59 protein-coding genes (2 of these 59 only partly in view) are annotated in these 54,719 nt (G+C 74.0%); 32 read left to right on the top strand and 27 right to left on the bottom strand.

Annotation, left to right across the window (positions count from 1 at the left end; translation table 11 throughout):
* On the bottom strand, positions 1-365 hold the 5' end (the start) of the coding sequence (locus RND61_RS02045; RefSeq protein WP_315875863.1) for a thioredoxin domain-containing protein. The gene continues 1,666 nt to the left of window position 1, outside the view; the window shows 365 of its 2,031 coding nt (coding positions 1-365); the start codon lies at positions 363-365; the stop codon falls past the left edge of the window.
* Positions 366-594: 229 nt separating this feature from the next.
* Between RND61_RS02045 and RND61_RS02040 the strand changes: the two genes are divergently transcribed.
* Positions 595-1,161, top strand: a complete 567-nt coding sequence (locus tag RND61_RS02040; RefSeq protein WP_315875862.1) for a Uma2 family endonuclease — start codon at positions 595-597, stop codon at positions 1,159-1,161.
* A gap of 428 nt (positions 1,162-1,589) precedes the next feature.
* Here the strand turns inward: RND61_RS02040 and RND61_RS02035 are convergent, their stop codons facing one another.
* Positions 1,590-1,826, bottom strand: coding sequence for a hypothetical protein (locus tag RND61_RS02035; RefSeq protein ID WP_315875861.1), 237 nt, complete (start codon positions 1,824-1,826; stop codon positions 1,590-1,592).
* Positions 1,819-2,700, bottom strand: coding sequence for a mycothiol conjugate amidase Mca (mca, locus tag RND61_RS02030; protein WP_315875860.1), 882 nt, complete (start codon positions 2,698-2,700; stop codon positions 1,819-1,821). Before mca ends, RND61_RS02035 begins: the two co-directional genes overlap by 8 nt.
* A gap of 97 nt (positions 2,701-2,797) precedes the next feature.
* Between mca and RND61_RS02025 the strand changes: the two genes are divergently transcribed.
* Complete coding sequence (locus RND61_RS02025) at positions 2,798-3,199, top strand: DUF4307 domain-containing protein (RefSeq protein WP_315875859.1); 402 nt, start codon at positions 2,798-2,800, stop codon at positions 3,197-3,199.
* 180 nt (positions 3,200-3,379) lie between these two features.
* The gene (gene greA / locus RND61_RS02020; protein WP_315875858.1) at positions 3,380-3,877 is read left to right on the top strand and encodes a transcription elongation factor GreA; all 498 of its coding nucleotides are present in this window, start codon (positions 3,380-3,382) and stop codon (positions 3,875-3,877) included.
* Positions 3,878-3,973: 96 nt separating this feature from the next.
* Here greA and RND61_RS02015 read toward each other — a convergent pair whose 3' ends face one another.
* The 3 genes from RND61_RS02015 to ilvA form a co-directional block, all read right to left on the bottom strand.
* Positions 3,974-4,822, bottom strand: a complete 849-nt coding sequence (locus RND61_RS02015; RefSeq protein WP_315875857.1) for an ABC transporter permease — start codon at positions 4,820-4,822, stop codon at positions 3,974-3,976.
* Complete coding sequence (locus tag RND61_RS02010) at positions 4,819-5,823, bottom strand: ATP-binding cassette domain-containing protein (RefSeq protein ID WP_315875856.1); 1,005 nt, start codon at positions 5,821-5,823, stop codon at positions 4,819-4,821. The genes RND61_RS02015 and RND61_RS02010 overlap by 4 nt, the downstream gene beginning before the upstream one ends.
* A 189-nt stretch (positions 5,824-6,012) precedes the next feature.
* Entirely contained in the window at positions 6,013-7,242 is a 1,230-nt protein-coding gene (ilvA, locus tag RND61_RS02005; protein WP_315875855.1) for a threonine ammonia-lyase, read from the bottom strand.
* Between the two features lie 122 nt (positions 7,243-7,364).
* On the opposite strand from ilvA, the gene RND61_RS02000 reads away from it, so the two are divergent.
* The 3 genes from RND61_RS02000 to RND61_RS01990 all read left to right on the top strand — a co-directional run bounded on the left by RND61_RS02000 (position 7,365) and on the right by RND61_RS01990 (position 8,665).
* A complete protein-coding gene (locus RND61_RS02000) occupies positions 7,365-7,877 on the top strand; it encodes a MarR family winged helix-turn-helix transcriptional regulator (protein WP_315875854.1) in 513 nt (170 codons plus the stop codon).
* Between the two features lie 69 nt (positions 7,878-7,946).
* Positions 7,947-8,411: a sigma factor-like helix-turn-helix DNA-binding protein gene (locus RND61_RS01995; RefSeq protein WP_315875853.1), complete on the top strand. Its 465-nt coding sequence runs from the start codon at positions 7,947-7,949 to the stop codon at positions 8,409-8,411.
* Positions 8,408-8,665, top strand: coding sequence for a hypothetical protein (locus RND61_RS01990; protein WP_315875852.1), 258 nt, complete (start codon positions 8,408-8,410; stop codon positions 8,663-8,665). The genes RND61_RS01995 and RND61_RS01990 overlap by 4 nt, the downstream gene beginning before the upstream one ends.
* A gap of 7 nt (positions 8,666-8,672) precedes the next feature.
* Here RND61_RS01990 and RND61_RS01985 read toward each other — a convergent pair whose 3' ends face one another.
* A complete protein-coding gene (locus RND61_RS01985; RefSeq protein WP_315875851.1) occupies positions 8,673-9,827 on the bottom strand; it encodes a cystathionine gamma-synthase in 1,155 nt (384 codons plus the stop codon).
* A 67-nt stretch (positions 9,828-9,894) separates the two neighbouring features.
* Between RND61_RS01985 and RND61_RS01980 the strand changes: the two genes are divergently transcribed.
* The 4 genes from RND61_RS01980 to msrA all read left to right on the top strand — a co-directional run bounded on the left by RND61_RS01980 (position 9,895) and on the right by msrA (position 15,472).
* Complete coding sequence (locus RND61_RS01980; RefSeq protein WP_315875885.1) at positions 9,895-11,001, top strand: hypothetical protein; 1,107 nt, start codon at positions 9,895-9,897, stop codon at positions 10,999-11,001.
* Positions 11,002-11,172: 171 nt separating this feature from the next.
* A complete protein-coding gene (locus RND61_RS01975; RefSeq protein ID WP_315875850.1) occupies positions 11,173-12,765 on the top strand; it encodes a M48 family metallopeptidase in 1,593 nt (530 codons plus the stop codon).
* Between the two features lie 306 nt (positions 12,766-13,071).
* A complete protein-coding gene (locus RND61_RS01970) occupies positions 13,072-14,199 on the top strand; it encodes a hypothetical protein (RefSeq protein ID WP_315875849.1) in 1,128 nt (375 codons plus the stop codon).
* A gap of 607 nt (positions 14,200-14,806) precedes the next feature.
* Positions 14,807-15,472, top strand: a complete 666-nt coding sequence (gene msrA / locus RND61_RS01965; protein WP_315875848.1) for a peptide-methionine (S)-S-oxide reductase MsrA — start codon at positions 14,807-14,809, stop codon at positions 15,470-15,472.
* A gap of 69 nt (positions 15,473-15,541) precedes the next feature.
* On the opposite strand, the gene RND61_RS01960 is transcribed toward msrA, so the two are convergent.
* Positions 15,542-16,012: an NUDIX domain-containing protein gene (locus tag RND61_RS01960; protein ID WP_315875847.1), complete on the bottom strand. Its 471-nt coding sequence runs from the start codon at positions 16,010-16,012 to the stop codon at positions 15,542-15,544.
* Positions 16,013-16,015: 3 nt separating this feature from the next.
* Complete coding sequence (locus RND61_RS01955) at positions 16,016-16,759, bottom strand: helix-turn-helix transcriptional regulator (protein ID WP_315875846.1); 744 nt, start codon at positions 16,757-16,759, stop codon at positions 16,016-16,018.
* A 117-nt stretch (positions 16,760-16,876) separates the two neighbouring features.
* On the opposite strand from RND61_RS01955, the gene RND61_RS01950 reads away from it, so the two are divergent.
* From RND61_RS01950 to RND61_RS01945, 3 genes are all read left to right on the top strand, one after another.
* Complete coding sequence (locus tag RND61_RS01950; RefSeq protein WP_315875845.1) at positions 16,877-17,116, top strand: hypothetical protein; 240 nt, start codon at positions 16,877-16,879, stop codon at positions 17,114-17,116.
* A gap of 189 nt (positions 17,117-17,305) precedes the next feature.
* Complete coding sequence (locus RND61_RS32590) at positions 17,306-17,626, top strand: UTRA domain-containing protein (protein ID WP_391652681.1); 321 nt, start codon at positions 17,306-17,308, stop codon at positions 17,624-17,626.
* Positions 17,520-17,861, top strand: coding sequence for a hypothetical protein (locus RND61_RS01945; protein WP_315875844.1), 342 nt, complete (start codon positions 17,520-17,522; stop codon positions 17,859-17,861). Before RND61_RS32590 ends, RND61_RS01945 begins: the two co-directional genes overlap by 107 nt.
* Before the next feature lie 353 nt (positions 17,862-18,214).
* Here the strand turns inward: RND61_RS01945 and RND61_RS01940 are convergent, their stop codons facing one another.
* The gene (locus RND61_RS01940; RefSeq protein ID WP_315875843.1) at positions 18,215-19,258 is read right to left on the bottom strand and encodes an NAD(P)-dependent alcohol dehydrogenase; all 1,044 of its coding nucleotides are present in this window, start codon (positions 19,256-19,258) and stop codon (positions 18,215-18,217) included.
* A 127-nt stretch (positions 19,259-19,385) separates the two neighbouring features.
* On the opposite strand from RND61_RS01940, the gene RND61_RS01935 reads away from it, so the two are divergent.
* Positions 19,386-20,279 carry a helix-turn-helix domain-containing protein gene (locus RND61_RS01935; RefSeq protein WP_315875842.1) on the top strand — a complete coding sequence of 298 codons (894 nt, stop codon included), beginning with the start codon at positions 19,386-19,388 and terminating at the stop codon, positions 20,277-20,279.
* Between the two features lie 296 nt (positions 20,280-20,575).
* Here the strand turns inward: RND61_RS01935 and RND61_RS01930 are convergent, their stop codons facing one another.
* Together RND61_RS01930 and RND61_RS01925 are read right to left on the bottom strand one after the other, a co-directional pair.
* Complete coding sequence (locus RND61_RS01930) at positions 20,576-21,850, bottom strand: L,D-transpeptidase (RefSeq protein WP_315875841.1); 1,275 nt, start codon at positions 21,848-21,850, stop codon at positions 20,576-20,578.
* Between the two features lie 194 nt (positions 21,851-22,044).
* Positions 22,045-22,425, bottom strand: coding sequence for a hypothetical protein (locus RND61_RS01925; protein ID WP_315875840.1), 381 nt, complete (start codon positions 22,423-22,425; stop codon positions 22,045-22,047).
* 106 nt (positions 22,426-22,531) lie between these two features.
* On the opposite strand from RND61_RS01925, the gene RND61_RS01920 reads away from it, so the two are divergent.
* Entirely contained in the window at positions 22,532-22,855 is a 324-nt protein-coding gene (locus RND61_RS01920; protein WP_315875839.1) for a hypothetical protein, read from the top strand.
* 23 nt (positions 22,856-22,878) lie between these two features.
* Here RND61_RS01920 and hutH read toward each other — a convergent pair whose 3' ends face one another.
* The 5 genes from hutH to RND61_RS01895 all read right to left on the bottom strand — a co-directional run bounded on the left by hutH (position 22,879) and on the right by RND61_RS01895 (position 29,101).
* Positions 22,879-24,459: a histidine ammonia-lyase gene (gene hutH, locus RND61_RS01915; RefSeq protein ID WP_315875884.1), complete on the bottom strand. Its 1,581-nt coding sequence runs from the start codon at positions 24,457-24,459 to the stop codon at positions 22,879-22,881.
* A 356-nt stretch (positions 24,460-24,815) separates the two neighbouring features.
* Positions 24,816-25,997: a GGDEF domain-containing protein gene (locus RND61_RS01910; protein ID WP_315875838.1), complete on the bottom strand. Its 1,182-nt coding sequence runs from the start codon at positions 25,995-25,997 to the stop codon at positions 24,816-24,818.
* Positions 25,998-26,095: 98 nt separating this feature from the next.
* A complete protein-coding gene (locus RND61_RS01905) occupies positions 26,096-26,899 on the bottom strand; it encodes an enoyl-CoA hydratase/isomerase family protein (protein WP_315875837.1) in 804 nt (267 codons plus the stop codon).
* A gap of 36 nt (positions 26,900-26,935) precedes the next feature.
* On the bottom strand, positions 26,936-28,075 hold the full coding sequence (locus tag RND61_RS01900; protein WP_315875836.1) for an adenylate/guanylate cyclase domain-containing protein: 1,140 nt from the start codon (positions 28,073-28,075) through the stop codon (positions 26,936-26,938).
* A 162-nt stretch (positions 28,076-28,237) separates the two neighbouring features.
* The gene (locus tag RND61_RS01895; RefSeq protein WP_315875835.1) at positions 28,238-29,101 is read right to left on the bottom strand and encodes a biotin--[acetyl-CoA-carboxylase] ligase; all 864 of its coding nucleotides are present in this window, start codon (positions 29,099-29,101) and stop codon (positions 28,238-28,240) included.
* A 119-nt stretch (positions 29,102-29,220) separates the two neighbouring features.
* On the opposite strand from RND61_RS01895, the gene RND61_RS01890 reads away from it, so the two are divergent.
* The 4 genes from RND61_RS01890 to RND61_RS01875 all read left to right on the top strand — a co-directional run bounded on the left by RND61_RS01890 (position 29,221) and on the right by RND61_RS01875 (position 31,918).
* Positions 29,221-30,810, top strand: a complete 1,590-nt coding sequence (locus RND61_RS01890) for an acyl-CoA carboxylase subunit beta (RefSeq protein ID WP_315875834.1) — start codon at positions 29,221-29,223, stop codon at positions 30,808-30,810.
* A gap of 9 nt (positions 30,811-30,819) precedes the next feature.
* The gene (locus RND61_RS01885; RefSeq protein WP_315875833.1) at positions 30,820-31,032 is read left to right on the top strand and encodes an acyl-CoA carboxylase epsilon subunit; all 213 of its coding nucleotides are present in this window, start codon (positions 30,820-30,822) and stop codon (positions 31,030-31,032) included.
* Positions 31,033-31,116: 84 nt separating this feature from the next.
* Positions 31,117-31,245, top strand: a complete 129-nt coding sequence (gene mmpB / locus RND61_RS01880; RefSeq protein WP_315875832.1) for a morphogenic membrane protein MmpB — start codon at positions 31,117-31,119, stop codon at positions 31,243-31,245.
* A 70-nt stretch (positions 31,246-31,315) separates the two neighbouring features.
* Entirely contained in the window at positions 31,316-31,918 is a 603-nt protein-coding gene (locus RND61_RS01875) for a nucleoside triphosphate pyrophosphatase (RefSeq protein ID WP_315875831.1), read from the top strand.
* Between the two features lie 31 nt (positions 31,919-31,949).
* Here the strand turns inward: RND61_RS01875 and RND61_RS01870 are convergent, their stop codons facing one another.
* The gene (locus RND61_RS01870; protein WP_315875830.1) at positions 31,950-32,489 is read right to left on the bottom strand and encodes a hypothetical protein; all 540 of its coding nucleotides are present in this window, start codon (positions 32,487-32,489) and stop codon (positions 31,950-31,952) included.
* A 353-nt stretch (positions 32,490-32,842) separates the two neighbouring features.
* On the opposite strand from RND61_RS01870, the gene RND61_RS01865 reads away from it, so the two are divergent.
* Positions 32,843-34,606 (top strand): acetyl/propionyl/methylcrotonyl-CoA carboxylase subunit alpha, encoded by a 1,764-nt coding sequence (locus RND61_RS01865; protein WP_315875829.1) that lies wholly within the window; start codon positions 32,843-32,845, stop codon positions 34,604-34,606.
* 414 nt (positions 34,607-35,020) lie between these two features.
* Here the strand turns inward: RND61_RS01865 and RND61_RS01860 are convergent, their stop codons facing one another.
* Together RND61_RS01860 and RND61_RS01855 are read right to left on the bottom strand one after the other, a co-directional pair.
* Positions 35,021-35,536, bottom strand: coding sequence for a hypothetical protein (locus RND61_RS01860; RefSeq protein WP_315875828.1), 516 nt, complete (start codon positions 35,534-35,536; stop codon positions 35,021-35,023).
* A gap of 30 nt (positions 35,537-35,566) precedes the next feature.
* A complete protein-coding gene (locus RND61_RS01855) occupies positions 35,567-36,694 on the bottom strand; it encodes a magnesium and cobalt transport protein CorA (RefSeq protein ID WP_315875827.1) in 1,128 nt (375 codons plus the stop codon).
* A gap of 516 nt (positions 36,695-37,210) precedes the next feature.
* On the opposite strand from RND61_RS01855, the gene RND61_RS01850 reads away from it, so the two are divergent.
* The 4 genes from RND61_RS01850 (at position 37,211) to RND61_RS01835 (ending at position 40,431) form a co-directional block, all read left to right on the top strand.
* Positions 37,211-37,813 carry a suppressor of fused domain protein gene (locus tag RND61_RS01850; RefSeq protein WP_315875826.1) on the top strand — a complete coding sequence of 201 codons (603 nt, stop codon included), beginning with the start codon at positions 37,211-37,213 and terminating at the stop codon, positions 37,811-37,813.
* Positions 37,814-38,099: 286 nt separating this feature from the next.
* The gene (locus tag RND61_RS01845) at positions 38,100-38,738 is read left to right on the top strand and encodes a DUF6758 family protein (protein WP_315875825.1); all 639 of its coding nucleotides are present in this window, start codon (positions 38,100-38,102) and stop codon (positions 38,736-38,738) included.
* Between the two features lie 102 nt (positions 38,739-38,840).
* Positions 38,841-39,701, top strand: coding sequence for a PHP domain-containing protein (locus RND61_RS01840; RefSeq protein ID WP_315875824.1), 861 nt, complete (start codon positions 38,841-38,843; stop codon positions 39,699-39,701).
* 124 nt (positions 39,702-39,825) lie between these two features.
* Positions 39,826-40,431 carry a MarC family protein gene (locus RND61_RS01835; protein ID WP_315875823.1) on the top strand — a complete coding sequence of 202 codons (606 nt, stop codon included), beginning with the start codon at positions 39,826-39,828 and terminating at the stop codon, positions 40,429-40,431.
* 90 nt (positions 40,432-40,521) lie between these two features.
* Here the strand turns inward: RND61_RS01835 and RND61_RS01830 are convergent, their stop codons facing one another.
* Positions 40,522-40,674 carry a hypothetical protein gene (locus tag RND61_RS01830; protein WP_315875822.1) on the bottom strand — a complete coding sequence of 51 codons (153 nt, stop codon included), beginning with the start codon at positions 40,672-40,674 and terminating at the stop codon, positions 40,522-40,524.
* Between the two features lie 144 nt (positions 40,675-40,818).
* Between RND61_RS01830 and RND61_RS01825 the strand changes: the two genes are divergently transcribed.
* Positions 40,819-41,709, top strand: coding sequence for an NYN domain-containing protein (locus RND61_RS01825; protein ID WP_315875821.1), 891 nt, complete (start codon positions 40,819-40,821; stop codon positions 41,707-41,709).
* Here RND61_RS01825 and RND61_RS01820 read toward each other — a convergent pair.
* Both RND61_RS01820 and RND61_RS01815 read right to left on the bottom strand, forming a co-directional pair.
* Entirely contained in the window at positions 41,694-42,572 is an 879-nt protein-coding gene (locus RND61_RS01820) for an alpha/beta fold hydrolase (protein ID WP_315875820.1), read from the bottom strand. The two genes, RND61_RS01825 and RND61_RS01820, sit on opposite strands and share 16 nt — an antisense overlap.
* Positions 42,573-42,737: 165 nt before the next feature.
* Complete coding sequence (locus RND61_RS01815; protein WP_315875819.1) at positions 42,738-44,465, bottom strand: DEAD/DEAH box helicase; 1,728 nt, start codon at positions 44,463-44,465, stop codon at positions 42,738-42,740.
* A gap of 488 nt (positions 44,466-44,953) precedes the next feature.
* Here RND61_RS01815 and RND61_RS01810 point away from each other — a divergent pair, with 488 nt between their 5' ends.
* On the top strand, positions 44,954-45,688 hold the full coding sequence (locus RND61_RS01810; protein ID WP_315875818.1) for a ferritin-like fold-containing protein: 735 nt from the start codon (positions 44,954-44,956) through the stop codon (positions 45,686-45,688).
* Between the two features lie 33 nt (positions 45,689-45,721).
* Here the strand turns inward: RND61_RS01810 and RND61_RS01805 are convergent, their stop codons facing one another.
* The 4 genes from RND61_RS01805 to RND61_RS01790 all read right to left on the bottom strand — a co-directional run bounded on the left by RND61_RS01805 (position 45,722) and on the right by RND61_RS01790 (position 47,658).
* On the bottom strand, positions 45,722-45,991 hold the full coding sequence (locus RND61_RS01805; protein ID WP_315875817.1) for a hypothetical protein: 270 nt from the start codon (positions 45,989-45,991) through the stop codon (positions 45,722-45,724).
* A gap of 213 nt (positions 45,992-46,204) precedes the next feature.
* Entirely contained in the window at positions 46,205-46,432 is a 228-nt protein-coding gene (locus tag RND61_RS01800) for a DUF3107 domain-containing protein (protein WP_315875816.1), read from the bottom strand.
* A gap of 144 nt (positions 46,433-46,576) precedes the next feature.
* Complete coding sequence (locus RND61_RS01795) at positions 46,577-47,218, bottom strand: TetR/AcrR family transcriptional regulator (protein ID WP_315875815.1); 642 nt, start codon at positions 47,216-47,218, stop codon at positions 46,577-46,579.
* 194 nt (positions 47,219-47,412) lie between these two features.
* Positions 47,413-47,658, bottom strand: a complete 246-nt coding sequence (locus tag RND61_RS01790) for a hypothetical protein (protein WP_315875814.1) — start codon at positions 47,656-47,658, stop codon at positions 47,413-47,415.
* A 124-nt stretch (positions 47,659-47,782) separates the two neighbouring features.
* Between RND61_RS01790 and RND61_RS01785 the strand changes: the two genes are divergently transcribed.
* From RND61_RS01785 to RND61_RS01760, 6 genes are all read left to right on the top strand, one after another.
* Positions 47,783-48,769 carry an alpha/beta fold hydrolase gene (locus RND61_RS01785; RefSeq protein WP_315875813.1) on the top strand — a complete coding sequence of 329 codons (987 nt, stop codon included), beginning with the start codon at positions 47,783-47,785 and terminating at the stop codon, positions 48,767-48,769.
* Between the two features lie 8 nt (positions 48,770-48,777).
* Positions 48,778-50,322, top strand: a complete 1,545-nt coding sequence (locus RND61_RS01780) for a DUF3152 domain-containing protein (RefSeq protein ID WP_315875812.1) — start codon at positions 48,778-48,780, stop codon at positions 50,320-50,322.
* A 216-nt stretch (positions 50,323-50,538) separates the two neighbouring features.
* The gene (locus RND61_RS01775; protein ID WP_391652664.1) at positions 50,539-51,666 is read left to right on the top strand and encodes a DUF3492 domain-containing protein; all 1,128 of its coding nucleotides are present in this window, start codon (positions 50,539-50,541) and stop codon (positions 51,664-51,666) included.
* The gene (locus tag RND61_RS01770; RefSeq protein ID WP_315875811.1) at positions 51,659-52,780 is read left to right on the top strand and encodes a hypothetical protein; all 1,122 of its coding nucleotides are present in this window, start codon (positions 51,659-51,661) and stop codon (positions 52,778-52,780) included. The genes RND61_RS01775 and RND61_RS01770 overlap by 8 nt, the downstream gene beginning before the upstream one ends.
* 248 nt (positions 52,781-53,028) lie before the next feature.
* Positions 53,029-53,991 (top strand): NAD-dependent epimerase/dehydratase family protein, encoded by a 963-nt coding sequence (locus tag RND61_RS01765; RefSeq protein ID WP_315875810.1) that lies wholly within the window; start codon positions 53,029-53,031, stop codon positions 53,989-53,991.
* Positions 53,979-54,719: the 5' portion of a spherulation-specific family 4 protein gene (locus RND61_RS01760; RefSeq protein ID WP_315875809.1), read on the top strand. The gene runs 12 nt beyond the window's last position; 741 of the gene's 753 nt are visible here — the first part of the coding sequence; the start codon lies at positions 53,979-53,981; its stop codon lies beyond the right edge, outside the window. The genes RND61_RS01765 and RND61_RS01760 overlap by 13 nt, the downstream gene beginning before the upstream one ends.

Genomic DNA, 54,719 nt, shown 5'->3' with positions numbered 1-54,719 from the left:
AAGTACGTACCGAAGTAGAACGGCTCCGCGTCGGGCGTGAGGAACACGGTCATGGGCCACCCGCCGTGCCCGGTGGCGGCCTGCACGGCCTCCATGTACACGGCGTCGACGTCGGGCCGCTCCTCGCGGTCGACCTTGACGGAGACGAAGTGCTCGTTGAGGTACGCGGCGGTCGCCTCGTCCTCGAACGACTCGTGCGCCATGACGTGGCACCAGTGGCACGCAGAGTAGCCGACCGACAGCAGAACGGGGACATCGCGCCGTCGCGCTTCCTCGAACGCCTCCGGTTCCCAAGGCCACCAATCGACCGGGTTCTCAGCGTGCTGCAGCAGATAAGGCGAGGTCACACCAGCCAACCGGTTCATACGACCCAGCCTCTCACAGCACCTGGCGCGACCGGCGAAACCCTCACGCGCCCGCCTCGCTTGGCCGAATTGCACTTGTGAGCCATCACGTGGCGGGGGGCTCCTCGCCCTCGGGGCCGGTGTCGAACTTTTCCCGGCGTTCGTCCGAGTCGGGCGGTCCGGCACCCCGGAACAGTAGGCTGGGCGCAGCAGCGCTGGACCTGCCGAGGCCCCTCGAAGGAGGTACACGATGGCCGCCGAGATGGTGGCGCCCGCGTGGATGCATTCGCAGATCAGCGCGGAGCAGTACGACTCCTGGTCCGAGGAGCAGTGCGCCGGCATCGAGATCGTGGACGGGATGGTCGTCGTGAGCCCGAGCGCCTCCAAGCGGCACAACCGGCTGGCCCGGCTCCTGGCCAATGCCCTGGACGCCGCCGCGGGTCCGGACTGGAACGCCGACACGGACTTCGACGTCCGCCTGCAGGACGTTCCGCTCACCAACCGCCGTCCGGACGTCATCGTCTACCGGGCGGAAACCATCGACCTCACACCCACCCGACCCGAGCACGTGCTCCTGGTCGTCGAGGTCGTCTCGCCCGGCTCGGAAACCACCGACCGTATTGTGAAGGTGGACCAGTACGCCAAGGCCGGCATTCCCTTCTACTGGCGGGTCGAACAGGCCGCCACCGGGGTCCCGCTCGTCTACACCTACATCCTCGACCCCGCCACCAGGGCCTACCGGGACGGCGAGGTATTCACTGGTGTGGTCAAGGCCGCCGCACCCTTCGGCGTGACCGTAGACCTGGGATCCGTCTGACGGCGCCGGAAGACCGTCTCGCCGGGCCTGCCCTCGTACTCACCCGGGCTCGGTCCCGACGAGCCGGCGGGCGCCGGCTCCACACGCGGCCCGCCCCGCGCCCACCGGGCCGGACATTCCCCCGAACCCCGCGAGGTCCCTCCATCGTGGCCGGCCTGTCGCGAGGTCGTGGTGCTCCGGGGCGGTCAACTCCGAGATCGCCACGGCGCTCCCCCGCTCCCCCCGGACCGGTCGGGCAAGACCGCAGGACCCTCCCGCACCGACCGGACCACCGCACCCCTCAGCGCCCCGGGTGGCCGCGCACGGCGGTGACACGCGACGGTCGACGGTCCCCACCGGGCCAGTCGGCCTCACCGGCGGCGTCGGGCCGGTACGGCGCACGGCGCGGCGGGGTTCCCGTACCGGGTACGAGGACCCCGCCGTGGCCGTCACTCCTGGGCGGCCGGCTTGGCCGGGGTCGAGGGGGACCCCGGCTTCTCCGGGGACTCCTCGAAGTCGACGCGGTTCATGTGCCGGTTCATCGACTTCATCAGGGCCCACACGGCGACGGCCATGACGGCGAAGACGATGAAGCCGAGGACGCCGGGCGTCACCTTGTTCTTGTCCAGCTCGGCGGCGAGGGGGACGAGCTGGGTCAGTGCCTGGTGTGCGCTCATGTCAGGCATTGTCCCGGATGCCCGCGAAGAGGTCGCTCTCGGGGAGGGTGGTGTCCACGAGGGATTTGGCCAGCTCGTACTCCTCCGTCGGCCAGATCTCCTTCTGGACCTCCATCGGGACGCGGAACCAGCCGCCGTCCGGGTCGATCTGCGTGCGGTGCGCGATCAGCGCCTTGTCCCGCGTCTCGAAGAAGTCGGCGCACGGGACGTACGTGGTGAGCGTGCGCTCGGACCGCTCGAACTCGTGCCAGCGCTTCAGCCACTCCCCGTAGGGCGACTCCAGGCCGCGCTCGACCAGCGCGTCGTGCAGCGCCTGGGTGCGCGGGCGGTTGAAGCCCTGGTTGTAGTAGAGCTTCAGCGGCTGCCAGACCGGTCCGAACTCCGACTCCGGGTACTTCTCGGCGTCGGCCGCGCCCTCGAAGGCCACCATCGTGATCTTGTGGGTCATGATGTGGTCGGGGTGCGGGTACCCGCCGTTCTCGTCGTAGGTGGTGATCACCTGCGGGCGGAACGCGCGGATGGACTTGACCAGCCGCCCCGCGGCCTTGTCCACGTCCTCCAGCGCGAAGCAGCCCTCCGGCAGCGGCGGCAGCGGGTCGCCCTCGGGGAGGCCGGAGTCGACGAAGCCGAGCCACTCCTGCTGGACGCCCAGGATCTCCCGGGCCTCGTCCATCTCCTTGCGGCGCACCTCGTGGATGTTCTCCTCGATGTACGGGTCGCCCTGGAGCTTGGGGTTGAGGACGGAGCCGCGCTCGCCGCCCGTGCACGTCACGACGAGCACGTCCACCCCCTCGGACACGTACTTGGCCATCGTCGCCGCGCCCTTGCTCGACTCGTCGTCGGGGTGGGCGTGCACGGCCATCAGTCGCAGCTGCTCAGTCAAGACTGGTCCTCAATGATTTGGTCAGGTCGCTCGGCTTCTATAGTGACGGAATCGGCGCGGGGGATATTCCGTCGTTCGGCGTACGAGAGGAACGATCATGGGCGTGACGGGCGAGCGGCTCCCCGAGGGCCGGTACGGCCGCGCCGCCGAGGCGCGCACGGACCGGCGGCTCACGATCGTCGGCTCGGTGCTGGGCGTCGCGCTGCTCGCCCTGGTCGGGTGGTTCGGCTACGACTACGTCGCGGGCCAGAAGGTCAGCGCCGAGATGATCAAGTTCGATGTGGTGGCGGCGGACCGCGTGGACGTGCACCTGGAGGTGCGCAAGGCGGACGGCGCGAAGGGGTACTGCACGGTGCGGGCCCTCGCGGAGAGCGGCGCGGAGGTGGGCCGCAAGGAGGTCCGCTTCGACCAGGCCGCGTCGCGCGTCGACGAGGTGATCACCGTCCGCACGACGGAGTCGGCCACGGCCGCGCAGCTCCTCGGCTGCGTCGCGGACTGACGCGCGGCCTCCCCGGCGACGCGCCGAACCCCGTGCGACCTGCGGCGTCACCGGGTCCGTGACATTCGTCCTCCCCCTTCGGGCACGTAATTGTTAGGCTCGTGGTTTCGCCCTCCCGGTAAGGCCGCATGCTTCTGGTAGGGCGATGCTTTGTATACCCAGCACCGACGAGGAGCACCTGTGACCCAGACCAGCGACAACGTCACCTGGCTCACCCAGGAGGCGTACAACCAGCTCAAGGCCGAGCTGGAGTACCTGTCTGGTCCCGCGCGAGCCGAGATCGCCGCGAAGATCGCGGCGGCGCGCGAGGAGGGGGACCTGCGCGAGAACGGCGGGTACCACGCCGCCAAGGAGGAGCAGGGCAAGCAGGAGCTGCGGGTCCGCCAGCTCACCCAGCTCCTGGAGCACGCGAAGGTCGGCGAGGCTCCCGCCGCGACGGGTGTGGTCGCCCCCGGCATGGTCGTGACGATCGCCTTCGACGGTGACGAGGACGACACCCTGACCTTCCTGCTGGCCTCCCGCGAGTACGCGAGCTCCGACATCGAGACGTACTCCCCGCAGTCGCCGCTCGGCTCGGGCGTGAACGGCAAGAAGGTCGGTGAGGACGCGGAGTACGAGCTGCCGAACGGCAAGACGGCGTCGGTCCGCATCCTGGACGCCAAGCCGTACCAGGGCTGAGCCCGCACCCCGGCACGGCGAAGGGCCGGGCGGCGCCCCTGCGGCACCGCCCGGCCCTTCGCCGTGCCCGGCCCTTCGCCGCGCCCCGGGCCGCGGTCAGGTGGCCGAGCGGTACTTGCGGACGGCCAGCGTGCGGAAGACGGCGATGATCAGCAGCGACCAGATGACCGAGGCCCACACGGGGTGCTGCATGGGCCAGGCGTCCGACGGGGACACCCCCGGGTTGCCGAACAGCTCGCGGCACGCCTGGACGGTCGCGCTGAACGGGTTCCACTCGGCGATGTGCCGCAGCCAGGGCGTCATGCGGCTCGCGTCCACGAACGCGTTCGAGACGAACGTGACGGGAAAGAGCCAGATGAGCCCGCCGGACGTGGCGGCCTCCGGGGTGCGTACGGACAGGCCGATCAGGGCGCCGATCCAGGAGAACGCGTAGCCCAGCAGGAGCAGCAACGCGAACGCGGCCAGCGCCTTCGGCACGCCCGCGTGGACGCGCCAGCCGACGAGCAGCGCGACGACCGCGAGGACGACGACGGTCAGCGCCGTCTGGACGAGGTCGGCGAGGGTCCTTCCGGTGAGGACGGCGCCGCGCGCCATGGGCAGCGACCGGAACCGGTCGATCAGGCCCTTGTGCATGTCGTCCGCGATGCCCGCGCCCGAGCCGGCCGTGGCGAACGTGACGGTCTGGGCGAAGATGCCGGCCATGAGGAAGTTGCGGTACACCGAGGGGTCGGTGGAGCCGCCGATGTTCATGGATCCGCCGAAGACGTAGCTGAACAGCACGACGAACATGATCGGCTGGATGAGCCCGAAGATGACCATCTCGGGGATGCGGGTCATGCGGATCAGGTTCCGCCGGGCGATCACCAGGGAGTCGGTGAGCGACTGGACGACGCCGCCGCGCGGGCGGGGCGCGGCGAGCCGCGGGGTGTCGGTGGCGGCGGTCACTTCACGGGCTCCTTGCGGGGGGCGGCGGGGGCGGCGGACGCGTCGGGGTCGTCCTGCCGCTCGGCGGCGTGGCCGGTGAGGGAGATGAACACGTCGTCGAGGGTGGGGCGGCGCAGGCCGATGTCGTCGATCTCGACGCCCCGGGCGTCCAGCTCGCGGATGACCTCGGCGAGCAGCTTGGCGCCGCCGGTGACGGGCACGGTGAGCTTGCGCGTGTGCTCCTCGACGGTGACGGAGCCGCCCCGGCCGAACCCGGCGAGCACCTCGCGGCCGGCAGCGATCCCGCCCGGCGCGCGCACGACGACCTCGACGCGCTCGCCGCCGGTGCGGGCCTTGAGCTGGTCGGCCGTGCCGCGGGCGATGACCCGGCCGTGGTCGACGACGCAGATCTCGTGGGCGAGGTGGTCGGCCTCCTCCAGGTACTGCGTGGTGAGCAGCAGCGTCGTGCCGCCCGCGACGAGTTCCTGGATGACCTCCCACAGGGCCTGGCGGTTGCGCGGGTCGAGGCCGGTCGTCGGCTCGTCCATGAACATCACGGGCGGGGAGACGACGAGCGCGGCGGCCAGGTCGAGGCGGCGCCGCATGCCGCCGGAGTACGTCTTGGCGGGGCGGTCGGCGGCGTCGGCGAGGCCGAAGCGCTCCAGCAGTTCGGCCGCGCGGGCCTTCGCCGCCCTGCCGGACATCTGGTAGAGCCGGCCGACCATGTGGAGGTTCTCGCGGCCCGTGAGGTACTCGTCGACGGCGGCGAACTGGCCGGAGAGCCCGATGGCGCGGCGCACCTCGTTGGGGTGCTTGAGGACGTCGATCCCCGCGACGACCGCCCGGCCGCCGTCCGGACGCAGCAGCGTGGTGAGCACGCGCACCGTGGTGGTCTTCCCGGCGCCGTTCGGGCCGAGGAGCCCCAGGACGGTGCCTTCGGGGACGTCGAGGTCCACGCCGTCCAGTGCTCGTACGTCGCCGAAGGTCTTCACCAGACCTTCCGCGTGAATGGCGCCTGGCATGTGATTGCTCCCGTGATGGGCGTCTTGGTGTGGTTCGGCTCACTCCCAGTGTGGGGATGCCGCGCTCCGGCGGCCCGGTGAGCGTATGATCCAGCCCACACAGTAACGCGATATATCGCGTCTCGCAAGGCACGGTCGCCCTTCGTGCGGAGCGGGTCGCGCCCGAACACCCCCCGGCGGGGCGGCGGTTCAGCCCAGGACCGTGTAGCCGGCCTCCTGGAGCGCGTGCTGCACCGCCGCGCAGTGCTCCGGGCCCTTCGTCTCCAGGTGCAGTTCCACCTCGACCTCCGTCAGCCCCAGCCGCGGGTCGGTGCGGACGTGGCCCACGTCCAGGACGTTGGCGTCGGCCACCGTCAGCACGCCCAGCAGGTTCGCCAGCGCGCCCGGCCGGTCCGGCAGGCGCAGCCGCAGGCTCAGGTAGCGGCCGGCCGCGGCCATGCCGTGCCGCAGCACCCGCTGGAGGACCAGCGGGTCGATGTTGCCGCCCGACAGCACGGCCACCACCGGCCCCTCGAACGACCCGGGGTCCGACAGCAGCGCCGCGACCGGGCTCGCCCCGGCCGGCTCGACGACCAGCTTGGCCCGCTCCAGGCACAGCAGCAGCGCCGACGACAGGGCGTCCTCCGACACCGTGCGGACCTCGTCGACGACCTCCTGGACGATCCCGAACGGCACGTCGCCCGGCCGGCCGACCGTGATCCCGTCCGCCATCGTGGGCCCGCACTCCACCGCCACGGGCCGGCCCGCCGCCAGCGACCCCGGGTACGCGGCGGCGGCCCGCGCCTGGACGCCGATCACCCTCACGTCGGGCCGCAGCGCCTTCACCGCGACGCCGACGCCCGCCGCGAGGCCCCCGCCGCCCATGCCGACGACGACCGTCCGCACCTCCGGGCACTGCTCCAGGATCTCCAGCCCGACCGTGCCCTGCCCCGCGATGACGTCCGGGTGGTCGAAGGGGTGGATGAACACCGCGCCCGTGTCGCGCGCGTAGCTCTGCGCCGCCGCCAGCGTCTCATCGACGACCTGCCCGCGCAGCCGCACGTCGGCGCCGTACTCGCGGGTCGCGGCGACCTTCGGCAGCGGGGCGCCGACCGGCATGAACACCGTGGAGCGCACCCCCAGCAGCGACGAGGCCAGCGCGACGCCCTGCGCGTGGTTCCCGGCGGAGGCGGCGACCACGCCGGCCACCCGCTCCTCGGGCCGCAGCCCGGAGATCCGCACGTACGCGCCGCGCAGCTTGAACGAGCCGGTCCGCTGCAGGTTCTCGCACTTGAGGTGGACGGGGGCGCCGACCAGCCCCGACAGGTGCCTGCTGCCCTCCAGCGCGGTCATCCGCGCGACCCCGGTCAGCATCTTCTGGGCGCCCCGCACGTCGTCGAGCATGACGTGCCGCGCGGGGTGAGTGGTGCGGAAGCTCATGGCAGCAGTCTCGCAGCTCGGGAAGTAGTCCATCTCGTTTGCGCAGCGCCGGTACGGACACGCGGCACTCCGCGTACTCTTTCCCCCACCAAAACCGACCGCCGCACGAGAGAGCCCCAGCCATGCCCACTTCACAGGACATGACGACTGATCTTGAAACCGGTCTCCTCGATGCCCTCCAGCACCAGGTGGCCGTCTTCGCCCGGCGGGCCGAGCAGACCCGCCTCGGCGGAACCGGTCAGCTCCGCAACTCGATGGACCGGGCCGCGTACCTGCTGCTCAACCGGCTCGACCAGGAGGGCCCGATGGGCGTGAAGGCGCTGGCGGCCGGGATGGGCATCGACTCGTCCACGGTGACCCGCCAGGTCGCGCCGCTCGTCGACACCGGCCTGGTGAAGCGGACTTCGCACCCGGAGGACGGCCGCGCCGTCGTGCTCCAGCTGTCGCCGCGCGGCCAGGCCCGCCTGGAGGAGGTGCGCAGTTCCCGCCGCGACCTGATGGCGCGGGTGACGGAGGGGTGGACGGCCGACGAGCGGGAGGCGTTCTGCACCCTGCTCACCCGCTTCAACTCGGCGCTCTCCGTCCGTCAGCTCGGCCTCCAGCCCGCCGACCCGGAGCCGGGCGGCCCCGCCTGACGCGCGGTCGGGCCGGCGGCTCCGCGCACGGCCCTTGACCGGGCACCGCTGCTGCCCTCAGATGAGGACGTGGCCGCAGAGGACTCCGGGTTCGCCGCGTTCGTGGCGGGGACGGCGGGCCGGCTGCTGCACGTGGCGACGCTCCTGACGGGCGAGCCCGCGCAGCCGCCCGGCGCCAACCCGCACGCCCAGCGGCTGCTGACGGCCGCGCTCGGCACGACGTACGCCCACTGGGACCGGCTGCGCGGCGAGGACCCGTACGCGTACGCGCGCCGCGAGCTGGCCGTGGGGTTCGCGCGCGCGGCCCGGCGGTTCCGCCGGGGGCGCGGCGGCCCGCTGTCCCGGCTCACCCCGCGGGAACGGCTCGCCGTGGTGCTCCGGCTGTACGAGGGGCTGTACGACGAGCAGGTCGCCGCGCTGATGGGGCTGACCGGGGAACGCGTGCGGGAACTGTGCCGGCGCGGCGTGGGGACCCTGCGCAGCGCACCGGGCGCACCGGGCGAGGCGGGGACACCGGGCGGGGCGGCGGCATGAGCGCCACCGGTGACCGCAAGGAGCAGGAGGTCCGCCGGCTGCTCGCCGGGGCGGCCCGCCCGTCCGTGCCGCCGGACCTGCTGGCCCGCGCCCTGGCCCACGGCGGGCGCGTCCGGCGCCGCCGGCGGCTGTGGCGGCGGGCGCTGTGGCTGCTGCTGGCCGCCGCGGCCGTGGCGTTCGCCGTGTGGGCGTGCGCCGCGGAGCCGTGGACGGCGCCGCCCCTGCGGACGACGCCGCCGCTCGAACCGTGGTGAGCGCCGGTCAGCCCAGTGCCTGGCGCAGGTCCGCGATGAGGTCGTCGACGTTCTCGATGCCGACGGACAGGCGCACCAGGTCCGCCGGGACCTCCAGCGCCGAACCGGCCGCGCTGGCGTGCGTCATCCGGCCCGGGTGCTCGATCAGCGACTCGACGCCGCCCAGCGACTCGCCCAGCGTGAACAGCTTCGCCCGGTCGCAGACCGCGACGGCCGCCGCCTCGCCGCCCGCGACGCGGAACGACACCATGCCGCCGAAGCCGCGCATCTGCTTGGCGGCGATCTCGTGGCCCGGGTGCTCCGGCAGGCCCGGGTAGAGGACCTGCGTCACCTTCGGGTGCCGGGTCAGCATCTCCGCCACGCGCGCGGCGTTCTCGCCGTGCCGGTCCATGCGGACGGCGAGGGTCTTGATGCCGCGCAGCACGATCCACGAGTCGAACGGCCCGGCCACCGCGCCCATCGCGTTCTGGTGGTACGCGAGCTCCTCGCCGAGCGCCTCGTCCGCCGTCACGAGCGCGCCGCCCACCACGTCGGAGTGGCCGCCCATGTACTTGGTGAGCGAGTGCACGACGACGTCCGCGCCGAGCGCCAGCGGCTGCTGGAGGTACGGCGAGGCGAAGGTGTTGTCGACGACCAGCTTCACGCCGGCCCCGCGGGCCACCTCCGCGAGGGCCGCGATGTCGGTGATGCCGAGCAGCGGGTTCGACGGGGTCTCGACCCAGATCGCCTTGGTGCGGTCGGTGAGCGCGGCCCGCACCGCCGCCGGGTCCGACGTGTCGGCGACCGACCACTCGACGCCCCAGCGCGAGACGACCTTCGCGAACAGCCGGAACGTGCCGCCGTACGCGTCGTTGGGGATCACCACGTGGTCGCCGGGGGCGAGCAGGGCGCGCAGCAGGCAGTCCTCGGCGGCGAGCCCCGACGCGAACGCCAGGCCGCGGCGACCGCCCTCCAGCGCGGCGAGGTTCTCCTCCAGCGCCGTACGGGTCGGGTTGGCGCTGCGGCTGTACTCGTAGCCGCCGCGCAGGCCGCCGACCCCGTCCTGCTTGTAGGTGGAGACCTGGTAGATGGGCGGGACGACCGCGCCGGTCAGCGGGTCGGCGGTGTTGCCCGCGTGGATGGCGCGGGTCTCGAAGTTCTGGTGGGTGTGCTCGTCGCTCATGGGGCGAGCGTAGTGCGGCGGACGCGCCCGGCGCCTTGCGGCGGGCGTCCGGGACAATGGGCACATGGTGGAGATTCTCTGGTTCCTGTTCGCCGTCGGCCTGATCGCCGCGGTCGTCGCGCCCTGGCTGCTGCGGCGCCGCTCCGGCGGCATCCGCCTGGTCGAGCCCGGCGCGCCGGACGCCGCCGACCCGCTCGCCTACGGCTTCGTGCGGCAGGAACTGCTCGACGTCCGCATGCCCGGCCCGGACCAGGACCTGGTGGAGGTCCTCGACGTCGTGCAGCGCACCCAGGACTGGCGGGCCGCGTCGCAGTTGCTGGCCGGTACGCCCAAGGAGGGCGAGGTGCGCTGGCAGCGGGTACAGGCGTTCGCGGGCGCCGCGTCGCTGGAGCTGGCGCAGCGGCCGGGTGCCGGCGGCGCCTGGCTGCGGGCGTGGCGGGCCGAGGCGCCGAAGGACGCGGGCGGCGCGGCCGTGCACGCCGAGTTCCTGGTGCAGCAGGCGTGGCGGACGGCGGAGGTCGGCACCGACGAGTTCCGGATCATCCTGGAGGAGGCCCGGACCGTGTGCGGGCAGGCCGCGCTGCTGGCCCCGGGCGACCCCGTGCCGTACATCGTCGAGCTGGCCGTCGCGCGTGGCCTGGGGTACTCGCACGAGCAGTTCGACCAGGTGTGGGCGAAGGTCATCGACCGGAACCCGCAGCACATGGGGGCGCACATCGCGGCCCTGCACTACTGGTGCGAGAAGTGGCACGGCTCCCGCGCGGACGCCGACCGGTTCGCCCAGTCCGCCGCCGCCCGCGCCCCGCAGGGCTCGCTGCTGGCCGCGCTGCCGCTGTTCGCGGTGTGGGAGCACCTGCCCGACCTGACGCTGGTGCGGGACTTCTACGGGACGCAGGTCGTGTCGCGGGCGGTGGAGGGCGCGCTGTACGCGGTGCACTCGGCCCGCCCGGACGACCCGATGCTGGCGCACGTGCGCCACCTGCTGGTCCACTTCCTGGTGGGCGCGCAGCGCTGGAGCGAGGCCATGCACCAGATCGTGCACGTGGACGGGCACGTCGGGGCGCTGCCGTGGACGATGAGCGAGGACCCGGCGGCGGAGTACGCGGTGTACCGGGCGCTGGCGGTGGCCGGGTACGAGGCGAACGGCGGCAGCCCGGCGACCCTGCCGCACTGATCTCCCGGACCGTTCCGCCTCCCCGGGCGCTCGCGGCGCCGGAGGGGCGCCCGGAGGCGGAACGGCCCCGGTGGAACACAGTTGCGATTCGCCCCGCCGGTGGGTGATACTCCGCTTCCCCCCACGCCTCTTCGTCATGCCTCTTTCCATCCCGTGGGGGGACTCTGCCCGATGGGCGCTTCCGTGCGCGCGCTGCGCGCCCTGCTCCTGCTCTCCGGTTTCTACCTGCTGGGCTTCGCCATGCTCGCCGTCCTGGCCGGCGCCGGCTGGGCCGCGGCGCTCTGGGCGCCCAGCGGCCTCGCCGTGAAGCTGTACGTCGTCGGCGCGCTGCTCGCCGTACCGATCGTGCGGGGCATGTTCATGCTGCGCACCCCGAAGGACGACGGCGCGTACGGCGTCCTCGTCACCGACGACCAAGAACCCCGCCTGTGGCAGGCCGTGCGGGAGCTGGCCGCGCAGGTCGGCACCCGCGCGCCCGACGAGATCCGGCTGACCGCCGACATGAACGCCTCCGTCAGCGAGGAGGCCCGGTTCCTCGGCCTGCTCGGCGGCACGCGCCGGCTCCACCTGGGCCTGCCGCTGATGACGGGCCTGAGCGAGGCCCAGCTGCGCGCCGTGCTCGCCCACGAGATGGGCCACTACGGCAACGCCGACACCCGCCTCGCCGCGATCACCGTCCGGGGCCGCGTCCAGGTCGCCCGGACCATCGCCCACTTCGAGGAGCGGGCCGGGAGCAAGGTCGCCAAGGAGCGGGCCAAGCAGGAGAAGAAGAACGAGAAGAAGCTCGCCAAGGGCAAGAAGGCCAAGGAGGTCGACACGACCGGCGTCGGCCTCACGTACCGCGCCATGGCGAAGGTCTACCGGGCGTACGGCCACTTCTACCTGCGGGCCACCCTCGCCGGTTCCCGCCGCCAGGAGCTCGCCGCCGACCTGGCCGCCGCCCGCGTCGCGGGCCGTGACGCCACCGCGTCGGCGCTGCGCGAGGTCCCCGTCCTGGACTCCGCGCACGACTTCTACATGAGCTCGTACGCGACCCTCGGCGTCGGCGCGGGCCTGCTGCCGCCGCCCGGTGAGGTGTTCGGCGGCATCCGGCACCTGCTGGCCGCGCGCGCCGGCGAACTGGCGGAGCTGCGCCGCGAACTGCCGACCGAGCCCGCCTCCCCGTACGACTCCCACCCGCCGATCGCCGAGCGCGTCGCCCGCCTGGAGGCCCTGCCCGACGACGGCCGCGCGTCCGAGCCCGCGGGACCCGCGCTGGGCCTGCTCGCCGATCCCGGTACGGCGCTGGTCGCCGTCGAGCACGCGGCGCTCACCCCGGAGGCGCTGCGGCTGCGCCGCGTCGACTGGCCGGAGCTGGTGCACGCCTCGATGACCGCGCACTTCGCCGAGGAGGCGGAGCCGCTGCGGAGCGCCACCGCCGAGGTGACCGGCGGCGACGGCTCGCTCGGTGCGCTGCTCAACGCGCTGGACCTGGGGGTCGGCTGGGAGGTCGCCGACCGGCTGCCCAAGTCGGAGCGGGCCGCGGCGGCGCAGGGCCGCGCGGCCCGCGAGTTCGCCCGCCCGGTGCTGCGCCGGGGCCTGGCCCGGATGGTCGCCGGCGAGCTGATCGCCCGGGGCGCGGCCCGCTGGGAGCTGTCCTGGTCGGAGTCGGCGTCGCTGCGTACGCCCCCCGGCTACGAGGACGAGCTGCCGGCCGCGCTCGACGCCGCGGTCGCCGACCGCCCCGACACCGCGCCGCTGCGCCGGCTGCTGGCCGCCGCCTGACCCGCCGGGGGCCTTCGCCGGCCCCCGCTCCCGTCCCCCGGGGCGTGCGCCCGCTCCAGGACCCGTCCCGGGGTACGGCTCCCTTCCCCGTGGCGCGCGTCCGTCCCCGGGGCACGCCCCCGCCCCCAGTCACATACCCGTCCCCGGACTCGCACCCGCCCCCGAGGCCACGCCCGCCTCCAGCCGCGCACGCGCACCCGCCCCCGAGACCACACCCGCCCCCGGGCGCACCCCGAATCCCGGGGCGCGCATCCACCCCGAGGCCGCCGGCCGCGGCCGACGCCCGACACCCCCGAGGCCACATCCGTGAAGATCCTGCTCTGGGTCGTCCTGACCCCCGTCGTCCTCCTCGTCCTGGCGGCCGGCGTGTACTTCCTGAAGGCGATCGTCGAGGGCGCCATCGAGGGATGGCGCTCCGACCCCGAAGCCGAGGAGGCCGCGGCGAAGGCCGCCGAACGCGTCGCCGCGCTCGGCCTGCTGCCGGCCGAGCGGCAGCACACCGAGCTGTCCGCGCCGCAGCCCCGGGCGATGACCGTGGCCGTCGCCGCCGCCCGCGCGGGCGACTGGGCGCCGGCCGCCGCCCTGCTCGACGAGACCGCCGCGACCCGCGACTGGGAGCGGCGCACGGCGTACGTCGAGAAGCTGGCCGACGTGGCCGCCGAGGACGACGCGTGGCTGTCGGCCTGGGAGGCGGCCCGCCCCGACGATCCGGGCGCGGCGCTGCTGCGGGCGCGCAGCTCGGTGTTCCTGGCGTGGAAGGTGCGCGGGTCGAAGCGCGCCGCGCACACGACGTCGGAGCAGTTCGAGGGCTTCCACCGCACGCTGGCCCGCACCCGGCACGAGCACGCGCGGGCGGCGGAGCTGGCCGTGCCGGGCGACCCGTCCCCGTACGTGGGCGAGATCTGGACGGCGATCGGCCTGGGCTACCCGCACGAGGAGATGCACCGCATCTGGGACGACATCACCAGCCGCGCCCCGCACCACTACGAGGCGCACTTCTCGGCACTCCAGTACTGGTGCGGCAAGTGGCACGGCTCGCAGGAGCTGGCGCGGGCGTTCGCGGTGAAGGCGGCGGCCGAGGCGCCCCCCGGCACGCTGATGACGGCGTTCCCGCTGATCGCGCACTTCGAGCACGACGAGTCCGACTCGGCGGACGTGGACCGCACGCCGGAGATGTACGCGGCCGTGGACGCCGCCCTCGCCGACGCGGCCGCCGCCGACCCGGACCACCCGCGGCTGGCGGAGGTCCGGCACCTGCTCGCCTACTACCTGTACCTCCAGGAGCGGTGGGAGCCCGCGCTGGAGCAGTTCCGGCTCGTCGACGGGTACGTGGGCGCCCTGCCGTGGCGGTACCGGGGCGACCCGGCGGGCGAGTTCTGCCGGATGCGCGACGAGTCGGCGGTCAACGCGGCCGCCGGGGAGGCCATCCCGTGAGCGTGGAGGCCGTCCGTGTGCCCGTGGTCGCCGCGGCGGTCGCGGTGGGCCCCGCCGCGTACCGGCGGGTCACGGGGTGACCGCCGAAGCGGGAATCGGCCGCCGCGGCCCGCGAGGCGGCGGCGCTCGGCCCGCTGCCCGCGTCGCGGCGGAACACGACGGTCTCCGGGCCCGCCCCCGAGCTGGAGCGGGCCCCGGCCGCCGCGTCGGCGCACGGCGACCGGGGGCCGGCCGCCGCGCGGGAGCGGCGCGACCGGCAGCGGCGGACCCGGTACGCGCACCCGCCGGGCGAAGCCGCCGCCGAGGACGACGGGGCATGGCCGGACGCGGGGGAGGCCGCCCGCCCGGCCACCCGGACACGGCGGGGGTGCGGCACCTGCCGGCGTACTTCCTGACCCGGCAGGGCCGGTCCGAGGCGACGCGGGAGCGGTTCCGGCCGGTCGACGGGTACGCGGGCGCCTTCCCGTGGTCGCGCTACGCCGGCCCGGGCGCGGTGTGCTGCCCCTGGCGGGACCCTGCGGTGCGCGGGGCGCGGCGGGGACGCCGGGGAATCCCCCGCGGCGCCGGGGCGTTGCAGTCGGGGCGACCGCCATGGAGGAGACGCGTCATGTTCCTGTACCGCCGTACCCCCGAGATGCCCACCCGCGAGCAGGCGCTCAAGGGCCGCCCCGAGCCGGAGTTCACCGTCCCGGACCGGCACACGGTCCTCGGCACGCCCCTGCTCGGTCCCTACCCGGAGGGCCTGGAGGTGGCGGACTTCGGGCTGGGCTGCTTCTGGGGCGCCGAGCGCAAGTTCTGGCAGACGCCGGGCGTGTGGACCACGCTCGTCGGCTACCAGGGCGGTTACACGCCGAACCCGTCGTACGAGGAGGTCTGCTCGGGCCTGACGGGCCACACGGAGGTCGTCCGCGTGGTCCACGACCCGAACGAGGTCTCGTACGAGACGCTGCTGAAGGTCTTCTGGGAGGCCCACGACCCCACCCAGGGCTACCGCCAGGGCAACGACGTGGGCACCCAGTACCGCTCGGCGGTCTACACCCACTCCCCCGCCCAGGCGGCGACGGCACGGGCGTCCCGCGACGCCTACCAGCGGGTCCTGACGTCCTCCGGCTACGGGACGATCACCACGGAACTGCTGCCCGCCGACGACCGCCCCTTCTACCCGGCGGAGCCGTACCACCAGCAGTACCTGGACAAGAACCCGGCCGGCTACTGCGGCATCGGCGGCACGGGCGTCTCCTGCCCGGTCGGCGTGGCCCCGGCGGAGGGCTGAGCCCGGCGTGTCGTCACGATGCCCCGGCCTGTTCGCGCAGGACCGGGGCATCGTCGTCCCCCCGGCAGGTCAGCCGAGGTACGGCCGGTCCCGGCGCTCCAGGAAGTGCCGGAGCCTGAGGCGCTGGGTGTGGTGCATGGGCAGGGAGTCGATCTCTTCCGGCGGGACGAACCGCAGTTCGGTGGACTCGTCCGAGATCACCAGTTCGCCTCCGGTGACGCGGGCGGTGAAGCAGACGTTGAACTGCCGCCGGACCTCGCCGTCGCTGTAGGCGATGACGTGGCGGGGGTCGGTGTAGGTACCGATGAGACCGGTGATCTCCACGTCCAGTCCGGTCTCCTCCTTCACCTCGCGCACGGCCGTGCCCGGCAGGGAGTCGGTCATCTCCATACCGCCTCCGGGCAGGGCCCACAGACCGTTGTCGCGACGGCGCTGGAGCAGGACGCGGCCTTCCTCGTCGGTCACGACGGCGGAGGCGGCGACGATCAGGCTGTTGGGTGCGGGCGCGTCGGGGTCGTCGTAGTACTCGGTCCGTGCCACGGGTCACTCTTCCCGTACCGGTGTCGCCGTTGCCCAGACGGCGTCGAAGCTCTGCGCGTAGGCGTCGAAGATCTTGCCGTTCTCGTGGCGGTGCAAGTGCCACACGGGTGCCCGATAGGCGTTGAGCCCCCACACGTGGGTGTTGACCAGCATCTGGTCGTCCGCTCGGTAGAGGGAGTTGTAAAGCGTGGTGCCGTGCGTGCGGATCTCGATGCCCGGCGCTCCGGCCAGGGGCCGGTAGTGCATGAGCGCGAGTCGGCAGCGGGACTCGATGCCGTGACCGAACTTCTCCTCCCGGCCGCGCTGCCGGACGTTCTCGCTGTCGGCGTCGCCGATGGCGACGCGCACCCCGCACCCCTCGGCTGCTCGTTCCCGTAGCAGGTCGTTGAGGCGGGGGTACGCCTCGTGCAGGAAGACGGCCGCGTAGACCAGCACGTCGATGCGCTCGCGGGCCTGGGCGAGCATGTCCGTGATCACGGATACGGGAACGTCCGCGCGCTGGTCGTACAGAGCCATCAGTTCGGGGCTCACGGCCCGTGCGCTGCGGGCCTGGCGCAGGGCCGGCCACAGTGCGTGCACGTCTTCTCCCAGGGCTTCGGCAGCGAGCATCGCCGTCGCACGGCGCGGGACGCGGGCGAGGTTGACCCATCGCTCGACGGATTTGGGGTCCACCTCCACCTTCGCCGCGAGGGCGGCGCAGGTCCATCCACCGGCCGCCATGGCGGCTCGTAAACGCTCGTTCTGCACTGGGTCTCTCCCTGGTCGCGGGGACGTAACCAGGGACGTTCTATCAACACCGGGACGTCCCCAAATGGGTTTTGGTGGAGGTACCCACGTCCGTGGTACCGGCGTGATCCTTGCTGCATGAGTGATGAGGAAGCCCTCGACGCGGGCACGGTGGCGTTGGACGAACGAACGGGCCGGGTGGGCCGGGTGGTGGATCGCCTCGGCCCGCACGTGCAGCTCAGATCGCTCGGTGACGGGGTGGAGTGGAACGCGGACCCGGACCACGTGCGGCCCGTCACCCCGGAGGACCGGTTGAAGGTGCGGCTGGCCGAGACCAACGCCCGCAGCAGGATCTCGTACGGCAGGAACATGCCGTGACGCGCTCGGTCCTCCGCCGCGCCACGTCGACGACGGCACCACGCAACGCTCCGCGCTCGAAACGGCCTTCTGACCGGGTTCCACCGCATCACCTACGGGGGCCGGACGCCCCGGAGCCCGGCCCGCGTCCACGTCCCCCGCGACCTCGCGCCGGCCGCACGACTCGACTCGTCGTCCTAACCCGGCGGTCTGGGGGCGGGCTGGACGAAGATCCGAGAGACGGCCTCTGCTCGTCTCCCCGCCCCGGAGGAAGCGACAGCCCTCCGCATCGGTCCGGCACAGGCGGTCCCCTCGATCACCAGCGTTGCCCTCGACACCACGGGGCGCGTCACCGAGGCCGCGCTCCCAGCGCTGACGTGGTCTTCACCACCCGTCCCACAGCCGGGGGAAGGGAGACGGACGGATGACGCACCACGGCGAACTGCGGTTCCTCCCCTGGTCCGGCCCCGAGGGAAAACCGTGCTTCCTGAGCACCGACGGCAGCCACAGCCGCCTGTCCCGTCTGGCTGACGGCCTCGAAGCGACCTGTCTCGACTTGGCTGCCGAGGTCCTGGACCACGCCTCCGAGGTGCTCAGCCGCACGGAGGTCGCCCCGGTGGACCTGCGCACCCTGTCGACAGACCTCGCAGAAGCCTTGCGTCAGGCACTGTGCGTGGCAGAAAGTCGCGGCCACCGCCTGTCCGTGCCGGACGTGGGGAGCCACACCGGCGAAGGCCCCGTACCACCGGCGCCCTTCAGGCGGTGAGGCACGCGCCTGCGCCACCAGCCCCCGGCACCTGCCGAAGATGACCGTCGGGGGCCCGACCGCTCGCCCTCCCGCGCCTCCCGCTCCGGGGCGCCGTGCGCGAGGGAGCGGCAGCCGAGCGGGTCCAGGGTTCCCTGGACCCGCTCGATGTGCGTGAGAACCTCATCGTGCGGGATCTCGGCGGGGCGCGGGTCGCCCCCTGGCATACGCGGACACGGACGTCTCCTGTCCCTCCTGGTGGGCGACGCGCCCCGGCACGGAACGGGTCGGTCTCCCGGGCCGTCCGCACGGCCCTCCCGTACGGCCGCCCGCCGGATCCGGAGCCGCGATCACCGGGCCGTGCCCGCGGCCCGTCAGATCGTCGACGCGTCGATCACGAAGCGGTAGCGGACGTCGCTCGCGAGGACGCGCTCGTACGCCTCGTTGATCTGGTCCGCGCGGATCACCTCGATCTCCGCGCCCAGCCCGTGCTCCGCGCAGAAGTCGAGCATCTCCTGCGTCTCGGCGATGCCGCCGATCATCGAGCCGGCGAGGGTCTTGCGGCCGTTGATGAGGGAGAAGAGGTTGAGCGAGACGGGCTCCTCGGGGGCGCCCACGTTCACCAGCGCGCCGTCCGTCTTCAGCAGGCCCAGGTAGGCGCCGAGGTCGAGCGGGGCGGAGACGGTCGACACGATCAGGTCGAAGGTGCCGGCGAGCTCCTGGAACGTCGCCGGGTCGCTCGTCGCGTGGAAGTGGTCGGCGCCCAGCTTGCGGCCGTCCGCCTCCTTGCGGAGGGACTGGCTGAGCACCGTCACCTCGGCGCCCATCGCGTGGGCGATCTTCACGCCCATGTGGCCGAGGCCGCCCAGGCCGACGACGGCGACCTTCTTGCCGGGCCCCGCCTTCCAGCGGGCGAGCGGCGAGTACAGGGTGATGCCCGCGCACAGCAGGGGCGCGGCCGTGTCCAGCGACAGCGCGTCGGGGATGCGGAGGGTGTAGTCCTCGTCGACGACGATGTGCGTCGAGTAGCCACCGTAGGTGGGGTCGCCGTTCTTGTCGCGGTCGTTGTACGTGCCGGTCATGCCGCGCGTGCAGTACTGCTCCTGGCCCTGGCGGCAGTACGCGCACTCCCGGCAGGAGTCGACGAAGCAACCGACGCCGACCCGGTCGCCGACCTGGAACCGGGTCACCGACGCGCCGGTCTCGGCCACCACGCCGGCGATCTCGTGTCCGGGCACCATCGGGTGGATGCCCTCGCCCCAGCCGTCGTGGGCCTGGTGGATGTCGGAGTGGCAGATGCCCGCGTACTTGATCTCTATGAGGACGTCGTGCGCACCCACCGCGCGGCGCGGCACGGTGGTGCGCTCCAGCGGGGCCTTGGCGGCGAGGGTCGCGTATGCGGGAACGTTCATGGTCATGGTGGGGATCCTGCCTGCCACCCGCGGCTCCACCCAGCCCCCTGTCGTTCGTACGACCGCTGTTCCTACCACCGGTGGGGACAGGGACGCCCCGCTGCCCGTCACCGGCGGCCGGGATACTGGGGGCATGGACCAGCGTGCCGAACTGAGCGAGTTCCTCCGCGGCCGGCGGGCCCGGCTGCGACCGGAGGACGTCGGGCTGCCCCACGTGGGGCGGCTGCGGCGGGTGCCGGGGCTGCGCCGGGAGGAGCTGGCGCTGCTGGCGGGCGTCTCGGTGGCGTACTACACGCGCCTGGAGCAGGGGAACGGGCAGAACGTCTCCGTCGAGGTCCTCGACTCCATCGCGCGCGCCCTGCGCCTGAACGACGCCGAGCGCGACCACCTGCTGCACCTGGCGAAGCCCGCGGACAAGAAGCGCAAGCGGCCCCGCGGCTTCCGCCGGCAGACCGTGCGGCCGGCCGTGCTGCACCTGCTGGACTCCATGGAGTCGGTGCCGGCGCTCGTGCTGGGCCAGCGGCTGGACATCCTCGCCTGGAACCGGCTGGCGCGGGCCCTGTTCGGGGACTTCGCCGCGCTGGAGCCGGAGGAGCGGAACATGGCCCGGCACGTCTTCCTGTCGCCCGCCGCCCGCGACCTGTACGTCGACTGGGAGGCGAAGGCGACGGAGGTGGTGAGCGTCCTGCGGATGTACGCGGGCTGCTCGGCCGACGACCCCCGGCTGGCGACGCTCGTGGGGGACCTGTCGGTGCGCAGCCCCGAGTTCCGGTCGCTGTGGGCGGCCCACACCGTCCAGGACAAGGGCCACGGCGCGAAGCGGCTGCGGCACCCGCTGGTCGGCGAGCTGACCCTGTCGTACGAGACGCTGAAGCTGGCCGACGACCACGACCAGAGCCTCGTCACGTACGCGGCGGAGCCCGGCTCCCCCGCCGCCGAGGCGCTGCGCCTCCTCGCGAACTGGGGCCCGGACGCCGCCGACGCCCCGTCGGGCACGGCCGGGACCTCCGTCGCCGGGGAGCCCTGAGCCCCGCGCGTTCCGCCGTGTGCCCGGTGGGTGGCGGGTGGCGGGCAGGGACAGGTGATGGGGAAGGGCGCGCGGCTCGTCGGGCCCGCTCCGACGCGGCGCCGCGGGCCGCGGCGGTACGGCGTGGAGGGCGGGTACGGCGCGAAGGCCGGCACGGCACTGCACGGAGGGCGGGCACGGCGCGGAAGGCCGGCACGGCGAAGGCGGCGGCGCCCCGCGAGGGAGCGCCGCCGCCTTCGTCGTACGGTGCCGGTGGACCGGTCGGCCGGCGGACCGGCGGGTCGGAGACCGGCGGGTCAGAGGGCCGAGCCGGCCTTCCAGTCGGCCCAGCTCATGTTCCAGCCGTTGAGGCCGTTGTCCGGCTTGATGGTCTTGTCCTTGGAGTTCTTGACGATGACCACGTCGCCGATCAGCGAGTTGTCGTAGAACCAGGCGGCGGGCTGGTTGGGGTCGCCGGCGCCCTTGACGTCGTTGAGGCCCACGCAGCCGTGGCTGGTGTTGGCGTTGCCGAAGACGGAGTCGGCGCCCCAGTAGTTGCCGTGGATGAACGTCCCGGACGTGGACAGCCGCATGGCGTGCGGGACGTCCTTGATGTCGTACTCGCCCTTGCCGTCGTCGTCGGTGAACCCGACGGTCGCGCCGTTCATCCGGGTCTCCTTGAACTTCTCGGAGATCACCATCTGACCGTTGTAGGTCGGGTTCTCCGGGGAGCCGGCGGAGATCGGGATCGTCCTGATCGTCTTGCCGTCCTGCTGGACCTTCATGGTCTTCGTGGCGACGTCGACGGTCGAGACCTGGTTGCGGCCGACCTTGAACGTGACGGTCTTCTGCTGGACGCCGAAGACGCCGTCCGCGCCCTCGACCCCGTCGAGCTTCAGCTTCAGCGTGACCGTGGAGCCCTCGGCCCAGTACTGCTCGGGCCGGAAGTCGATGCGCTGGGCGTTGAACCAGTGCCCGACGACCTCCTGGCCGCTGGAGGAGGACACCTCGATGCCCGCCTGGACGGCCTTCCGGTCGCTGATCGGCTTGTTGAAGTTGATCGACACCGGCATGCCGACGCCGACGGTCGAGCCGTCCTCGGGCGTGAAGTTGCCGATGAAGCTGTTGGCCGGGGAAACCGTCGTGAAGGACGAGTTCTCGTGGGCCTCGCGACCCTCGGAGTCCTTCGCCGTCGCGGCGATCTTGTAGGTGGTCGCGCGCTCCAACTGCTCGGACGGCTGCCAGCTCTTGCCGTCCGCGGAGATCTCGCCCTTGACCTCCGTGCCCTCGGGAGAGGTCATCGTGACCGAGGTGAGCGTGCCCTCGGCGACCGTGACCTTGGCGTCGTTGTTGATCGACGCGTTGATCGCGCCGTTCTTCGGGGTGATCGATATTCGGGCCTGCGAGGTCTTCTGCGCCGCGGCCTCGTCGACCTGGGCCTGCGAGCTGTTCGGACTCTCACTGCTGCCGCTGGCGGCACCGGCCTCGTCGCCGCTGTCGCAGCCCGTGAGCACCAGCACACCACTGAGCAGTGCGGACGCGGTCATCAGACCTCTGCGCCGCTTACCGTCCGTCATCACACGCTTCTCCATCGTCGCGGATTCCCTGTCAACACTTCCCCAGAACACCCATAACACCCCTTCCGGTTCCACTTCGGTGCGGGGTGTGGGGAACACCACTGAACGACGCACCGGCGCGCGGCCCGGTTCCCGCGCGCGGGGCGGCCCCGGACACGACGCACGCGCGTGCGTGCGCCCGGGACCTTGAAGGGTGTCACACATCCGGCTCAGCCGTCCCGGCCGTCCGCACCCCCCTCCCCGTCGCCCTCGTCCCCGTCCGCGTCGTCCTCGGCGTCCTCGTCCTCGTCGTCGAGGTGCCAGGCGTCGACGTCGGGGTCGTAGTCGGCCTGCTCGCTGCTCCAGGACGCCTGGACGAGCTCCACGCCGGGCACCTCGCCGATCAGGTGGAACGGCTCGACGAGGTACGCGAGGGCTTCCGCTTCGTCCTCGCGGACGACCGCCCCGGCGTGCGCCCGCTCCTTCTCGGGCATGAACTCGTCGTCGTCGATCCGTCGCAGAGCGGCGTCGGTCAGCCGGTCCCGCTCGGTCACCTCCAGCACCAGGTCCACCCGAAGTCGTACATACCGTGAGGTCTCAGAAGCACTCATATGACGGAGCGTAGGCCGCCCGGAGCCGCGACTTTTCCACGACCCGCTGTGTTCACTAGCATCGTCGCAACACCCAATTCTCGATTCCGCAAGGGGATCTGAATCTGTGTCCGTCGCACGCCGACCTCTGCTGACCGCCACCGCCGCCGGGACGCTGCTCGGTGCTCTGTGGTTCGTCCCCTCGGCGAACGCCACCGGTGAGGAACCGGCCTCCCCGGAGTCCCGCCGGCCGTCGTCACAGGACGCCGCGGCGCCGCCCGCCTCCGACCGCGAGGGGCCCCGGGGCCACGCCGGGCAGGAGCTGCGGCTGGCCGACACGGGCGCCGGCGTCGACAGCGCGCCGTACCTGCTCGGCGGCTCCGCGTTCCTCGCCGTCGGTCTCGGCCTGGTGACCTTCGCGGTACGGCGCGGGGCGCACGCGGCGCTCTGACGCGTGCGCCCCGGGGCCGTCCGCTACGCCAGCGGGCCCGTCACGGCCTCGGCCGCGGCGACGACCCCGCCCTCCCGTACGAACGCGTCCGCCGCCTCCAGGTCGGGCGCCAGGAACCGGTCCGGTCCGGGCCCCTGCACGCCCGCCGCGCGCAGGGCGTCGATGACGGCGCGGGACGCGGGCGCCGGGGTGAGCCCGTGGCGCAGCTCGATCGCGCGTGCCGCCGCGTACAGCTCGACGGCGAGGACCCGGTTGAGGTTGCCGACCGCGGTGCGCAGCTTGCGCGCCGCCGACCAGCCCATGGAGACGTGGTCCTCCTGCATCGCGGACGACGGGATGGAGTCGGCGGAGGCCGGGACGGCGAGCCGCTTCATCTCGCTGACCAGCGCGGCCTGCGTGTACTGGGCGATCATCAGCCCGGAGTCGACGCCCGCGTCGTCGGCGAGGAAGGGCGGCAGGCCGTGGCTGCGGTTCTTGTCGAGGAGCCGGTCCGTACGGCGCTCGGCGATGGAGCCGAGGTCGGCGGCGGCGACGGCGAGGAAGTCGAGGACGTACGCGACGGGGGCGCCGTGGAAGTTGCCGTTCGACTCGACGCGGCCGTCCGGCAGGACGACCGGGTTGTCGACGGCGGCGGCCAGCTCGCGCTCGGCGACGAGCCGGGCGTGCGCCATCGTGTCGCGGCCGGCGCCGGCGACCTGCGGGGCACAGCGCACCGAGTAGGCGTCCTGGACGCGAGGGGCCTCGTCCACCTGGATTGGGGTCTCCCCTGCTCGAACGGAGCTGAGAGCTTGGGGACGGCCGACCAGGCCGGAGCCCTCCAGGACGGCGAGCATGTTGGCGGCGGCCGCGGCCTGGCCGGGGTGCGGGCGGATGGCGTGCAGCTCGGGGCGCAGCACCTTGTCCGTGCCGAGCAGCGCCTCCAGGGTGAGGGCGGCGGTGACGTCGGCCGTCTTGTACAGCTTCTCCAGGTCGGCGAGGGCCATCACCAGCATGCCGAGCATGCCGTCGGTGCCGTTGAGGAGGGCCAGCCCCTCCTTCTCGCGCAGTTCGACGGGGGCGATGCCGTGCTCGGCGAGCAGTTCCCCGGCGGGGCGGACGGTGCCGTCGGGGCCTTCGGCGTCGCCCTCGCCCATGAGCGCGAGGGCGCAGTGGGAGAGCGGCGCGAGGTCGCCGGAGCAGCCGAGGGAGCCGTACTCGTGGACGACGGGGGTGATGCCCGCGTTGAGGACGTCGGCCATGGTCTGCGCCACCTGCGGGCGGACGCCGGTGTGGCCGGAGGCGACGGTCTTCAGGCGCAGGAACATCAGGGCGCGCACGACTTCCCGCTCGACGCGCGGGCCCATGCCGGCGGCGTGCGAGCGGACGATGTTGCGCTGGAGCCGGCCGCGCAGTTCCTGGCCGATGTGCCGCGTGGCGAGCGCCCCGAACCCGGTCGACACGCCGTACACCGGCTCGGGCTTGGCGGCGAGGGCGTCCACGGTCTCCCGGGCGCGGGCGAGGGCGTCGAGGGCTTCCGGGGAGAGCTCGACGCGGGCGTTGCCGCGGGCGACGGCGATGACGTCGGCGGCGGTGGTACCGGACGTCCCCACCACGACAGTGTGCATATCCATATTCAGAAGCCTACGGACTGAATCGCAACGTGTCACTACCCCGTCCTGCGACCACCCCTTACCGCTGCGTGACCACCCCGGTTCCGCTCGTCCAGCCCCGCCCCCGATCCGCCCGTCCGGCCCCGCCCCCGCCCCGGCCGTCCTCACGCCCTCGCGCCCTCCCCGGCCGTCTCGGCCGCCCGCGCCCCCTCGGTCACCCGTCCGTCTCCGTCTCGACCGTGCGACCACCCCGGCCACCCCGGCCGCCCCCGCGTCCGCCCCCGCCGCCTTCACGTCCTCCTCGGCCCGTACGCCCCCGCCCCGGCCGCCCCCGCGTCCGCCCCGGCCCGACCGGCCGCCCTCCCCGGTCCTCACTCCTCCGGGTGCGCGTCGCGGAACCTCCGGCGGTCGCGCGACGCGGCCGGCGGCGCGTCCGCGAGCCGTATGACGGCCCCGTCCCGCCCGGCGACCACGGGCTTCGGGGAGCGGGCCGCCTTCGCCCGGTACTGGGCGGCGTCCGCCAGCCGGAACAGCCGGCGGGCCGAGCGCACCGGCCCGATCGGGTCGCCCGTCGACGCCACCCCGCAGGCGACGCCCTCCCCGAACTCCAGGTCCCCGGCCCGTACGCACAGCTCGTCGGCGACCGCGACCACCTCGTCGGCCTCCGGCCCGACCGACACGAGGCAGAACTCGTCCCCGCCGAGCCGCGCCGCCAGCGCACCCGGCAGCCGTGCCCCCGCGTACGACAGCACCGATCCGAACCGCTCCAGGAGCCGGTCGCCGACCGCGTGGCCGTGGGTGTCGTTGACGCGCTTGAGCCCGTTCAGGTCGCACACGACGAGGCTCACCACGGAGCCGTCCGCCAGGAACCGGTCGACGGCCTCGTCCAGCTTCGTGTCGACGGCCCTGCGGTTGGCGAGGCCGGTCAGGGGGTCCGTGAAGGCGAGCTTGCGCACCTCCTCCAGCCGTTCGGTCTGCGCGATCCCGGCGGCGACGACCGAGGCGAGGACGGTCGCGAAGTCCGCGTCGCCCCGGTCGAAGACGGGCGCCCCGACCGGGCGGGCGACGTAGAGCTCGCCCCACGCCCGCCCGTGCAGCACGATCGGCGCGACCACGCAGCACCCCCGCCCGCGCCGCCGCAGCGCGGCCACCCTCCCCCAGGACCTCGACCCCGCCCGTCCCGGGGAGACCTCCAGGTGGCAGTGGTCGTGATCGGGTGTCGCCGGGCCGCCGTCGGCGGTCTCCACCCAGGCGTCGGGTTCACCGCCGCCCGCCCACCGCTCGTGCAGGAACTCGGTGATCTCCGAGAACTGGTGCACGGGGTACGCCTCGGAGTCCGGGAACTCCTCCTCGTCCGGCGCCCGCCGTCCCGCGTTCACCAGGACCTTCAGCCGGCCGAGGTCCCGCTGCCAGACCGAGAGCGCCGCGAACGTACCGCCGAGCGCCTCGCAGGCCCCGAGCGCGGCGGCCCGCCAGCACTCGCGCGGAGTGCGCGCCGCCGCCATCCCCTGCGCGAGCGCCACCACGGCCCGCAATCGGACATCCTCACCCATTCCCTTAGCTTAGGAAGGAATCCGCACTTTCAACCCGGCGACCTGATCCCGGTTACGCCAGGTGACCCGCGGGCGGCGCGCCCCGCCGCGCCGGCCGGCTACTCCCCCGGCCAGCGCGGCGCGCGCTTCTCGTTGAACGCCGCCACGCCCTCCCTGCGGTCCCCGGAGAAGGCGACGGACCGCCACGCGGCGTCCTCGACCTCCAGCCCGGCCCGCAGGTCCAGCCCGTGCCCCAGGCGCAGGGCCCGCTTGGCGGCGCGCAGCCCCACGGGCGAGTTCGCCGCGATCCGCGCGCCCAGCTCCAGGGCGGCGCCGCGCGCGTCGTCCTCGACCAGCTCGTCGACCAGCCCCAGCCCGGCGGCCTCCGCGGCCGGCACCCGGCGGGCGGTGAACACCAGCTCCGCGGCGCGCGCCGCGCCGACCCGGCGCGGCAGCAGTTGCGTGCCGCCGCCGCCGGGGATGACGCCCACGGACACCTCGGGCAGCCCGACGACCGCGGTCGCGTCGGCGACGATCAGGTCGCAGGCGAGCGCCAGCTCGAAGCCGCCGCCCAGCGCGAAGCCGCGCACGGCCGCGACGGACGGCATCGGCAGCTCCAGCACGCCCGTGTACGCGGCGCGGGTGACCGGCCGCTGGCGCATCAGGTCGGCGTCCGTGAAGGAGTTCCGCTCCTTCAGGTCGGCGCCCACGCAGAAGGCCCGGTCGTGGGAGGAGGTCAGAACGGTGACCCGGGCCGAGGGGTCGGCGGCGAGCGCGGCGCAGGCGGCGCCGATGGACCGGGCCATCTCGGTGGAGACCGCGTTCATGGCCTTGGGCCGGTCGAGGACCAGCTCCGCCACGTACCCGTGCCGGCGCACGGCGACGAACTCCCCGTACCGCTCCTCCGACTGCTGCTCGGACATGGCGCCCACCCTCCCGGTTAACGACCGTTATCGCGTCTACCCGGGGATCTTAGGCTCCCGCCGCGACAGCATCCAGGGCTCGATGACGCCGAGGCCGCGGACCGGCCGCTGCCACATGGGCTGGAGGGCGAAGCGGTACGAGGGCGGGGTCCCGCCCTCCTTCTCCGCGCGGGCGGCCTCCTCCGCCGCCTGCGCCTCGGACTCGGGCGCCTCGCCCGTACGGGACAGCTCCTCGGCGAAGGCGCCGTCGACGAGGACGGTGTTCTTGGGCGCTATGGAGGTGAGCCGGCTCGCCAGGTTCACGGTCGTCCCGAACACGTCACCCATGCGGGTGGTGACCGTGCCGAAGGCGATCCCGACGCGCAGGGCGGGCATCGTCGCGTCCTGCTTCAGCGTCTCGATGAGGCGCAGCGAGATCTCCGCGGCCGTGCCCGCGTCGTCGGCGGCGAAGAGGACCTCGTCGCCCAAGGTCTTGATCAGCCGTCCGCCGTGCGCCGCGACCAGGTCGGCGCAGGTCGTCTCGAACGTCTCGACCAGCTCGCCGAGCTCCTCCTCCTCCAGCCGGCGGGTGAGCCGGGTGAAGCCGACGAGGTCCGCAAAGCCGACGGCGAGCCGCCGGTCCACCATCTCGTCGTCGTCGCCCGCCTGCACGACCCGGCCGGTCGCCGCGGCCAGCTGCCGCCGCCACACGTACACCAGGAACTCCTGGAGCTCCGGCAGCAGCAGCTCCACCAGCGGGTACGTGACCTCGGTGCGGGTCATGCCGGGCTCGGGCGGCTCGGTCAGCCCCTCCAGGAACGAGTCGATCTGCCACTCCGCGAGCCGCGCCGTCGTCTGCCCCGTCGACCGGGCCACCTGCACGGCCATCGGCTCGCTCAGCAGCCCCGCCTCGACGAGGCCGGCCAGCCGGCGCAGCGCCAGCACGTCGGCCTCCGTCAGCGCCCTGGCCTGGCCGATGTCCGCGAAGCCCATGGCCCGCCAGAAGCGGGACGCGAGGTCCATCGAGACGCCGGCCGTGCGGGCCGCCTGGAAGGGGGTGTAGCGCCGCTCGGCGCCGAGGATCAACTGCTCCAGGCGGATGGCGAGGGGGTTGTCGGTCGGCTCCGCCGTGTGATCGACGACATGGTGGGGGGTGGGGTACTCCACTCCGCCCGCGTTCTCGTCGTCGACGGTCACCGGCCGCCTCCTGCCCGATCCGTGCGCACTGCCCTGCCTGCCGTTCTGTCGCTGACCCGCCGCGTCGACCCCCTCGTCGACCACCTCGGCGAACCCGGCCGACGGATCGCCTCAACGATACGGCAGGTGTGCCCTGGCTCACGTCCCCGAGACCGAGCGCGTTCAGTCCACCGGGCGCAGATGGACGACGTCACCCGCTCCCACGGCCTCCCGCCGGCCGTCCGCCGCGGCCACGACGAGCCTCCCGTCCCCGTCGATCGCGGCCGCCTCCCCGGTGAGCGCCCGGCCGCCGGGCAACTCCGCCCGCACGGTCCGGCCGAGCGTCGCGCAGCCGGCGGCGTACGCGGCCTGGAGCCCGGACGCGGACGGGTCGCCGTCCGCGGCGGTCCACCGGCCGTACCACTCCTCCAGCGACCGCAGGACGGCCCGCAGCAGCGGGTCGCGGTCGGTGCACACGGCGTCCGCGAGGGCGAGCGACCCGGCCGCGGGCACGGGCAGCTCGTCGGCGCGGAGGGTGACGTTGACGCCGACGCCGACGACGACGCCGTGGTCCCCGGCGCGCTCGGCGAGGATGCCGCCGGCCTTGCGCTCCTCGCCCCCGACCGTGACGAGCAGGTCGTTGGGCCACTTCAGCGCCGTGTCGACGCCGGCGGCCCGCGCCAGGGCGGTGGCCACGGCGACCCCGGCCAGCAGCGGCAGCCAGGCGAGGCGCCGGACCGGCACGTCCGGCTTGAGGAGGACGGAGAAGAACAGCCCGGAGCGGGCCGGCGCCGACCAGGCCCGGTCCAGGCGGCCCCGCCCGGCGGTCTGTTCCTCGGCGACGAGGACGGCGCCCTCGGGGAGATCGGCGGCGCGGGAGGCCAGGTCGGTGTTGGTGGAGCCGGTGGTGGGCACGAGATCGAGGGACGTCCACAGCGCGCCCGGCCGGAGGAGGGCCCGGCGCAGCGCGGGGGCGCCCAGCGGGGGCCGTTCGAGATCGCTCCAGGGGCTCGCCGGACCGGTTCCTTGACCAAGAGGGGGCGTCATGCAACCCAGCCTAGGTGTGGCAAAGACCGCACTGCCGAACGGCATCCCCGCCGATACTCTACGGGCCAGTAGCCAACGCACCCGTGACCACACGTGACCAGGCAGGGAGCCGCATCCCGATGTCCGAGCGTCAAGAGATCGACATTCACACGACCGCGGGGAAGCTCGCGGATCTGCAGCGCCGAATCGAGGAGGCGACGCACGCGGGTTCCGAGCGTGCCGTCGAGAAGCAGCACGCGAAGGGCAAGCTGACGGCCCGCGAGCGGATCGCCCTCCTGCTGGACGAGGACTCGTTCGTGGAGCTGGACGAGTTCGCGCGGCACCGGTCCGCCAACTTCGGCCTGGAGAAGAACCGCCCGTACGGCGACGGCGTCGTCACCGGCTACGGGACGGTCGACGGCCGCCCGGTGGCGGTCTTCTCGCAGGACTTCACGGTCTTCGGCGGCGCGCTGGGCGAGACGTTCGGCCAGAAGATCATCAAGGTGATGGACTTCGCGCTGAAGACCGGCTGCCCGGTCATCGGCATCAACGACTCCGGCGGCGCCCGCATCCAGGAGGGCGTCAGCGCCCTCGGCATGTACGGCGAGATCTTCCGCCGCAACACCCACGCGTCCGGGGTCATCCCGCAGATCAGCCTGGTCGTGGGCCCCTGCGCGGGCGGCGCCGTCTACTCCCCGGCGATCACCGACTTCACGGTGATGGTCGACCGGACGTCGCACATGTTCATCACCGGCCCGGACGTCATCAAGACGGTGACCGGCGAGGACGTCGGTTTCGAGGAGCTGGGCGGCGCGCGGACGCACAACGCGACCTCCGGCGTGGCGCACCACATGGCGGCGGACGAGAAGGACGCCATCGACTACGTGAAGTCGCTGCTGTCGTACCTGCCGTCCAACAACCTGTCGGAGCCCCCGGCCTTCCCGGAGGAGGCGGACCTCGGCGTCACCGACGACGACCGCGAGCTGGACACGGTCGTCCCCGACTCCGCGAACCAGCCGTACGACATCCACACGGTCATCGAACACGTCCTGGACGACGGGGAGTTCCTGGAGACCCAGGGCATGTTCGCGCCGAACATCGTCACCGGCTTCGGCCGCGTCGAGGGCTTCCCGGTGGGCGTCGTCGCCAACCAGCCGATGCAGTTCGCGGGCTGTCTGGACATCAACGCGAGCGAGAAGGCGGCGCGTTTCGTCCGCACGTGCGACGCGTTCAACATCCCGGTGTTGACCTTCGTCGACGTGCCGGGCTTCCTGCCGGGCGTGGACCAGGAGTACGGCGGCATCATCCGGCGCGGCGCGAAGCTGATCTACGCGTACGCGGAGGCGACGGTCCCGCTGATCACCGTCATCACGCGCAAGGCGTTCGGCGGCGCGTACGACGTGATGGGCTCCAAGCACCTCGGCGCCGACCTGAACCTGGCGTGGCCGACCGCGCAGATCGCCGTGATGGGCGCCCAGGGCGCGGTGAACATCCTGCACCGCCGCACGATCGCGGCGGCCCCGGACGACGAGCGGGAGGCGCTGCGCGCCCGGCTGATCCAGGAGTACGAGGACACGCTGCTCAACCCGTACACGGCGGCGGAGCGCGGCTACATCGACGCGGTGATCATGCCGTCCGAGACCCGCGCGCAGATCGTCCGCGGCCTGCGTCAGCTCCGCACCAAGCGGGAAAACCTGCCCCCGAAGAAGCACGGCAACATCCCCCTGTGAGGAGCCTCGATGATCAAGGTCGTACGGGGTAACCCGACCCCCGAGGAGCTCGCCGCCGCCCTGGCGGTGGTCAGGGCGCGCGCCGCGGCGACGGCCGCCGCCGAAGCCGCGGGCGCGCCGTCCCGGACCCCGGGCGCCTGGTCGGCGCCCGTGCGCGTCGCGCGCGGCCTGCCGCCGGTCCCGGGGCCCCGGTCCTGGTCGCGGAGTTACTGGCCGGCGTAGCGGCGGCGGCCCGGCCCGTTCGCGGGGGCCCGCCTGAGTACGCGTACTCAGGCGGGACGCGCCCGGGGTCCGCAGGATCGAGGGATGCTGTGGTCCGACCCCGAGAACGAGCCGCCCGAGGAGATGCGGGCCACGCAGGCCATGCTGCGGCGGGCCGGCGTCCTGCTGGCCCTGGCGATGTTCGTGGCGATGCTCGCCGCGGGCCTGCGCTGACCGCCCCGCCCGCCCCGGGCCGGCCGCCGGAGCCCCTCCCCCGGGGCGCGGCGCTGCATACGATGGCGGCATGAGTGCTCAGCGTCGTGTCGTTCTCGCCTCCGCGTCCCCCGCCCGCCTCGGCCTGCTGCGTCAGGCCGGGTTCTCGCCCGAGGTCGTCGTCAGCGGCTTCGACGAGAGCAAGGTGACCGCCCCGACCCCCGCCGAGCTGGCCCTGGCCCTCGCCGAGGCGAAGGCGTCCCTGGTGGCGGCCCGTCCGGAGGTGTCCGGCGCGCTGGTGATCGGCTGCGACTCGGTGCTGGAGCTGGACGGCCGGGCGCTCGGCAAGCCCGCCGACGCCGAGGAGGCCGTCGCCCGCTGGAAGTCGATGCGCGGTCGCGTCGGCGTCCTCCAGACCGGCCACTGCGTCCACGACACGGCGGCGAAGCGGTACGCCTCCGCGACCGCGTCCACGCTGGTCCGCTTCGGCGACCCGACGGACGAGGAGGTCGCCGCGTACGTCGCCAGCGGCGAACCGCTCCACGTGGCGGGCGCCTTCACGCTCGACGGGCGCTCGGCGCCGTTCATCGACGGCATCGACGGCGACCCGGGCAACGTCATCGGCCTGTCGCTGCCGCTGCTGCGCCGCCTCCTGCGCCGGCTGGACGTGGCCGTCACCGACCTGTGGGCGTAGGGCGGGGCCTGGGGGCGCGGGGCGGGGCGCGTCACGCGGAGTGCGGCGCCTGACCGGCCGGGCCGCCGGGCCGGTCGTCGGTTGCCGTACCGGCCGGGCGGTCGTCGGGCCAGTCGTCGGGCCGGTCGGCGATCGCCGTACCGGTGGGGCGGTCGTCGGTCGCCGTACCGGCCGGGTCCCGCGGCCCTTCGTACGCGACGAGGGAGAGCACCACCAGCCCCATGGCCGCCATCAGCCACGCGAAGGCCGCCCAGCCGACGAGGCCGACCGCCACGGCGCCCAGCACCGCGTGGGTGACCGCGCAGGTGACGAGCAGGACGCGGCCCCACCGACCGGGCGCCGCGCGGCGGACACCCGTGCGGAGCAGCACGGCCCCGCACAGCGCGAGGTACGCGCCGAGGACGCCGCCCGCCACCCACGTACCGGTGATCATCGCGTCCGGGTCGAGGCCCGCCAGGGACATCCGCTGGTTCGACAGGACCGCCGCGAGCACGCCGTGCAGCAGCACGGCGCCCACCGCCTCGGCGAGCAGTACGGCGCCCGCCGTCAGTGCCACCGGTCTGCCGGTCATCACGGGCGCCCCCTGCCTGTTACCAGCGGTACGGATGTCAACGCGCAGGCTACTCACGGGTAAACCCCCGGGCAAGGGTCAGCGTGCCGCGGCAAAGAATCGTTCGCCCATTCGTAGGGACTCCACAAAGAAACGGGACACCCCGCTGGCCTCCAGAACAGAGACCTTGACCACACCCCGGGGCTACTGTGCTGTCAGGAAACCCCACGTACCAAGGCGGGGCAAGGGGGTTTCGAAGTCTGAGCGAGCCGCGTATCACGCTCCGTGTGGGCAACCTCACGACTGGGGAACAGTCGAAACGACGTGTCGGCAGTCCCTAAACTCAGCGTGTTTTGGGAATGGAGGGAGCCATCGTGCGCAAGGTGCTCATCGCCAACCGTGGCGAAATCGCTGTCCGTGTCGCCCGTGCCTGCCGGGACGCCGGGATCGCGAGCGTAGCCGTCTACGCCGATCCGGACCGGGACGCCCTGCACGTCCGTGCGGCGGACGAGGCGTTCGCCCTGGGCGGTGACACCCCGGCGGCCAGCTATCTGGACATCGCGAAGGTGCTTCAGGCGGCCAAGGACTCGGGGGCCGACGCCGTCCACCCGGGTTACGGCTTCCTGTCGGAGAACGCGGAGTTCGCCCAGGCCGTCATCGACGCCGGACTCATCTGGATCGGCCCGCCGCCGCAGGCGATCCGCGACCTCGGCGACAAGGTGGCGGCCCGTCACATCGCCCAGCGCGCCGGCGCGCCGCTGGTGGCCGGTACGTCCGACCCGGTCTCCGGCGCGGACGAGGTCGTCGCGTTCGCCCGGGAGCACGGGCTGCCCATCGCCATCAAGGCGGCATTCGGCGGCGGCGGTCGCGGCCTGAAGGTGGCCCGCACCCTCGAAGAGGTCCCCGAGCTGTACGACTCCGCGGTCCGCGAGGCCGTCGCGGCGTTCGGCCGCGGCGAGTGCTTCGTGGAGCGGTACCTGGACCGGCCGCGGCACGTGGAGACCCAGTGCCTGGCCGACAAGCACGGCAACGTCGTCGTCGTCTCCACCCGCGACTGCTCGCTCCAGCGGCGCCACCAGAAGCTGGTGGAAGAGGCCCCGGCGCCGTTCCTCACCGAGGAGCAGAACGCCGAGCTGTACCGGGCGTCGAAGGCCATCCTGAAGGAGGCCGGCTACGTCGGCGCGGGCACGGTCGAGTTCCTGGTCGGCAACGACGGCACGATCTCCTTCCTGGAGGTCAACACCCGCCTCCAGGTCGAGCACCCGGTGACCGAGGAGGTCACCGGCCTCGACCTCGTACGGGAGATGTTCCGCATCGCGGACGGCGAGGAGCTGGGGTACGGCGACCCGGAGGTGCGCGGCCACTCCTTCGAGTTCCGCATCAACGGCGAGGACCCGGGCCGCAACTTCCTGCCCGCGCCGGGCACGGTCACCACGTTCGCCCCGCCGTCCGGTCCGGGTGTCCGGCTGGACGCGGGCGTGGAGTCCGGCAGCGTCATCGGCCCCGCCTGGGACTCCCTGCTGGCCAAGCTGATCGTGTCGGGCGCGACCCGGCAGCAGGCACTGGAGCGGGCACGGCGCGCGCTGGCCGAGTTCCAGGTGGAGGGCATGGCCACGGCCATCCCGTTCCACCGCGCGGTCGTCGCGGACCCGGCGTTCGCCCCGGCGGAAGGCCCGTTCAAGATCCACACGCGTTGGATCGAGACGGAGTTCGTCAACGAGATCAAGCCGTTCGCCGCCCCCGCCGACACCGAGGCGGACGACGAGGAGACGGGCCGCGAGACGGTCGTCGTCGAGGTCGGCGGCAAGCGCCTGGAGGTGTCCCTGCCGTCGACGCTCGGCATGAGCCTGGCCCGTACCGGCCTGGCCGCGGGTGCCCGCCCGAAGCGGCGCGCGAAGCGGAAGGCCGCGTCGGCCGCGTCCGGCGACACGCTGACCTCCCCGATGCAGGGCACCATCGTGAAGGTGGCCGTCGAAGAGGGCCAGGAGGTCAAGGAGGGCGACCTGATCGTCGTCCTGGAGGCCATGAAGATGGAACAGCCGCTGAACGCGCACCGCGCGGGCACGGTGAAGGGCCTGAACGCGGAGGTCGGCGCGTCCGTCACCTCGGGCGCGGCGATCTGCGAGATCAAGGACTGATTTCTCAGGCTCGTTGCGCCTCCGGGGCGCACCCCCTTTTTTGAGGCTCGTTCCGCCTCCGGGGCGCTGAAAGCGGGTGTCGGGAGGGCGAACATGCTCAGCGCTTCGCGCCTGCGCGTGATCGCCCTCCCGACACCCGCGCGCCCCTTCGGCTCCACGAGCGGCCCAAGGGGGCACCCGCCCCCTCCCGGCCCGCAGGGGTCTCTGGTCCTACGAGTGGTGCGCCCCCTTCGGCCTCACGGGCCGACCACGGGGCGCCCGAGACCGTCCCCTCCCCGGCCCACAGGATCCTCCGGCCCCACGAGTGGGGCGCTCGGCCCCACGAGCGGTCCACCGGCGCACCCCCCTCCCGACCTACACGGCCCTCCGGTCCCACGAGCCGCCCGCCCTCCCCGACGGCCGGGGGAGGGGCGGTCAGTGGCGCTTGCGGCGCTTCAGGAGCAGCCGGGGAAGGGCCGCCGGTACCGGTACGCGGGTCGTCGCCGGCGTCGGCAGCGGCACCGCCGCCAGGGAGTCCTGCGGCAGGTCGGTGACGGCCTCGCGGGGCGTCAGCCGCAGCACCCGGCACTCGCGCGCCCACCGCTCGGTCATGGTCTCCGCGTCGGGGGCGTTGAGCCGCTTGCCCTTCAGCTCGTCGACCGCCGCCCGCCACTCCTCCGAGCCGGGCGCCTGCTCGCCGACCACCGCCGTCCAGGCGACGACCCGGCCGCCCTTGTCCTTGCTGCGCACGGTGACCTCGGCGGTGGCGCCGTCGACGAGACCGGACGGCAGCGGCTGCTCCCCGGGACCGTCGCCGACGACGTGCGCGGCGCCCTCGTGCCACACGTGCCACAGCGCCCGCGCCGGCCCGTCGCCGCGCACCCAGATGAGGCCGGACTTCTTGGTGGCCTCCTCGACGAGGGCGCGGGCGAGCAGCGAGTCGTCAGTCATGCCCGCAGCTTAGCCAGCGGGCAGGGACCCCTACAGCCAGCCGTTGCGCTTCAGGGTGCGGTGGATCGCGAAGCAGGTGCCGATGATCGCGGTCAGCACCATCGGGTAGCCGTACTTCCACTGGAGCTCCGGCATGTGGTCGAAGTTCATGCCGTACACGCCGCACACCGCCGTCGGCACGGCGATGATCGCCGCCCATGAGGTGATCTTGCGCATGTCCTCGTTCTGCGCGACCGTCGCCTGCGCGAGATTGGCCTGGAGGATGGAGTTCAGCAGCTCGTCGAAGCCCACGACCTGCTCCTGCACCCGGGCCAGGTGGTCGGCGACGTCCCGGAAGTACTTCTGGATGTCCGGGTCGACCAGCCGCATCGGCCGCTCGCTCAGCAGTTGCAGCGGTCGCGTCAGCGGAGTCACGGCCCGCTTGAACTCCAGCACCTCGCGCTTCAGCTGGTAGATCCGGCCCGTGTCCGTACCGCGCGTGCCGCCCTTCGCCGGGGGCGAGAAGACGTCGATCTCGATCTGGTCGATGTCGATCTCCACGGCGTCCGCGACCGCGATGTACCCGTCCACGACGTGGTCGGCAATGGCGTGCAGCACCGCCGAGGGCCCCTTCGCCAGCAGCTCCGGCTCCGACTCCAGCCGGTGCCGCAGGTTGCGCAGCGACCCCTGCCCGCCGTGCCGGACGGTGATGACGAAGTCCCGGCCGGTGAAGCACATCACCTCACCGGTCTCCACGACCTCGCTCGTCGCGGTCAGTTCGGCGTGCTCCACGTAGTGGATCGTCTTGAAGACCGTGAACAGCGTGTCGTCGTACCGCTCCAGCTTCGGCCGCTGATGGGCGTGGACCGCGTCCTCCACGGCCAGCGGGTGCAGCCCGAACTCGGCGGCGATGCCCGCGAATTCGGCCTCCGTCGGCTCGTGCAGACCGATCCACGCGAAGCCGCCGCCCTCCCGCACGCGCCGCATCGCCTCGCGCGGCGTCAGGCAGCCGTCGCCCTCCAGCCGCCGCCCGTCGCGGTACACGGCGCAGTCGACGACGGCGGTCGAGGCGGACGGGTCGCGGGTCGGGTCGTAGGCGTTGTACGGCTGGTACGGCGACGCGCTGCGCTTGCGCAGCGACGGACGTACGGCGGCACGCAGGTCACGGATCATCGACATGGCGGGCTCCTTCACGCAAGAAGCCGTCAGCGAGGCGTGGCACAGCCCGGAATGGGGACGTGGCGTTGCTTACGTCCGCAAATCGGGCGGCACCGCGGATCGCGGGACGGAAGTTCGCGGTTCGCGGTTCGCTACAGACAGACAGGGGCGACGTGCTCTTCCGTCGTGCGCGGTGCCCGGCGTGCGGAAAACGGGCGGAAACGCCTCAGACGCCCGTACGGAGGGTCGTACGAGAGGCGGAACGCGCGCGGTGGGGGCGTGGCGGGAGCTGCCCGCGCGGCGCGGAAGAGCGGCTGGTACTGCACGGTCGACTTCGATCCACCGCAGCCCCACCTCCTCCGGCCGGTCCCCCGTGGGGGATGACGTGTCGTCGGGACCGGAAAGCACTCCACCGGCTGTCGCTGGGGGGCGGAGGAACCTCCGCCGCGTGCTGTCCCGACCAGCGGCCCACCCTATCAGCCGACTGACGGTCAATCCCTTTCCTTGCCCGTTCGATGCGCGCTTTATGCTCGCCGCATGGAAAAAGTTCTCGCGCTCGTCGAGGCGCGGCTCCGCTCGGCGCTCGGCGAACCGGACGCGCGGGCTTCCGTCACCTTCCTCGGCACGGACCGCGTCGAGGTGCTGCGCTTCACCGTCACCGGTGACGGCGACGGCCGCCCGGTCGTGCGGTACGCCACGCTCGGCATGTCGGCGCGGCCCATGACCGACCCGACGGACCTGGTGGCCGACCCGGTGCGCGGCCCGCGCGCGGAACTGCTCCTCACCGTGCGGGCCGGGCTCGCCGACACCGACAAGGTGCTCCGCCCGCTCGCCGTGCTGGCCGCCTCGCCGCAGGTCGAGGGGGTCGTCGTGGCGCCGGGCGCGTCCCTGGACGTGGGGGAGCCGCTGTGGCCGGGCGCGCCGTTCACGTCCGTGCTCGTCGGGGAGTCCGGCGGGCTGGTGCCGGACCTGGAGCTGGACGGCGGGATGGACCCGGTGCGGTTCCTGCCGCTGCTGCCGATGACGCCCAACGAGGCGGCGTGGAAGCGGGTGCACGGCGCGCGGGCGCTGGAGGAGCGCTGGCTGGGCGCCGGGACCGACCTGCGGGACCCGCGGCGGGCGTCGGTCGGCCTCGACTGAGCCGGAGCCGCCCGCCCCGCGCGCACGGGACGGGCGGCGGCGCGTCGTGCGCCGGCGGTTCCGGAAGGCCGCTCCGCCCCGCGCGCAGGGGACGGGGTCCCGGCCGGCGGAGAACCCGGTGGCGGTGACGCGCCCCGTCCCGCGCGTACGGGACGGGGTCGGCGTGGGCGGGCGGCGTCCGGCCCGCCCCGCCGCGCGCGCCGCACGCACGGGGCGGGGCGGGGCGGCACACCGGACGGGTGATCGTCCTTGACGCGGCGGCGGAGGCGGAGGACCGTTGAACGCTATGAGGGGCGAACCCAGTTGCCCGAAGTGCGGAGGCCGGGTCCGGGCACCCGGTCTCTTCTCCGACCGCTGGCAGTGCGCCGCGCACGGCCCGGTGCACCCGCTGCAACCCGTGGTGCCCCCCAGCCTGGAGGCGCTGCACGTCGCCGTGAACCGGGCGCGGGTCCCCGTCTGGATGCCGTGGCCGCTGCCCGTCGGCTGGCTGTACACGGGCGTCGCGTACGCCGGTGACGACCGCAGCGGCGGTCGCGCCACCGCCGTCGCCTGCTCCGGGCCCGGGCCGCTCGGCGGCGTGGGCGAGCTGCTGCTGGTCGCCGAGGAGCTCGGCGTGGGGCTCGGCGCCCGGTACGCCGGGCTGGACGGCCCCGACCCGGGCCCGCACCTCTGCGTCGACAAGGCGCCGCACGCCAAGGTCCTCGCCGGCGGCCGGCTGACGCCGCTGTGGCACGTGGGCGGCGTCCCCGAGGGACGGGCCGTCTTCGCGGGCGAGGCGCGCGGGCTGTGGCTGTGGGCGATCGCCTGGCCGGAGCACTCCGGGCTGCTGCTCTACGACGAACTGGTCCTCACCGACCTGCGCGAGGCGGGGCCCGAGGTCGACATGGTGCCCTGCGGGGCGCTCTCCCCGCGCCTGCTGGCCTGACGGGCGGCCCCGGCCGGCGGTTCGTTCGTCCGGGCATGGTGTGTTTGGGGGGCGGTTATCCTTGGGTGTCCCCTGTCCGCAGCGAGCCCTGGAGTCTGTGCCGTGCGCATCGACCTGCACACCCACTCCACGGCGTCGGACGGTACGGACACCCCCGCCGACCTGGTGCGCGGCGCCGCCGCGGCCGGTCTCGACGTGGTCGCGCTGACCGACCACGACACGACGCGGGGCCACGCCGAGGCGCTGGCGGCGCTCCCCGAGGGGCTGACGCTGGTGACCGGCGCCGAGCTGTCCTGTCGGGCCGACGGGACCGGCGTCCACATGCTGGCGTACCTCTTCGACCCGGACGAGCCCGAGCTGGCGCGGGAGCGCGAGCTGGTGCGCGACGACCGGGTGCCGCGGGCCCGCGCGATGGTCGGCAGGCTCCAGGAGCTGGGCGTGCCGGTCACCTGGGAGCGGGTCGCCGCCATCGCGGGCGACGGCTCCGTGGGCCGCCCCCACATAGCCGAGGCCCTGGTCGAGCTGGGCGTCGTACCGGACGTGTCCGCGGCGTTCACGCCCGAGTGGCTCGCGGACGGCGGGCGCGCGTACGTGGAGAAGCACGAGCTGGACCCGTTCACGGCGGTCCGCCTGGTCAAGGCGGCCGGTGGCGTGACCGTCCTCGCGCACCCCGCCGCGGCCAAGCGCGGCCGCACGCTGCCCGACTCCGTGATCGCCGACCTCGCCGCGCACGGGCTCGACGGCGTCGAGGTCGACCACATGGACCACGACGGGCCGGCCCGCGCCCGGCTGCGCGGACTGGCCGGCGAGCTCGGGCTGCTGACCACCGGCTCCAGCGACTACCACGGCAGCCGCAAGACCTGCCGTCTCGGCGACTTCACCACCGACCCGGAGATCTACGGCGAGATCACGCGCCGGGCGACCGGCGCGTTCCCCGTGCCGGGCACGGGCGGACGCCCGTAACCGGACCGCCGCTCCACCTCCCGTCCTACGGCCCTTCGCCCCCACGGCCGCGCCGTACGACGTCCCGCCCGGCACCCCGCCGCGCGGCCCGCTGTGTACCACCCCTCTCCTGCAAGGCCTCACCGTGTTCGACGTCGCCGTCTTCGGCTCCCTCTTCCTGACCCTCTTCGTCATCATGGATCCCCCCGGGATCACCCCGATCTTCCTCGCCCTGACCTCCGGGCGGGCCACCAAGGTGCAGCGCCGGATGGCCTGGCAGGCCGTCGCCGTCGCCTTCGGCGTGATCACCGTGTTCGGCATCCTGGGCCAGCAGATCCTGGCCTACCTGCACGTCTCCGTGCCCGCGCTGATGATCGCGGGCGGGCTGCTCCTGCTGCTCATCGCGCTCGACCTGCTCACCGGCAAGACCGACGAACCCAAGCAGACCAAGGACGTCAACGTCGCCCTCGTCCCGCTCGGGATGCCGCTGCTCGCGGGGCCCGGCGCGATCGTCTCCGTGATCCTCGCCGTGCAGCACGCGGACGACGTGAGCGGGCAGGTGTCCGTGTGGTCGGCGATCGTCGCGATGCACGTGGTGCTGTGGCTGACCCTGCGGTACTCGCTGGTGATCATCCGGGTGATCAAGGACGGCGGCGTGGTGCTGGTGACCCGGCTCGCCGGCATGATGCTCTCCGCGATCGCCGTGCAGCAGATCATCAATGGTGTGACGCAGACGATCCAGGCCGCCTGACCGGCCCGCCCCGACCCGCGACCGCGCCCCCGTACGAACCGTATGGGGGCGCGGTGCTTCGCTTCTCGTTCGCTTCTCGCATCGCGAACGCTACGACGCGGCGGCTTCCGCCGGGCGGATGTAGAGCCGCTGGCCGATCGCGGCGGCCTGCTGCACGATGCGGGTGACGGAGGCGGCGTCCACGACGGTGCTGTCCACGGCGGTGCCGTCGACGTCGTCGAGTCGCATGATCTCGAAGCGCAAAGCTTCTCCCTTCGTCGGACTGGTGTTGTTACACCTGCAACGATGTACAGCCGTTAAAACATTCCCTACGCTAAGGAAATTTTTTGATCGGCTAAATATGGGTGGCTGGCGATCCGGTCGTCCGAGGCGGACAATGAGGCCCCTATGAACGACGAGGACATCGCCCAGCGCCTGGAGCGCACCAATGAGCTCCTGCGACGCATGCTGGTCGAGGTCGCCAAGACCCCCTCGACCCACGCCATCTTCGTCGACGCCGGTTACGTCTATGCTTCCGCCGGGTTGCTGGTCGCGGGCACCGAGGACCGGCGCTCCTTCGACCTCGACGCCGAGGGCCTCATCGACGCCTTCATCGACACCGCCCGCACGATCTTCGCGGACAGCAGGCTGCTGCGCGTCTACTGGTACGACGGCGCCCGCCGCCGCATCCACACCACCGAGCAGCAGGCCATCGCCGAGCTCCCGGACGTGAAGGTCCGCCTCGGCAACCTCAACGCCAACAACCAGCAGAAGGGCGTCGACTCCCTGATCCGCTCCGACCTGGAGTCCCTCGCCCGCCACCGCGCGATCAGCGACGCCGCGCTCGTCGGCGGCGACGAGGACCTGGTCTCCGCCGTGGAGGCCGCGCAGGGGTACGGGGCCCGGGTCCACCTGTGGGGCATCGAGTCCGCGGAGGGCCGCAACCAGGCCGAGGCGCTGCTGTGGGAGGTCGACAGCTCCCGCGTCTTCGACCTGGACTTCTGCCGCCCGTACCTCACCCGGCGGCCCGTGACGACGTACGAGAACGAGGGCGAGCCGCCGCCGTCGCGCGACGAGGTGCGGTTCGTGGGCGCGCAGGTCGCCGCGGCGTGGCTGGCGGAGCGGGGCGCCGACGCGCTGGCCGAGCTGCTGCCCGGCCGCCCGTACCTGCCCGGCCCCGTCGACCAGGACCTCCTGGTGGAGGCCGAACGGCTGCTGAGCCGTTCCCTGCGCGGCCACGCCGTGCTGCGGCGCGCGCTGCGGGACGGCTTCTGGCAGCAGCTTCAGTCGCGGTTCTGAACCGGGTGGGCGTCCCAGAACGCCGCCACCGCCGCCGCCGTCTCGACGGGCCGGTCGGTGTTGGGGGAGTGCTCGGCACCCCCGATCCGCGTGCGGCGCGCGCCCAGCCGCTCCGCCATCGCGTCCAGCAGGGGCACCGGCCAGGTGTCGTCCCGTTCGCCCGACACGACGTGCACGGGCAGCGGCGGGTCCAGCGCGGCCAGCTCGGCGACGCGGTCCGGTTCGGTGGCGAGCTGCCGGCCCGTCGCGAGGAGCTGCGCGGGGTTGTGGCGCAGCCAGCGGCGGCGGAGGTCCTCGCGGTCGCCGCGCAGCGGGTCGCCGGCGTCCTCCGGAGGGCCCAGGGCGCGCATCGCCTGCCACACCTGGTCCATGTCCATGAGGCGCAGCGCGTCGCCCAGCAGCTTGATCTTCTCCCGCTGCTCCGGGGCGACCTCGGCGGGGCCGGACGACACCAGGGTGAGCGTACGGAACGGCGCCGGGTCCTCCAGGGCCGCGGCCCGCGCGATCTGCCCGCCCAGCGAGTGGCCCAGGAGGTGGACCCGCTCCCCGCCCCCGACGGCCTCGGCCTGCGCCAGCACGTCCAGCGCCAGCTCGCGGCGCGCGTACGCCTCCTGGTCGCTCGGCCCGGAGGTCTCGTACTGCCCCCGCCCGTCGACGGCGACGACCCGGTACCCGGCGCCGACGAGGGGCTCCAGCATGGCGATGAAGTCCTCCTTGCTGCCCGTGTACCCGGGCAGCAGCAGGGCGGTGCCCCTGGCCGCCCCCGAGGGCGCGGCGTCCAGCACGGCGAAGGCGCCCCGCGCCGTCCGCAGCGGACGGGGCCGGGCGCAGGGGGGCGGGACGAAGGTGGGCGGCCGACTCATGCCCCGAGGCTAGCGGCCCGGGGGCCGGCGCGCGGTCCCGCCCGGGCCCCGGCGCCTCCGGACGGCCGACGGCCCCGAGCCCTGCCCCACGGGACCGGCGCGGTGGCGGCCGGGTACGCGGAAGGCCCCGCCACCCGGAGGTGACGGGGCCTTGAGGCCGGGGTCTCACGCGTCGGCGGACACGGCGGCCTTCGTGGTGCGGCGGCGCCTCGGCTTGGCCTCGGACGCCTGCTCCGGGACCGCCACGGCGTCGGCGGACGCGACGGCCTTGCGGGTCCGGCGGCGCGGTGCGGCCTCGGCTTCGGCCGCCTCCGCCGGGGCGTCGGCCGCCTCGGCGGCCTTGCGCGTGCGGCGGCGGGGCTTGGCCTCCGCCTCGGGCGCCGGACCCTCCGCGGTCTCCACGACCTCGACGGCCTTCGCCGACGGCTCGACCTCGGGCGCAGGGGCCGCCTGCGCGGCCGTCTCCGCCGTGAGCGTCGCGCCCGCGCGGGTGCGACGGCGGCGGCGGGGGGTGCGGCGCTCGGCCGGGGCCTCGCCGCCCTCCACCGCCTCGGCGGCGGGCGCCTGCGGCGCGGCGGTGCCGGCGGCCTCGTCCAGGGGCGTGCCGCCGCGCGTACGGCGGCGCTGCCGCGGCGTACGGGTGCGCTCGGCGGGCTCCGGGCGCTCCTCCTCGCGACGCCGGCCGCGCGGCTTGCGCCCGCCCGGCTCGCCCAGGTCCTCCAGGACCTCCGCGTCCAGCCCGGCCCGGGTCCGCTCGGCGCGCGGCAGGACGCCCTTGGTGCCCTCGGGGATGTCCAGCTCGGCGAAGAGGTGCGGGGACGTGGAGTACGTCTCGACCGGATCGTGGAAGTCCAGCTCCAGCGCCTTGTTGATCAGCTGCCAGCGCGGGATGTCGTCCCAGTCGACCAGGGTGATCGCCGTACCGTGTGCCCCGGCGCGGCCCGTGCGGCCCACGCGGTGGAGGTACGTCTTCTCGTCCTCCGGCGTCTGGTAGTTGATCACGTGCGTGACGCCCTCGACGTCGATGCCGCGCGCGGCCACGTCGGTGCAGACCAGCACGTCGACCTTGCCGTTGCGGAAGGCGCGCAGCGCCTGCTCGCGGGCGCCCTGGCCCAGGTCGCCGTGGACGGCGCCGGATGCGAAGCCGCGCCGCTCCAGCTGCTCGGCGATGTCGGCCGCCGTGCGCTTCGTACGGCAGAAGATCATCGCCAGTCCGCGGCCGCGGGCCTGGAGGATGCGGGCGACCATCTCCGGCTTGTCCATGGAGTGCGCGCGGTAGACGTGCTGCTTGATGTTGGCGACGGTCGCGCCCTCGTCGTCCGGCGCGGTGGCGCGGATGTGCGTGGGCTGCGTCATGTAGCGGCGGGCCAGGCCGATGACCGCGCCCGGCATGGTCGCCGAGAACAGCATGGTCTGGCGCTTCGCCGGAAGCATGTTGATGATCTTCTCGACGTCGGGCAGGAAGCCCAGGTCGAGCATCTCGTCCGCCTCGTCCAGCACGAGCGTGCGGATGTGCGACAGGTCCAGCTTCTTCTGCCCGGCCAGGTCGAGCAGGCGGCCCGGCGTGCCGACGACCACGTCGACACCCTTCTGCAGGGCCTCGACCTGGGGCTCGTAGGCGCGGCCGCCGTAGATCGCCAGGACGCGGACGTTGCGGACCTTGCCGGCGGTGAGCAGGTCGTTGGTGACCTGCGTGCACAGCTCTCGGGTCGGCACGACGACGAGGGCCTGCGGCGCCTCCGTCAGCTGGTCGGGGCGGGCCCGGCCCGCCTCGACGTCGGCGGGGACGGTGACGCGCTCCACCAGGGGGAGGCCGAAACCGAGGGTCTTGCCCGTGCCGGTCTTGGCCTGGCCGATGACGTCCGTCCCGGACATGGCGACCGGGAGGGTCATCTCCTGGATCGGGAACGGCGTGACGATGCCGACGGCCTCCAGGGCCTCGGCGGTCTCGGGGAGGATCCCGAGCTCTCGGAAAGTCGTAGGCTGCGTAGTCAGGGTGTTGCCTCTTCTGTGAGACGCGGCATGAGGCGAACGCTGGGGGTCTTACCGCGCCGGATCACTCTCCGGCCGCGGACCGCGAGGTCGCAGCCGGGTGGAGCGGGACCACTGCCGTCGCTCGAGCGTCATACCGCTGAGGGCCCCTCATGTGCGAGAACGCACCGAGGGCTGTCGGGTCGGAGCCGATCGGGCCACCGACCGGGCATCCTCATTCATGAAACGGCCCCCCGAGCACATGCGGAAGGTGTCCGCATACTCGACGGGCTCAATACCACTGTACCCCGGAATCGTGCAGGCGTGTTGGGGCAATTCACAAGGAGGGGGAGGTCACACTCGTTGATCAGGGCCTTACCGGGTGCGGCCGGCGGGCTATTGTGCGCTCCATGGAGACGCCTGACAACGCCGCTGCCGCCGAAGAACCGACCGGGATCGCCGCCCTCGACTGGGCCGGGGCCTCCGCCGACCCGCAGTACCGCGCGGCCGTCGTGGACCTGCTCGGCGCGCTCGCCTACGGGGAGCTGGCGGCCTTCGAGCGGCTCGCGGAGGACGCGAAGCTCGCCCCGACGCTCGCCGACAAGGCGGAGCTGGCGAAGATGGCGTCCGCCGAGTTCCACCACTTCGAGCAGTTGCGCGACCGGCTGGCCGCGATCGACGCGGAGCCGACCGGCGCGATGGAGCCCTTCGCGAAGGCACTGGACGACTTCCACCGCCAGACGGCGCCGTCGGACTGGCTGGAGGGCCTCGTCAAGGCGTACGTCGGCGACTCGATCGCCAGCGACTTCTACCGGGAGGTCGCCGTCCGGCTCGACTCCGACACGCGCGCGCTGGTGCTGGCCGTGCTGGACGACACCGGGCACGGGAACTTCGCCGTGGAGAAGGTGCGCGCCGCGATCGAGGCGGACCCGCGCGTGGGCGGCCGGCTCGCGCTGTGGGCGCGGCGGCTGATGGGCGAGGCCCTGTCGCAGGCCCAGCGCGTCGTGGCGGAGCGGGACGCGCTGTCGACGATGCTGGTCGGCGGGGTCGCGGACGGGTTCGACCTGGCGGCGGTCGGGGAGATGTTCTCGCGGATCACCAAGGCGCACACGAAGCGCATGGCGGCCCTGGGTCTCGCGGCCTAGCCGCGGACGTCGGGGGGCCGGCGGCGGCGCGGATCACGCCGCCGCTGATCGTCGCAGGCGGCGCGTCGCGGGCCGGATCAGCAGGGACAGCAGCACGGCGCTGACGGCGACCGCCCCGAGGAGCGTGCCCAGCGCGAAGCCGGGACCGAGCGCGGCGTGCGTGACGAGCGCGCCGAACAGCGCGCCGAGCGCGCCGGTCGCCAGCACCGTACGACGTGGCGGAAGCCGGTCGGCCAGCCGGCGGAGGGTGGCCCAGGCCAGGGCGAGTCCGAGCAGGACGGAGCCGAGAGCTTCCCAGAACACAGCATCACCTCGCGGGTCGGCGGGGCGGGCAGAGCGGTCGTACCCGGTCCTACCCGACCCGTCCGGAAGACAACCCTCCCACGCGGGAGGGACGCCTCCCGGAAGAGGACACGCGCGTCGCGCGAAAGAGAAGCGCGAAAGAGAAGACGTACGACAAGAGGCCCGGCGGGGGACGACGCCCCCGCCGGGCCTCCGTGCCGCTGTGCTACGCGGTCACAGCGGGCCGAAGCCGACCCGGCGCACCGACGGCTCGCCGATCTCCACGTAGGCGAGCCGGTCCGCCGGGATGAGCACCTTGCGGCCCTTCTCGTCCGTCAGGCTGAGCAGCTGCGCCTTGCCGGACAGCGCCTCGGCCACCGCGCGCTCGACCTCCTCGGCGGACTGCCCGCTCTCCAGAACGATCTCCCGGGGCGCGTGCTGCACGCCGATCTTGACCTCCACGGCTATGTCCCTCCGAACGGTCAGCGTTGCGCGATCACCGCGCCGTACGCTGCACACATTAGCCCGGAGAGACGACGCGCCACGGCCCGGCGCCGCACGCCAGGAGCGAACAGCACCCGCGCCACCGCCCGGTGCCGCTCGGAGTCAGTGCCCTTCCGCCCCGTGCAGCGGGAACCCGGCGATGCCCCGCCACGCCAGCGACGTCAACAGCTGCACGGCCTTGTGGCGCGGGACCGGGGAGTCGCTCGCCAGCCAGTGCCGCGCCACGACCTGGGAGACGCCGCCGAGACCCACGGCGAGCAGCATCGACTCGTCCTTCGACAGCCCCGTGTCCTCGGCGATCACGTCGGAGATCGCCTCGGCGCACTGCAGGGAGACCCGCTCGACGCGCTCGCGCACCGCGGGCTCGTTCGTCAGGTCCGACTCGAACACCAGCCGGAACGCGCCCCCTTCGTCCTCCACGTACGCGAAGTAGGCGTCCATGGTGGCGGCCACGCGCTGCTTGTTGTCCGACGTGGAGGCCAGCGCCGTGCGGACGGAGTGGAGCAGCGACTCGCAGTGCTGGTCGAGCAGCGCCAGGTACAGCTCCAGCTTGCCGGGGAAGTGCTGGTAGAGGACCGGCTTGCTGACCCCCGCCCGCTCGGCGATGTCGTCCATCGCCGCCGCGTGGTACCCCTGGGCGACGAAGACCTGCTGGGCCGCGCCCAGCAGCTGGTTGCGTCGGGCTCGGCGCGGCAGGCGTGTGCCCCTCGGGCGCGCCGCCTCTGTCTGCTCGATGGCTGTCACGCCGCCTCCCAAAATCGATCCAAGTGCGCTGTGCGCCGCGCCCGCCATCGTACTTTCGGGTAACCCGGCGGTGCGCGGTGCGAGCGCAGAATTTCACGTACCGGACGCCGGCGGTAGCCGGAACTTCAAAAGTGAACGACCCGGTCTCCGGAAAACCTCCTCAACCTGCGCGAACAGCGGCGGACCACCCCGTCTCACTCGCCGTCGCGGTAGTCGTCCTCGTCCAGCGCGACCACCCGGGTCTGCTCCACCGCGTCCGCCTCGTTCGCCGCGCCCGGGTCGACGCGCGACAGCGGGTCGTCCGACTGCTGCCGGAGATCGGCGTGCTGCTCGGCGGCGTCCGCCTCCGGGGTCTCCTCGTCCAGCGCGGCGGTACCGACCGCGCCGTTCTCCCGGGCCAGCTCCGCCAGCGTCTCGGGATCCGTGGGGTCGACGGTCATGAGCTCCCCTTTCTCACGGGCTTCTGCCCTCGCTACGAGCCTAGAAGGTCCCCCACATCGGCGCTATGCGATCTGTGATGCCGAACACACCGTTCCAGGTGTGATCGTCTCGTAACATTGCCGCATGTCTTCGACCGAGCTGCCCGCGTCCCCCGCCGCGGCCGCGGCGGCGCCCCGCGTGCACGCCGTACGGGTCGCGGAAGGCGAGCGCCTGCGCTCCGCGGAACTGCCCGGCCTGACGCTGAACGTGCGCTACCGCCCCTCCGCCGCGTCCGGCAGGGCGCCCGCGCTGTACGTGCACGGCCTCGGTGGCTCCTCGCAGAACTGGTCGGCGCTGATGCCGCTGCTCGAGGACGTCCTGGACGGCGAGGCCGTCGACCTGCCCGGTTTCGGCGACTCCCCGCCGCCCGACGACGGCAACTACTCGGTGACGGGCCACGCCCGCGCCGTCATCCGCCTCCTGGACGCCGAGACCCGCGGCCCCGTCCACCTCATCGGCAACTCCCTGGGCGGAGCCGTCGCCACGCGGGTCGCGGCCGTCCGCCCCGACCTGGTCCGCACGCTGACGCTCGTCTCGCCCGCGCTGCCCGAGCTGCGCGCCCAGCGCACCGCGTGGCCCACGGCACTGCTCGCCGTCCCGGGCGTGGCGCGGCTGTTCGCCCGCCTGACCAGGAACTGGACGGCCGAGCAGCGCGTACGGGGCGTGCTCGCCCTCTGCTACGGCGACCCCGGCAGGGTCACGGACGAGGGAATGCGGGCCGCGGTCGAGGAGATGGAGCGGCGCCTGCGCCTCCCGTACTTCTGGGACGCGATGGCCCGCTCGGCGCGCGGCATCGTCGACGCCTACACGCTGGGCGGCCAGCACAACCTGTGGCGGCAGGCGGAGCGGGTCCTCGCGCCGACGCTCCTCGTGTACGGCGGGCGGGACCAACTCGTGTCGTACCGTATGGCGCAGAGGGCCGCCGCGGCCTTCCGGGACGCGCGGCTGCTCACGCTTCCGGAGGCGGGGCACGTGGCGATGATGGAATATCCCGAGGCGGTGGCCCGGGCGGTGCGCGAGCTGATCGCCGACCGGGGCGGCGACGGCCCCGGCGACGGCGCGAGGAGCTGATACGGGGCGTGGGACGACATAGCCGCAAAGGCCCCGCCCCCACCGACCAGGGGGCGGACGACAGGACCACCACCGCCGCCGCGTCCGGCGGCGGCCGCCGCCGCAGGGCGGCACCGGAGGCGCCGCCGCGGCAGGCCGCCCCCCGCGTTCCGCAGGCGGCCCCCGCGACCCCGCCCCACCAGGCACAGCAATCTCCCCAGGCACAGCAGGAGCCTCGGGCCCCTCGCCTCCAGTGGACCCCGCACGTCCCGCAGGCCCCGGCCCCGCAGCAGTACGGGTACGGCTACGGCTTCGGCACCCCGTCGCACGGCACCCCCGCCCCCGACGTGCGCGGCGGACACCCCGAGCAGCACGAGGCGGGCGGCGCCTGGGGCACCGCCCCGTACACGGCCGCCGCGCCGCCCCCGCCCCCCGCGCCCCGGTCGCGCGTCGCCCAGGGGCCGCCGCGCATGCCGGGGCCGCGCCGGGAGTTCGTCGAGGCGTTCGACGCTCCGGCGGCGCAGGCCGCCCAGGACGCCCGGGGCGGTGCCGTCGGCACGGCCGGCGACCACCCCGCCGGGACGGCCGGACCGCAGGACTCCCCGGCCGACGACGGCGCGGGCGCCCGGGCGGCGGGGCCGGGCGGCTCCGGCGCGCACGACGACCGGCCGGACGACGCGCGGGGCGACGGCGCGCCGCGGGACGACGACCGCGACGAGGAGCGGGACGGCGACCGCGACGGCGCGCGGGACGACGGCCGGGCCGGCAAGGGGCGTACGTTCACCGGGATCGCCGCGGCCGCCGTCGTCACCGTCCTCGCGGTGGTCGTCGCCGGCCAGGTCGGCGACGCGCGGCAGCGGAGCGGGGCGGACCGGGCCGCCGACGCGTCCGACCGGGATACGGCCGCCGACGCCGCCTCCCGGTTCGAGCGGCGGGCCGCCCCCCAGACGGTCCCCCCGCGGCCCGTGGCGCCGACGTACGAGGAGCTGATGGCCCGGCAGTTCCCGTTCGACCCCGAGATGAAGGGGTCCGGCGACTTCGAGGCCGTCCCCGGAGTGGACGAGGCGCCCGGCAAGGGGCGGAAGATCCGGTACCGCGTCGACGTGGAGAAGGGGCTGGGGCTCGACGGCAGGCTGTTCGCCCAAGCCGTGCAGAAGACCCTCAACGACGACCGTAGCTGGGCGCACGGCGGTGCCATGACGTTCGAACGGATCTCCACGGGCCAGCCCGACTTCGTCGTCACGCTGGCCAGCCCGGGGACGACCGGCGTCTGGTGCGCCAAGTCCGGGCTGGACACGACCGTCGACAACGTCTCCTGCGACTCCGCCGCCACCGACCGCGTGATGATCAACGCCTACCGGTGGGCGCAGGGCGCCGAGACCTTCGGCCCCAAGGCGATGTTCGCCTACCGGCAGATGCTCATCAACCACGAGGTCGGCCACCGCCTCGGGCACAACCACCGCACCTGCCAGACGCCCGGCGCGCTGGCGCCCGTGATGCAGCAGCAGACGAAGTCCCTGGAGATCGACGGCATCAAATGCCGCCCCAACCCCTGGGTGTACCCGGGTGACTGACCCCCCGCCACCTGGCCGAAGCCTGACAGAGGGTGACCGCTAGTCACTGTAGCGCAACAGAACGCTACCGGTGTGCGAAAGTCACGTGCATTCACCCCTTCCGGTGGCGCGACGGACAACCGTCCGCCGCGCCACCCGTCCCTCCGCTTACGGTCGTCCCGCCGCGAGTCGCCGGACCAACGGCGGCCGGACACAAGCGAGATCGGGGGTGTACTCGTGCGGATCGGACTGCTCACGGAGGGTGAGCGCCCGTACGCCTCGGGTGAGTCCAGACTCTGGTGCGACCGGCTTGTGCGCGGGCTCTCCCAGCACGAGTCCGGCCTCTACGCGCCGGACCGCGGAACGGGCCGGGAGGACACCGACCGGGTTCCGCCGCGTGTGCGCCGGGCGCGCACCGCGCCCGCGTGGACCGCCCCGGACGGCACCCGCGTCGGCCGTACGCCGGGACCACGGAGACACGGGCGGCGCGACCGCCACCGCTTCACCGGGCACTTCGAGCGGCTCGCCACCGCCCTGTGCCGCACCGGTCCGGCCGGCGACGCCGCCTTCGCGGACGGCCTCTACGGCCTCGCGGAGCTCGCCGCCGAGCGGGGCGGCCTGGGCGGAGCCCTGCGCCCGGAGGCCGCGGCGCGCGTCCTGGAGGCCGCCTGCCGCGCCCCCGGCGCACACCGGAGCGCGCACGGCGCGACCGTCCCCGACCCCCTGGCGCTCACCGACCGGCTGGAGCGCCTCCTGCTGCCGCTGTCGCTCGACCGGTACGGCGCGGACGTGCTCGGCGCGGCCGACCTGTGCCATGCCGCGTCGGGCGGCGCGGCGGCGCTGCCCGACCTGCTGGCCAAACGCTTCTTCGGCACTCCGCTGCCGGTCACCGAGTACGGCGTGCGGCTGCGCGCGCACCACCCGGCGGCCGGCGGCACGGCCCTCGGCACGCCCGCACGTTCCCTGCTCGCCGCGTTCCACCGGAGGCCGGCCGCCGAGGTCTACCGGCAGGCCGCCGTCGTCGCGCCCGGCACCGCGCACGCGCGCCGCCGACAGGAGCGATGCGGTGCCGACCGGGACAAGCTGCGCACCGTGTACCCCGGCACGGAAGCGGAACGGTTCGCCTCCGTGAGGGAGGGCTCCGACCCGGGCGATCCGCGCACGCTCGCGCGGGTCGGCGGCGTCGGGCCCGCCAAGGACCTCGTCGGGCTGCCGCACGCCTTCGCGGAGGTGCGGCGGGTGGAACCCGGCGCCCGGCTGCGGATCATCGCCGCGCCCGTACGGGACCGCCGGGCGGCCCCGTGCCTCGCGCACTGCGGGGCGCTCGCCGCGACGGCGGCGGTGAGCGGGGGCGGCTGTGCCTGAGCGCCCCGAACCCCCGGCGGGAACCGCCCGTGCCGGGACCGGGCACCGCAGGCCCGCCGATCCCGTCGAGGCGTTCCTGCACCGGTACCGGGAGCTGTGCGAGCGGGCCGTCGACCCCCTGGAGATCGCCGCCGGACCGGCGGCGCGCGGGGTCACGGACCGGGCCGCCGCCCGGTTCCGGCACCGCGACGCGTTCTCCCTCGCCGAGGAGCTCTACGCGCGCGTGCCCCGCGGCGAGGAGCGCGGCCCGCGCCCCGCCGCCCCCGCACCCCGCGGGGGTGCGCCGGACCGCCGGAGCCGGTGGCGGAGGAACGGCTGGGTGCTCGCCGCGCTGCTCCCCGGCGCAGCCTGCGGCCTCGCGCTCGCCGCGCACGCCCACGCCTCCGGGCCGCCGCTCCCCGCCGCCACGGGCGCCGCCGGGCTCGCGGCCGCCCTCGTCCTCGCCGTACGGCGCGGGCCCCTGCGCGCCCCCGGCCGCGCACCGCTCACCGCGTGCGCCGCGACCGCCCTGCTCCTCCTGTGCGCCGCGTACGGCGACGGCCTCCTCGGCCACCTGGTCCACGGCGGCCCCGACGGGCCCCGGCCGCCCGCGACCGCCCCGCTCCTGGCCCTCGCCCTCGCGGTGGTGCCGGCCGCCGGGTGCGCCCGGCTGTCCGCCGTACGGGCCCGGCGCCTGCACGCGGGCAGCCGGAACCCGGGCGACTTCACCGCCCGGGCCCGGCCCCTGTTCCTCGCCGTCGCCGCCCTGTACGCGGCGGCCCTCACCGGGCTGCTCGCCGGGACCGGCACGGCGCCCGGGACACCGCCCGGCGCCCTCGTCCCGGCCGCCGCGCTCGGCACGCTGCTGTTCCTCGCCCGGCTGCTCGCCGTGCACGGCCTTCCCCACGCGGGTTCCGCCGCGCTCGCCGCCACCGCGGCGGAGGTCCCGGCCCGCCTCACCGTCCTCGTCGGACGGCTGCCCGGCCACGGCCTCGTGGCCGTCCCGGTACGGCGGGCCGTCAAGCCCCGGGGCACCGCGGCCGTACCGGGCCTCCTCCGCGGCACCGCCGCGCTCGCCCTGCCGGCGTACGCCGCCGTCGTGCTCGCACGCGCCTCCGCGCACGCCCGCCCCTGACCGCCCGCCCCACCACCGGCACCCCGGACCGCACAGCCCCGTACACCCCACGGACCACACAACACGCATCGACCGCACAGAGCACATAGACCGCACGACCTCAGAGCCCCGACCGTCCCGCAGACCCCATGAGTCCCGGAAGCGCCAGGCGCGTCACCGGGTCCCGCGGATCCGCGCAACACCGAGGAGACACACGACATGATCCCCCCCACCCCGACCACGGCCGCACAGCGCGAAGGGGGCGCGCGATGAGGGTGCTGCTGCTCGGCGCCACGGGATTCATCGGCCGCTTCGTCGCCGACCGGCTGCTCGCCGACCCGGCGGTGCACCTCACGGCCCTGGGCCGCCGCGACGACTCCGACGTGCGCTTCGACCTCGCCAACGGCAGTCCGGGGGCGCTCACCCGGTTCCTGGACGCCGTCCACCCCGGTGTCGTCATCAACTGCGCCGGGGCCACCCGCGGCGGCGCCCGCGAGCTGACCCGGCACAACACCGTCGCCGTCGCCACCGTCTGCGAGGCGCTGCGCCGCAGCCGCTGCGGCGCCCGCATGGTCCAGGTCGGCTGCGCGTCCGAGTACGGGCCGTCACAGCCCGGCTCCTCGACCGCCGAGGACGCCGTGCCCCGCCCCGGCGGGCCGTACGGGGTGTCGAAGCTCGCGGCGACCGAACTGGTCCTCGGCTCCGGGCTGGACGCCGTCGTCCTGCGGGTGTTCTCGCCGGTCGGCCCCGGCACCCCGGCCGGCTCGCCCCTCGGCCGGCTCGCGGAGACCATGCGCCGCGCCATGCAGTCCGGCGACGCGGAGCTGAAGCTCGGCGGCCTCGGTGCGCAGCGCGACTTCGTCGACGTACGGGACGTGGCGCGCGCCGTGCACGCCGCCTCCCTGTCGGCGGCGCAGGGCGTGGTCAACATCGGCACCGGCCGCGCCGTACGGCTCCGCGACGCCGCGTCCCTCCTCGCGCGCGTCGCCGGCTACACGGGGTCCCTCCACGAACTGGACGGCCCGCCCGCGCGGCCCGTCATCGGCGCCCAGCGCTCCGAGTCGCCCTCCGACCACCTGCCCCCGGTCACCGCCCACCCCTACCCGGACGGCTGCGGGGCCTGGCAGCAGGCCGACGTGCGCACCGCCCGCGACCGGCTCGGCTGGCGGCCCCGCATCAACCTGGAGGAGTCCCTCGCGGACATCTGGATGGAGGCGGCGTGCCGCATCTGACCGGCACCGGCACCGGCCTGCCGGCGACCGGTGCCGACCGGCTCGGCTTCGGCGTCCCCGGCTACGCCCACCCGCTCCTCGCCCCCGTGGAGTGGGCCGAACTGACCCGGCCGGGCGTGCCCGTGCACTGGGCCGTCCTCAACGTCGCGGACGGCCCCGGCGCCTGGCCCGACCCGCACTGCCTGGAAGCGGCAACCCGGCTCCGGAACGCCGGCGTCCGGGTCCTCGGCCACCTCGGCCTCGGCGGGGGCGACCGCCCGTTCGGCGACACCGTCTCCGAGGCCCACCGCCACCTCGACTGGTACCGCGTCGACGGCTACTTCCTGGCCCGCTGTCCCACACAGCGGCAGGACCTGCCCGAGGTGCGCCGGCTCACCGCCACCCTGAAGGCCCTCCTCGACCGGGTGGACGGCGGGCACCTGGTCCTCGGCCACGGCGGCCCTCCGCACCCCGGCTACGCGGACACCGCCGACCAGTTGGTCACCTTCTCCGGGTCCTGGGCCGAGTACCGCTGGTCCCAGGCGGCGGAGTGGACCGCCGACCACCCGCCGGAGCGCTTCGTCCACTTCGTCCACGGCGTGCCGCGCGCCCATCTCGGCGAGGCCGTGCGGATCGCGCGGTGGCAGGGGGCGGGGACGGTCTTCTTCACCGACCGCACCGGACAAACCGGCCCATTCGCGGCCCTGCCCGGCTACTGGGACGAAATCGTCTCGCAGATCGGACCAGGT

The organism is Streptomyces tamarix, from assembly GCF_032423885.1.
Lineage (GTDB): Bacteria > Actinomycetota > Actinomycetes > Streptomycetales > Streptomycetaceae > Streptomyces > Streptomyces tamarix.
This window is presented reverse-complemented; position numbering and strand designations above follow the sequence as displayed.

Excerpts from the sequence above, each read along its gene's own strand:
- RND61_RS02040 (WP_315875862.1), top strand. The coding sequence starts at position 595 with ATGGCCGCCGAGATGGTGGCGCCCGCGTGGATGCATTCGCAGATCAGC.
- RND61_RS02035 (WP_315875861.1), bottom strand. The coding sequence starts at position 1,826 with ATGCCTGACATGAGCGCACACCAGGCACTGACCCAGCTCGTCCCCCTC.
- RND61_RS02025 (WP_315875859.1), top strand. The coding sequence starts at position 2,798 with ATGGGCGTGACGGGCGAGCGGCTCCCCGAGGGCCGGTACGGCCGCGCC.
- RND61_RS02010 (WP_315875856.1), bottom strand. The coding sequence starts at position 5,823 with ATGCCAGGCGCCATTCACGCGGAAGGTCTGGTGAAGACCTTCGGCGAC.
- ilvA (WP_315875855.1), bottom strand. The coding sequence starts at position 7,242 with ATGAGCTTCCGCACCACTCACCCCGCGCGGCACGTCATGCTCGACGAC.
- RND61_RS02000 (WP_315875854.1), top strand. The coding sequence starts at position 7,365 with ATGCCCACTTCACAGGACATGACGACTGATCTTGAAACCGGTCTCCTC.
- RND61_RS01990 (WP_315875852.1), top strand. The coding sequence starts at position 8,408 with ATGAGCGCCACCGGTGACCGCAAGGAGCAGGAGGTCCGCCGGCTGCTC.
- RND61_RS01985 (WP_315875851.1), bottom strand. The coding sequence starts at position 9,827 with ATGAGCGACGAGCACACCCACCAGAACTTCGAGACCCGCGCCATCCAC.
- RND61_RS01975 (WP_315875850.1), top strand. The coding sequence starts at position 11,173 with ATGGGCGCTTCCGTGCGCGCGCTGCGCGCCCTGCTCCTGCTCTCCGGT.
- msrA (WP_315875848.1), top strand. The coding sequence starts at position 14,807 with ATGTTCCTGTACCGCCGTACCCCCGAGATGCCCACCCGCGAGCAGGCG.
- RND61_RS01950 (WP_315875845.1), top strand. The coding sequence starts at position 16,877 with ATGAGTGATGAGGAAGCCCTCGACGCGGGCACGGTGGCGTTGGACGAA.
- RND61_RS01945 (WP_315875844.1), top strand. The coding sequence starts at position 17,520 with ATGACGCACCACGGCGAACTGCGGTTCCTCCCCTGGTCCGGCCCCGAG.
- RND61_RS01940 (WP_315875843.1), bottom strand. The coding sequence starts at position 19,258 with ATGACCATGAACGTTCCCGCATACGCGACCCTCGCCGCCAAGGCCCCG.
- RND61_RS01935 (WP_315875842.1), top strand. The coding sequence starts at position 19,386 with ATGGACCAGCGTGCCGAACTGAGCGAGTTCCTCCGCGGCCGGCGGGCC.
- RND61_RS01930 (WP_315875841.1), bottom strand. The coding sequence starts at position 21,850 with ATGGAGAAGCGTGTGATGACGGACGGTAAGCGGCGCAGAGGTCTGATG.
- RND61_RS01925 (WP_315875840.1), bottom strand. The coding sequence starts at position 22,425 with ATGAGTGCTTCTGAGACCTCACGGTATGTACGACTTCGGGTGGACCTG.
- hutH (WP_315875884.1), bottom strand. The coding sequence starts at position 24,459 with ATGCACACTGTCGTGGTGGGGACGTCCGGTACCACCGCCGCCGACGTC.
- RND61_RS01910 (WP_315875838.1), bottom strand. The coding sequence starts at position 25,997 with ATGGGTGAGGATGTCCGATTGCGGGCCGTGGTGGCGCTCGCGCAGGGG.
- RND61_RS01905 (WP_315875837.1), bottom strand. The coding sequence starts at position 26,899 with ATGTCCGAGCAGCAGTCGGAGGAGCGGTACGGGGAGTTCGTCGCCGTG.
- RND61_RS01895 (WP_315875835.1), bottom strand. The coding sequence starts at position 29,101 with ATGACGCCCCCTCTTGGTCAAGGAACCGGTCCGGCGAGCCCCTGGAGC.
- RND61_RS01890 (WP_315875834.1), top strand. The coding sequence starts at position 29,221 with ATGTCCGAGCGTCAAGAGATCGACATTCACACGACCGCGGGGAAGCTC.
- RND61_RS01885 (WP_315875833.1), top strand. The coding sequence starts at position 30,820 with ATGATCAAGGTCGTACGGGGTAACCCGACCCCCGAGGAGCTCGCCGCC.
- mmpB (WP_315875832.1), top strand. The coding sequence starts at position 31,117 with ATGCTGTGGTCCGACCCCGAGAACGAGCCGCCCGAGGAGATGCGGGCC.
- RND61_RS01875 (WP_315875831.1), top strand. The coding sequence starts at position 31,316 with ATGAGTGCTCAGCGTCGTGTCGTTCTCGCCTCCGCGTCCCCCGCCCGC.
- RND61_RS01870 (WP_315875830.1), bottom strand. The coding sequence starts at position 32,489 with ATGACCGGCAGACCGGTGGCACTGACGGCGGGCGCCGTACTGCTCGCC.
- RND61_RS01860 (WP_315875828.1), bottom strand. The coding sequence starts at position 35,536 with ATGACTGACGACTCGCTGCTCGCCCGCGCCCTCGTCGAGGAGGCCACC.
- RND61_RS01855 (WP_315875827.1), bottom strand. The coding sequence starts at position 36,694 with ATGTCGATGATCCGTGACCTGCGTGCCGCCGTACGTCCGTCGCTGCGC.
- RND61_RS01850 (WP_315875826.1), top strand. The coding sequence starts at position 37,211 with ATGGAAAAAGTTCTCGCGCTCGTCGAGGCGCGGCTCCGCTCGGCGCTC.
- RND61_RS01845 (WP_315875825.1), top strand. The coding sequence starts at position 38,100 with ATGAGGGGCGAACCCAGTTGCCCGAAGTGCGGAGGCCGGGTCCGGGCA.
- RND61_RS01825 (WP_315875821.1), top strand. The coding sequence starts at position 40,819 with ATGAACGACGAGGACATCGCCCAGCGCCTGGAGCGCACCAATGAGCTC.
- RND61_RS01820 (WP_315875820.1), bottom strand. The coding sequence starts at position 42,572 with ATGAGTCGGCCGCCCACCTTCGTCCCGCCCCCCTGCGCCCGGCCCCGT.
- RND61_RS01815 (WP_315875819.1), bottom strand. The coding sequence starts at position 44,465 with ATGACCCTCCCGGTCGCCATGTCCGGGACGGACGTCATCGGCCAGGCC.
- RND61_RS01810 (WP_315875818.1), top strand. The coding sequence starts at position 44,954 with ATGGAGACGCCTGACAACGCCGCTGCCGCCGAAGAACCGACCGGGATC.
- RND61_RS01790 (WP_315875814.1), bottom strand. The coding sequence starts at position 47,658 with ATGACCGTCGACCCCACGGATCCCGAGACGCTGGCGGAGCTGGCCCGG.
- RND61_RS01785 (WP_315875813.1), top strand. The coding sequence starts at position 47,783 with ATGTCTTCGACCGAGCTGCCCGCGTCCCCCGCCGCGGCCGCGGCGGCG.
- RND61_RS01765 (WP_315875810.1), top strand. The coding sequence starts at position 53,029 with ATGAGGGTGCTGCTGCTCGGCGCCACGGGATTCATCGGCCGCTTCGTC.